This is a genomic window from Pseudomonas trivialis (assembly GCF_036864995.1).
GTDB classification, from domain to species: Bacteria; Pseudomonadota; Gammaproteobacteria; order Pseudomonadales; family Pseudomonadaceae; genus Aquipseudomonas; species Aquipseudomonas trivialis.
On record NZ_CP142151.1, the window covers coordinates 2,406,069 to 2,463,739 of the forward strand.

The 57,671-nt window shown below is 62.4% G+C and carries 44 protein-coding genes and 1 pseudogene (2 of these 45 cut by a window edge); 24 read left to right on the forward strand and 21 right to left on the reverse strand.

Annotated features, from left to right (window positions below; all coding sequences use genetic code 11):
- The 10 genes from xylB to VRB54_RS10675 all read right to left on the reverse strand — a co-directional run.
- Nucleotides 1-540, reverse strand: partial view of a xylulokinase gene (xylB, locus tag VRB54_RS10630; RefSeq protein WP_338480766.1) — the start only. 942 nt of this gene lie to the left of the window's left edge; the window shows 540 of its 1,482 coding nt (coding positions 1-540); it begins with the start codon at nt 538-540; the stop codon falls past the left edge of the window.
- Between the two features lie 137 nt (nt 541-677).
- The gene (locus VRB54_RS10635; protein WP_338480768.1) at nt 678-2,159 is read right to left on the reverse strand and encodes a mannitol dehydrogenase family protein; all 1,482 of its coding nucleotides are present in this window, start codon (nt 2,157-2,159) and stop codon (nt 678-680) included.
- Between the two features lie 18 nt (nt 2,160-2,177).
- The gene (locus VRB54_RS10640) at nt 2,178-3,281 is read right to left on the reverse strand and encodes a sn-glycerol-3-phosphate ABC transporter ATP-binding protein UgpC (protein WP_338480769.1); all 1,104 of its coding nucleotides are present in this window, start codon (nt 3,279-3,281) and stop codon (nt 2,178-2,180) included.
- Nucleotides 3,282-3,305: 24 nt separating this feature from the next.
- Nucleotides 3,306-4,136, reverse strand: coding sequence for a carbohydrate ABC transporter permease (locus tag VRB54_RS10645; protein ID WP_003233033.1), 831 nt, complete (start codon nt 4,134-4,136; stop codon nt 3,306-3,308).
- 10 nt (nt 4,137-4,146) lie between these two features.
- Nucleotides 4,147-5,037: a carbohydrate ABC transporter permease gene (locus VRB54_RS10650; protein ID WP_057009372.1), complete on the reverse strand. Its 891-nt coding sequence runs from the start codon at nt 5,035-5,037 to the stop codon at nt 4,147-4,149.
- A 152-nt stretch (nt 5,038-5,189) separates the two neighbouring features.
- Nucleotides 5,190-6,473 carry an ABC transporter substrate-binding protein gene (locus tag VRB54_RS10655; RefSeq protein WP_422396100.1) on the reverse strand — a complete coding sequence of 428 codons (1,284 nt, stop codon included), beginning with the start codon at nt 6,471-6,473 and terminating at the stop codon, nt 5,190-5,192.
- A gap of 285 nt (nt 6,474-6,758) precedes the next feature.
- Nucleotides 6,759-10,175, reverse strand: a complete 3,417-nt coding sequence (locus tag VRB54_RS10660; RefSeq protein ID WP_338480771.1) for a hypothetical protein — start codon at nt 10,173-10,175, stop codon at nt 6,759-6,761.
- Nucleotides 10,112-12,523, reverse strand: a complete 2,412-nt coding sequence (locus tag VRB54_RS10665) for a hypothetical protein (protein ID WP_338480772.1) — start codon at nt 12,521-12,523, stop codon at nt 10,112-10,114. Before VRB54_RS10665 ends, VRB54_RS10660 begins: the two co-directional genes overlap by 64 nt.
- Before the next feature lie 358 nt (nt 12,524-12,881).
- Nucleotides 12,882-13,787 carry an AraC family transcriptional regulator gene (locus tag VRB54_RS10670; protein WP_338480773.1) on the reverse strand — a complete coding sequence of 302 codons (906 nt, stop codon included), beginning with the start codon at nt 13,785-13,787 and terminating at the stop codon, nt 12,882-12,884.
- A 71-nt stretch (nt 13,788-13,858) separates the two neighbouring features.
- Nucleotides 13,859-15,148: a glycosyltransferase gene (locus VRB54_RS10675; protein WP_338481088.1), complete on the reverse strand. Its 1,290-nt coding sequence runs from the start codon at nt 15,146-15,148 to the stop codon at nt 13,859-13,861.
- A gap of 158 nt (nt 15,149-15,306) precedes the next feature.
- Between VRB54_RS10675 and tpx the strand changes: the two genes are divergently transcribed.
- From tpx to VRB54_RS10715, 8 genes are all read left to right on the forward strand, one after another.
- A complete protein-coding gene (gene tpx / locus VRB54_RS10680; RefSeq protein ID WP_338480774.1) occupies nt 15,307-15,807 on the forward strand; it encodes a thiol peroxidase in 501 nt (166 codons plus the stop codon).
- Nucleotides 15,808-16,039: 232 nt separating this feature from the next.
- On the forward strand, nt 16,040-17,338 hold the full coding sequence (locus VRB54_RS10685; RefSeq protein ID WP_338480776.1) for an MdtA/MuxA family multidrug efflux RND transporter periplasmic adaptor subunit: 1,299 nt from the start codon (nt 16,040-16,042) through the stop codon (nt 17,336-17,338).
- A complete protein-coding gene (locus VRB54_RS10690; protein ID WP_231423828.1) occupies nt 17,335-20,436 on the forward strand; it encodes an MdtB/MuxB family multidrug efflux RND transporter permease subunit in 3,102 nt (1,033 codons plus the stop codon). The genes VRB54_RS10685 and VRB54_RS10690 overlap by 4 nt, the downstream gene beginning before the upstream one ends.
- Nucleotides 20,433-23,540, forward strand: coding sequence for an efflux RND transporter permease subunit (locus VRB54_RS10695; protein WP_338480778.1), 3,108 nt, complete (start codon nt 20,433-20,435; stop codon nt 23,538-23,540). The genes VRB54_RS10690 and VRB54_RS10695 overlap by 4 nt, the downstream gene beginning before the upstream one ends.
- Nucleotides 23,537-25,084 (forward strand): efflux transporter outer membrane subunit, encoded by a 1,548-nt coding sequence (locus tag VRB54_RS10700; protein WP_338480779.1) that lies wholly within the window; start codon nt 23,537-23,539, stop codon nt 25,082-25,084. Before VRB54_RS10695 ends, VRB54_RS10700 begins: the two co-directional genes overlap by 4 nt.
- 746 nt (nt 25,085-25,830) lie before the next feature.
- Nucleotides 25,831-26,247 (forward strand): nuclear transport factor 2 family protein, encoded by a 417-nt coding sequence (locus VRB54_RS10705; protein WP_209981500.1) that lies wholly within the window; start codon nt 25,831-25,833, stop codon nt 26,245-26,247.
- Nucleotides 26,244-27,656 (forward strand): FAD/NAD(P)-binding protein, encoded by a 1,413-nt coding sequence (locus tag VRB54_RS10710; protein ID WP_338480780.1) that lies wholly within the window; start codon nt 26,244-26,246, stop codon nt 27,654-27,656. The genes VRB54_RS10705 and VRB54_RS10710 overlap by 4 nt, the downstream gene beginning before the upstream one ends.
- Nucleotides 27,657-27,708: 52 nt before the next feature.
- The gene (locus tag VRB54_RS10715; RefSeq protein ID WP_338480781.1) at nt 27,709-28,368 is read left to right on the forward strand and encodes a glutathione S-transferase family protein; all 660 of its coding nucleotides are present in this window, start codon (nt 27,709-27,711) and stop codon (nt 28,366-28,368) included.
- A gap of 3 nt (nt 28,369-28,371) precedes the next feature.
- On the opposite strand, the gene VRB54_RS10720 is transcribed toward VRB54_RS10715, so the two are convergent.
- Nucleotides 28,372-29,100 carry a helix-turn-helix transcriptional regulator gene (locus VRB54_RS10720; protein WP_338480782.1) on the reverse strand — a complete coding sequence of 243 codons (729 nt, stop codon included), beginning with the start codon at nt 29,098-29,100 and terminating at the stop codon, nt 28,372-28,374.
- A gap of 142 nt (nt 29,101-29,242) precedes the next feature.
- On the opposite strand from VRB54_RS10720, the gene VRB54_RS10725 reads away from it, so the two are divergent.
- The 6 genes from VRB54_RS10725 (at nt 29,243) to VRB54_RS10750 (ending at nt 36,268) form a co-directional block, all read left to right on the forward strand.
- A complete protein-coding gene (locus tag VRB54_RS10725; RefSeq protein WP_338480783.1) occupies nt 29,243-30,616 on the forward strand; it encodes an MFS transporter in 1,374 nt (457 codons plus the stop codon).
- Between the two features lie 112 nt (nt 30,617-30,728).
- On the forward strand, nt 30,729-32,069 hold the full coding sequence (locus VRB54_RS10730) for a lysine N(6)-hydroxylase/L-ornithine N(5)-oxygenase family protein (protein WP_338480784.1): 1,341 nt from the start codon (nt 30,729-30,731) through the stop codon (nt 32,067-32,069).
- Nucleotides 32,070-32,085: 16 nt separating this feature from the next.
- Nucleotides 32,086-32,439 (forward strand): cupin domain-containing protein, encoded by a 354-nt coding sequence (locus tag VRB54_RS10735; RefSeq protein WP_338480785.1) that lies wholly within the window; start codon nt 32,086-32,088, stop codon nt 32,437-32,439.
- Entirely contained in the window at nt 32,436-33,539 is a 1,104-nt protein-coding gene (locus VRB54_RS10740; RefSeq protein WP_338480786.1) for an FAD-dependent oxidoreductase, read from the forward strand. Before VRB54_RS10735 ends, VRB54_RS10740 begins: the two co-directional genes overlap by 4 nt.
- 4 nt (nt 33,540-33,543) lie before the next feature.
- Nucleotides 33,544-35,163: a methionine--tRNA ligase gene (locus VRB54_RS10745; protein WP_338480787.1), complete on the forward strand. Its 1,620-nt coding sequence runs from the start codon at nt 33,544-33,546 to the stop codon at nt 35,161-35,163.
- Entirely contained in the window at nt 35,156-36,268 is a 1,113-nt protein-coding gene (locus tag VRB54_RS10750) for an FAD-binding oxidoreductase (RefSeq protein ID WP_338480788.1), read from the forward strand. Before VRB54_RS10745 ends, VRB54_RS10750 begins: the two co-directional genes overlap by 8 nt.
- 15 nt (nt 36,269-36,283) lie before the next feature.
- Here the strand turns inward: VRB54_RS10750 and VRB54_RS10755 are convergent, their stop codons facing one another.
- From VRB54_RS10755 to VRB54_RS10770, 4 genes are read right to left on the reverse strand one after another with little or no spacing between them, the layout of a single operon-like run.
- On the reverse strand, nt 36,284-36,730 hold the full coding sequence (locus VRB54_RS10755; RefSeq protein ID WP_057008861.1) for a response regulator: 447 nt from the start codon (nt 36,728-36,730) through the stop codon (nt 36,284-36,286).
- Entirely contained in the window at nt 36,727-39,054 is a 2,328-nt protein-coding gene (locus tag VRB54_RS10760; RefSeq protein ID WP_338480789.1) for an ATP-binding protein, read from the reverse strand. The genes VRB54_RS10755 and VRB54_RS10760 overlap by 4 nt, the downstream gene beginning before the upstream one ends.
- A complete protein-coding gene (locus VRB54_RS10765; RefSeq protein ID WP_338480790.1) occupies nt 39,051-39,704 on the reverse strand; it encodes a response regulator transcription factor in 654 nt (217 codons plus the stop codon). Before VRB54_RS10765 ends, VRB54_RS10760 begins: the two co-directional genes overlap by 4 nt.
- Nucleotides 39,701-40,879, reverse strand: coding sequence for a sensor histidine kinase (locus VRB54_RS10770; RefSeq protein ID WP_338480791.1), 1,179 nt, complete (start codon nt 40,877-40,879; stop codon nt 39,701-39,703). Before VRB54_RS10770 ends, VRB54_RS10765 begins: the two co-directional genes overlap by 4 nt.
- 155 nt (nt 40,880-41,034) lie before the next feature.
- Between VRB54_RS10770 and VRB54_RS10775 the strand changes: the two genes are divergently transcribed.
- A complete protein-coding gene (locus VRB54_RS10775; protein ID WP_338480792.1) occupies nt 41,035-41,553 on the forward strand; it encodes an SgcJ/EcaC family oxidoreductase in 519 nt (172 codons plus the stop codon).
- Between the two features lie 695 nt (nt 41,554-42,248).
- Here VRB54_RS10775 and VRB54_RS10780 read toward each other — a convergent pair.
- The 3 genes from VRB54_RS10780 to pvdM are packed head-to-tail and all read right to left on the reverse strand — an operon-like array spanning nt 42,249 to nt 45,789.
- Nucleotides 42,249-43,121: a formylglycine-generating enzyme family protein gene (locus VRB54_RS10780; RefSeq protein ID WP_338480793.1), complete on the reverse strand. Its 873-nt coding sequence runs from the start codon at nt 43,119-43,121 to the stop codon at nt 42,249-42,251.
- 30 nt (nt 43,122-43,151) lie between these two features.
- On the reverse strand, nt 43,152-44,420 hold the full coding sequence (locus tag VRB54_RS10785; protein WP_338480794.1) for an aminotransferase class V-fold PLP-dependent enzyme: 1,269 nt from the start codon (nt 44,418-44,420) through the stop codon (nt 43,152-43,154).
- A gap of 19 nt (nt 44,421-44,439) precedes the next feature.
- The gene (pvdM, locus tag VRB54_RS10790) at nt 44,440-45,789 is read right to left on the reverse strand and encodes a pyoverdine-tailoring dipeptidase-like protein PvdM (protein ID WP_338480795.1); all 1,350 of its coding nucleotides are present in this window, start codon (nt 45,787-45,789) and stop codon (nt 44,440-44,442) included.
- 142 nt (nt 45,790-45,931) lie between these two features.
- Here pvdM and VRB54_RS10795 point away from each other — a divergent pair, with 142 nt between their 5' ends.
- Nucleotides 45,932-47,560, forward strand: coding sequence for a PvdJ/PvdD/PvdP-like protein (locus VRB54_RS10795; protein WP_338480796.1), 1,629 nt, complete (start codon nt 45,932-45,934; stop codon nt 47,558-47,560).
- A gap of 3 nt (nt 47,561-47,563) precedes the next feature.
- On the opposite strand, the gene VRB54_RS10800 is transcribed toward VRB54_RS10795, so the two are convergent.
- Nucleotides 47,564-48,664, reverse strand: coding sequence for a DUF1853 family protein (locus VRB54_RS10800; RefSeq protein WP_422396084.1), 1,101 nt, complete (start codon nt 48,662-48,664; stop codon nt 47,564-47,566).
- Here VRB54_RS10800 and VRB54_RS10805 point away from each other — a divergent pair.
- The 8 genes and pseudogenes from VRB54_RS10805 to VRB54_RS10840 all read left to right on the forward strand — a co-directional run bounded on the left by VRB54_RS10805 (nt 48,656) and on the right by VRB54_RS10840 (nt 57,038).
- Complete coding sequence (locus VRB54_RS10805; RefSeq protein WP_016972754.1) at nt 48,656-49,564, forward strand: NAD(+) kinase; 909 nt, start codon at nt 48,656-48,658, stop codon at nt 49,562-49,564. The two genes, VRB54_RS10800 and VRB54_RS10805, sit on opposite strands and share 9 nt — an antisense overlap.
- Nucleotides 49,545-50,515: pseudogene (locus VRB54_RS10810) on the forward strand (metallophosphoesterase). Before VRB54_RS10805 ends, VRB54_RS10810 begins: the two are co-directional and overlap by 20 nt.
- Nucleotides 50,512-51,381, forward strand: coding sequence for a rhomboid family intramembrane serine protease (locus tag VRB54_RS10815; protein WP_338480799.1), 870 nt, complete (start codon nt 50,512-50,514; stop codon nt 51,379-51,381). Before VRB54_RS10810 ends, VRB54_RS10815 begins: the two are co-directional and overlap by 4 nt.
- Nucleotides 51,382-51,395: 14 nt before the next feature.
- Nucleotides 51,396-51,656, forward strand: coding sequence for a YeaC family protein (locus VRB54_RS10820; RefSeq protein ID WP_057009342.1), 261 nt, complete (start codon nt 51,396-51,398; stop codon nt 51,654-51,656).
- Nucleotides 51,653-52,483, forward strand: coding sequence for a DUF2797 domain-containing protein (locus VRB54_RS10825; protein ID WP_338480801.1), 831 nt, complete (start codon nt 51,653-51,655; stop codon nt 52,481-52,483). The genes VRB54_RS10820 and VRB54_RS10825 overlap by 4 nt, the downstream gene beginning before the upstream one ends.
- A 13-nt stretch (nt 52,484-52,496) precedes the next feature.
- The gene (gene pepN / locus VRB54_RS10830) at nt 52,497-55,154 is read left to right on the forward strand and encodes an aminopeptidase N (RefSeq protein WP_338480802.1); all 2,658 of its coding nucleotides are present in this window, start codon (nt 52,497-52,499) and stop codon (nt 55,152-55,154) included.
- Between the two features lie 147 nt (nt 55,155-55,301).
- Nucleotides 55,302-56,408 (forward strand): cell division protein ZapE, encoded by a 1,107-nt coding sequence (zapE, locus tag VRB54_RS10835; RefSeq protein WP_338480803.1) that lies wholly within the window; start codon nt 55,302-55,304, stop codon nt 56,406-56,408.
- Between the two features lie 138 nt (nt 56,409-56,546).
- Complete coding sequence (locus VRB54_RS10840) at nt 56,547-57,038, forward strand: GNAT family N-acetyltransferase (RefSeq protein ID WP_338480804.1); 492 nt, start codon at nt 56,547-56,549, stop codon at nt 57,036-57,038.
- A gap of 102 nt (nt 57,039-57,140) precedes the next feature.
- Here VRB54_RS10840 and VRB54_RS10845 read toward each other — a convergent pair whose 3' ends face one another.
- A complete protein-coding gene (locus VRB54_RS10845; RefSeq protein WP_338480806.1) occupies nt 57,141-57,350 on the reverse strand; it encodes a hypothetical protein in 210 nt (69 codons plus the stop codon).
- 144 nt (nt 57,351-57,494) lie between these two features.
- Nucleotides 57,495-57,671, reverse strand: partial view of a TonB-dependent siderophore receptor gene (locus VRB54_RS10850; protein ID WP_338480807.1) — the 3' portion only. The gene runs 2,061 nt beyond the window's last position; 177 of the gene's 2,238 nt are visible here — the last part of the coding sequence; the start codon falls outside the window, past its right edge — the gene reads right to left on this strand; the stop codon is at nt 57,495-57,497.

The following is a 57,671-nucleotide window of genomic DNA, read 5'->3' on the forward strand; positions in this document are numbered from 1 at the left end:
GCCGTATTCCGCCACGGCACGCCCGGTCAGCCAATGGTTCAGGTAGTCGTGGGGCAGCAGGATATGGGCGATGCGGCTGAACACATCCGGGTGCTGTTCGCGGGTCCACAGCAGTTTGGACAGGGTGTAACCGGGCGCAATCGCCACCCCCAGGCGCTCCAGCGAACCGCGTTCGCCGCCCAGGTGTTGCAGCAACCGGTCATTTTCAGGCGCGGTTTCGGTGTCGCACCACAGCTTGGCCGGACGCAGTACCTGGCCCTCGTCGTCGAGCAGCACCAGGCCGTGTTGCTGGCCGGAAACGCCGATGCCAAGGATGTCGCGGCCGTCCACACCGGCCTGTTGCAGGGCGCGGTGGGTGGCTTCGGTGAACGCATCCAGCCATTCCTGAGTGTGCTGTTCGCGGCGGCCATTGGCGCCGCTGATCAGGGTATGTGCGGCGGCGCCCAGACCCAGCACCTTGCCGGTGGACGCGTCAAGGACAATGGCCTTGGTGCCCTGGGTGCCGCAGTCGATGCCGAGGAACAGGTTTTGCTGGGTCATGAGGGAGTGCTCAGCAGTTTTATTATTGGATTGAAATGCGGTCAATGTGGGAGGGGGCTTGCTCCCGATGGCGGTGGGTCAGTAAAGCATGTGTTGACTGATATACCGCCATCGGGAGCAAGCCCCCTCCCACAGTTTTAAGCCGGTTTCTTCAGGAGGTTTTGCAGGGTTTCAGTGACGCCATGATCGCGCAAATTTGCATAACACCGCTCGAACGCTGCCACAAACTCGGGCGAGTTGGGAATAGCCTTGCCGAAAATCTCTTCCACCCCCAGCAGTCGCTGGCTGATCAGCGCGTCATCCTTCACCAGATCCTGGCAAAACGCTCCACGCGGGTCGGGAATCCTGTAGCTCACGCCATTCTCGTCAACGCCTTTCAAATACAGCGCCCAGGCGGCAACCACCAACGCGGCGCGTTCTGTTTCACGGCCATCGGCAATCAAACGGTTGATGGTCGGCACGGTGAACTTGGGAAACTTCGACGAGCCATCCGAACACACACGCTCCAGTTGATCGGCAATCGCCTGGTTGGAAAAACGGTCCACCAGCGTCTGTTTGTACGCAGTCAGGTCGATGCCCGGCACTGGCGCCAGGTTTGGCGTGACGTCCAGGTCCATGTAGGCGCGCATGTATGCCACAAACACCGGGTCATTCATGGTCTCGTGCACAAACCGGTAACCCTTGAGAAAGCCCAGGTAGGTCAGCGCCAGGTGGCTGCCGTTGAGCAGGCCGATCTTCATTTCTTCATAGGGCGTGACGTCATCGGTGAACTGCACCCCGACTTTTTCCCAGGCCGGGCGGCCGTTGACGAAGTTGTCTTCCAGCACCCACTGCACAAAGGGCTCGCACACCACCGGCCAGGCATCGTCGATGCCGTGCTCGTCGTGCAGTTGCAGGCGGTGCGCGCTGCTGGTCATGGGCGTGATGCGGTCGACCATGGCGTTGGGGAAACTCACGTTGGCCTTGATCCAGTCGTGCAGGTCGGCATTGTGCAGGGCGGCAAACGCCAGCAGCGCCTTGCGCGTGACGGCGCCGTTGTGCGGTAGGTTATCGCAGGACATCACGGTAAATGCCGGGGTGCCGGCGGCGCGGCGTTGGGTCAGCGCCGCGCAGATAAAACCGAACACGGTGGTCGGCGCCGCAGGGTGGGCCAAGTCATGCTGGATCTGCGGCAGGTGCGCCATGAACTCGCCGGTGCTGTCGTCGATGCAGTAGCCGCCTTCGGTGATGGTCAGCGAGACGATGCGAATGGCGGGGTCGGCCAGTTTGTCGATCAGCGCCTGGGCGCCGTCTTCGGCCAGCAGCATGTCGCTGATCGAGCCGATCACGCGCACTTCGGTGTCGTCGGTGTCGCCCAGCTCATAGAGGGTGAACAGGTAATCCTGGCCGGCCAGGTCGTCGCGGGCCTTGCGGTCCTCGGCCCGCAGGCCGACGCCGCAGATGCTCCAGTCCAGGCCCTCGCCTGAATTCATCAAGGCATCGGTGTAATACGCCTGATGCGCGCGATGGAAGCCGCCAACGCCGATATGGGCGATGCCCTGGCGCGTGTCGGCGATGGCGTAGCCCGGCAACTTCACTTCGGGCGCCAACAGGGTGAGGTTCTGTTTATTCAGTTTCATCAGAAAATACTCGCGAAATCAGGCGGCAGCGCGCAGTGGGCGGGCCACGGCCACACCGTCGGTGTCGAACAGGTGGCAATGCGCCGGGTCCAGGTGCAGGTGCAGGGTTTCGCCGTACTGGCTGGCCATGTCGCCGCGGATACGCAGGGTCAGCGGCTCGCCATTGGCGGTGATGACGTGGCAGAACGTGTCGCTGCCCAGGCGCTCTCCGACGTCGGCGGTGACGGTCAGGGTGGTCTGGCCCGGTGCGGCGATTTCCAGGTGTTCCGGGCGAATGCCCAGGGTCACCGCGCTGCCGACGCTCAGGGTCGGGCCGCTGAGCGGCAGGTTGATCAAGGTGCCGGCGTCCAGTTGCACTTCACAGCTCTGGGATTCGACCCGCGTGACCTTGCCCTTGAGAAAGCCCATTTTTGGCGTGCCGAGAAAGCCCGCCACAAACAGATTGGCCGGCTGGTGGTAGAGGTCCAGCGGCGAGCCGACCTGCTCGATGCGCCCGCTGTTCAACACCACCACTTTGTCGGCCAGGGTCATCGCTTCGACCTGGTCGTGGGTCACGTAGATCATGGTCGCCTGCAGCTCCTTGTGCAGGCGCGCCAGTTCCAGGCGCATTTGCACGCGCAGCGCGGCGTCGAGGTTGGACAGCGGTTCGTCGAACAGGAAGATCTTCGGGTTGCGCACAATCGCCCGGCCAATCGCCACGCGCTGACGCTGGCCGCCGGACAGTTGCTTGGGCTTGCGCTCAAGCAGAGGCCCCAGCTCGAGGATGCGCGCCGCCTCGCTGACCTTGCTGTCCACCAGCTTCTTGTCGACACCGGCCAGGTCCAGGGCAAACGACATGTTCTTGCGCACGCTCATGTGCGGGTACAAAGCGTAGGTCTGGAACACCATCGCCAGATCGCGCTTGGCCGGGGTCACTTCGGTGATGTCGCGCCCGTCCAGTTCGATGGTGCCTTCGCTCACTTCTTCAAGCCCTGCGATCAAGCGCAGCAGGGTGGACTTGCCGCAGCCCGATGGGCCGACGAACACCACGAATTCCTTGTCGTTCACTTCCAGGTCGATGCCCTTGATGATCGAGAAACCTTCGAAGCCTTTTTGCAGATTCTTGATTTTCAGGTTGGCCATGAGATGGGCCTCCGCTTGCAATTATTATTTGACGGCGCCGAAGGACAAGCCACGCACCAGTTGCTTCTGGCTGATCCAGCCGAAGATCAGGATGGGCGCACAGGCGAGGGTCGAGACGGCGGACAATTTGGCCCAGAACAAACCTTCGGGGCTGGAGTAGGAGGCGATCAACGCGGTCAGCGGCGCGGCGCTGGACGAGGTCAGGTTCAACGACCAGAACGCCTCGTTCCAGCACAGGATCAGCGACAGCAGCACCGTGGAGGCCAGGCCGCCCTTGGCGATCGGCAGCAGCACGCGGACCATTTCCTGCCACAGGGTGGCGCCGTCCAGACGCGCGGCTTCGAGGATATCCTTGGGAATGTCCTTGAAGTAGGTGTACACCATCCACACCACGATCGGCAGGTTGATCAGGGTGTAGATGATGATCAGCGCGATGCGCGTATCCAGCAGGCCAAAGCTCTTGGCCAGCAGGTAGATCGGCATCAGCACGCCCACCGGCGGCAGCATCTTGGTGGACAGCATCCACAGCAGCGTGCCCTTGGTGCGTTTGGTTTCATAGAACGCCATGGAGTAGGCGGCCGGTACCGAGATCAGCAGGCACAGGGCGGTGGCGCTGAACGAAATCAGCACCGAGTTCCACGCATAGGCGAAGTAGTTGCTGCGTTCGTTGATGTGCAGGTAGTTCTCCAGCGTAGGCGTGAAGATAAACTGCGGCGGGGTGGCGAACGCGTCGATTTCGGTCTTGAAGCTGGTCAGCACCATCCAGAAGATCGGGAAGAAAATCAGGATCGCGATGGCCCAGGCCAGGGTGCCGAGCAACAGGCTCTGCAGGCGGCGGGATTGTTGAAGCGTCATGGCGCGGCCCTCAAGGCTTGTCAGTCAGGTTTTTGCCGATCATCCGCACCAGGATGATCGCCGCGATATTGGCGATGACCACCGCAATCAAGCCGCCGGCCGAGGCCATGCCCACGTCGAACTGCACCAGCGCCTGGTTGTAGATCAGGTAGGCGAGGTTGGTCGAGGCGTAGCCGGGGCCGCCGTTGGTGGTGGTGAAGATTTCGGCGAACACCGAGAGCAAAAAGATCGTTTCGATCATCACCACCACCGCAATCGGGCGGGCCAGGTGCGGCAGGGTCAGGTGCCAGAAGATCGCGATGGCGCCGGCACCGTCCAGGCGCGCGGCTTCCTTTTGCTCCTGGTCCAGGGACTGCATGGCGGTCATCAGTAGCAGGATCGCGAAGGGCAGCCATTGCCACGATACAATGATGATGATCGACAGCAGCGGGTAGTGCGCCAGCCAGTCCACGGGTTCGGCGCCGAAGAACTTCCACACGGCGGCGAGAATCCCCGACACAGGGTGGAAAATCAGGTTTTTCCAGATCAGCGCACCGACGGTGGGCATGATGAAAAACGGCGAAATCAGCATCACCCGCACCAGGCCACGGCCGAGGAACTCACTGGCCTCGAGCAGGGCACTGATCAAAACGCCAAACACCACGCTGATCAACAGCACGCTGCCCACCAGCAACAGGGTATTGGTGGCGCCGGGCAGGAAGCCCGAGTCGGTGACGAAATAGGTGAAGTTCTCCAGCCCCACGAACTGGTTTTCACCGGGGTAGAGCAGGTTGTAGCGGATCAGTGAAAAGTACAGGGTCATGCCCAGCGGCACGATCATCCACAACAGCAGCAAGGCCACCGAAGGGCTGACGAGAAACCAGCCGGGGTTGGCCAGACGGTTTTTGGGTGTTGTATTCATGGCAATCAAGACCAGTGCGGAGCATGAATCGGAGTGCGGTCTGTGTGGGAGGGGGCTTGCTCCCGATAGCGGTGTGTCAGTTGATGAATCAGTTGGCTGATCCACTGCTATCGGGAGCAAGCCCCCCCCACATTTACTGTGGTATTCCCACTTTATTTGGGATAACCCGCCCGCTTCATTTCACGCTCGGTGGTGGTCTGCGCGGCAGCCAGTGCCTGGTCGACCGTCTGCTGACCGGTCAAGGCACCGGAGAAGAACTTGCCCACTTGCGTACCAATCGCCTGGAACTCGGGAATGGTGACCAGCTGAATCCCGATATACGGCACCGGCTTGAGGGTCGGCTTGGTCGGGTCAGCGACTTTCAGCGATTCCAGGGTCACTTTGGCGAACGGTGCGGCCTTCATGTACTCATCGCTGTACGTCGAGGCGCGCGTGCCTGGCGGTACGTTGGCGATGCCGTCCGTCTTGGCGACCAATGCGCCATATTCCTTGGAGGTCGCCCAACTGGTGAACACCTTGGCGGCGTCCTTGGCCTTGGAGCTGGTCGGAATCGCCAGGCTCCAGGAGTACAGCCACGAGGTGCCCTTGTCGGTTTTTTCGTGAGGGGCGAAGGTGAAGCCGACATGGTCAGCCACTTTACTTTGAGTTTTATCGGTGACGAACGAGCCGGCCACGCTGGCATCGACCCAGATCGCGCACTTGCCGCTGTTGAACAGCGCCAGGTTTTCGTTGAAACCGTTGCTCGAAGCACCCGGCGGGCCGGATTTCTTCATATTGTCAACGTAGAAGTTCAGTGCGTCTTTCCATTCGGGCCCGTTGAATTCCGGTTGCCATTTCTCGTCGAACCAGCGCGCCCCGTAGCCGTTGGCCAGGGTGGTGATCAGCGCCATGTTCTCGCCCCAGCCCGCCTTGCCGCGCAAGCACAGGCCGTACTGCTCCTTGGACTTGTCGGTGAGTTTGGCCGCGTATTCACCGATCTGGCTCCAGGTCGGGTGCTCGGGCATGGTCAGCCCGGCGTCCTTGAACAGGTCGGTGCGGTAATAGGTGATCGAGCTTTCGGCGTAGAACGGCAGGGCGTACAGCGAGCCCTTGACCGACAAACCGTCACGCACCGAAGGGAATACATCATCGAGGTCGTAGGAAGCCGGCAGGTCCTTCATGGGTTCCAGCCAGCCCTTGGCGCCCCACAGTGCAGCTTCGTACATGCCGATGGTCAGCACGTCGAACTGCCCGCCCTGGGTGGCGATATCAGTGGTGAGGCGTTGGCGCAGTACGTTTTCTTCGAGCACCACCCAGTTCAGCTTGATCTCAGGGTGCTCGGCCTCGAAGGTTTTCGAGAGCTTTTGCATGCGGATCATGTCGCTGTTATTGACGGTGGCAATGGTCAGGGTCTGTGCGCCGAGGCTGACGGCGCTGAGGGTCATGCACGCTGTCATGCAGGAACAGACAAGCAGGGTTTTAGCTGTGAACTTCATCGCGCACTCCATTTCCGCGCCCAGGGGGGCTACAGAAGGACAGTTATTGTTGTTGTGTCTTCCTACAGGGAGTCAGGAAGAGTGTGCGTTGATTACAGCCCTGAAATGCGGTTGTGACAAATCCTTGGGTGCACGTTCGCTGATACTTTTTTGCACTGGTTCGCAATTGATCCGGGTGTGCCAGGCAAGACCTGGCAAAGCGCGCCGACCACCCGGCGATGGCGCGCTGGCTCCATTATCTGATGTTCAGGAACGGTTATACCCGTGAGGGAAGGGGGTTTTCGGTTTTTTTACAAGATCATTCATCCAGTTGTCGTCCAACGGGCTGATTGATTTTTCTCCCTCCAGTATCTTTATACTTTTGCGTTCCCACTGGGTCATGACCTCCTTGATCTTCTGCGTGTATTCGCGAGCAGGGCAGGCAATATCGGTCCATGGATCCACGATCCAGGCGTCTTTCCAGGCAGGCTCGGAAAAGTTGACGGTCCCCGCCGGTAACGTCGGGGGTCCACCGACCACCGTGAACGCGTGAGCATCCGAGGCATGCCATTCATAGGCACGACCGCCGCTTTTATCGATGATGTCCCTGGAAACCATCGCCATTTCTCCACAGTTGCCTGCGCCGGTTTTCAGCACCAGGTTGGCGCGGTTCGGCGCATGATTCGCCGTGGTACGACGTATCCAGCCGATGGTCTGTGTTGCTGCTTCCGCGCGCGCCTTGTCCGCCCTGGAGCGCACTTGGTTGCCGGGTCCCAACCCTGTGGCTTTCATTCCACGATTTACATTGGATTTGGCTTGTTGTGCATAGAATTTGTTCTGTTGTTCTGCCGGCCATGTTGCGAAGTCAGCAGGTTTATCCAGTGCGGCCACTTGTATCGGCCTTAGTGCGACATCGGCTTTACTGATCCTGTCGTGCCGTTGCAGTTGATAGACGACCTCACGCTGCTGTTCCGGTGCCATATCTTTACAATATGCTTTTAGCTCATCGACCTCTTGTTTTGTGTAGGCAGAACGCTCCAGCTCTTGAAACGCCATATCGAGTTTCGGCAAGGCAATAAAATCGTTATCGATGGGTACTTTGGAGACGCCTTGGCGAATATTGAGCTTGGCCTTATAGCTCTTTACTAGCGAGAGTTCTTTGGGCGTGCATTTTGTGAAGGTCAGTTCGGCGCCGGGGGCATTGTTCAATGTCGCAAAGTAAAACTCGCCGATATCCGCTTCGATCACCAGATACTGCCGGGTGCTGCCGGCGATTGAGTCTTTAACCACGATACCTCGAAGCTCGCGCTTGTCATCGCAGCCCGCGCTGATACTGTTGAGCTTGACCACCCGGCTTTCGCGCGCCAATTCGTCATTGGTTTGCGTACTGTGAAAGCCGAACTGCGGATCCTGTTTGAGCGTGCCGGTGACAGTGTCCTTGTAGGTAATGCGTTTGTTATCAAGTACCGGATTGAGTTGTGGCCCCATTTCACCTTCAACCATCTTGAAACGGCGCCTTTCAAAAATGACGAATTGATCCTTCCTGAGCAGTTTGGGGGGCGAAGGAAACAGCCGTACGTGCTCAAGTGCCTGAAGCTCCTGGGTCAACTCACTGGATATATTGCGGATGACCTTTGAAAAACAGGTGTCATTGGCCCCGCGCCGGACTCTGCCAGCGAGCCCCGTGGGTGCGTGGCAGATTGCCTCGAAATCTTCGAGCGGCTTGAAGTGATCAGCCGATTCCAGGTCAGTCAATATTCCAGGGTTACGGCTGTCGTAACGGTATACCTTGCCCTCGCTGACCAGATCGAACCCATTGACGCGGGGAAGGGTATAAGCGTCGGCGGCCAATGCTTTTTGCGTTACCAGCGCTGAGGTGCCGTCTGCAAAGATTTCTTTCTGAACGGGTGAACTGGCGTCTGACACAAACCCTTTCAGCGCCGGCCCATAGGCGTGTGCTGTTTTGCTGTCGTAGGCGTACCAGTTACCTTCTCGGAAGATCGCCGTCACTTTGCTGTGTTCGGGTGTTCCGGCGCGCATGACGACACCGTCTTCCATGTTGGATGGTTTCACAAATTTCCCGTCGGCCAGTTCTGCCAGATGGCTTTGCTGCAGTCGATTGGTTGAATGGAAAGTCTGCGCAGCACCGTTGGCCGTAAGGTCCCTGATTACAATACTTTCACCTTCTTTGGCGCCGAACTTCTCAATGAATTTGGCAGACGCCCTGGCCGCCGTCCAGGCTGAACCCGATTTGATCAATTTCCAGACTTCGCCTGCACCCTCCGTGGCTGCATACAGGATGATGTCGACGCCGAGGTCGTATACCGCTTTCTTGTATTCGCCGTTGTAAAGGTCCAGAACACTTGAGCCGCCGGGTACTACTTTCATGAGGCCCAGGAAGAAATCGCTGGGCTCAACGGCATTGTCCACGGGGTTGGGCCCACGTTGTTTGTTGATGAAACTGGCCTTGTGCAGGTAGGCCGAGTCAACCAGCACCTCGGCCAAGTGCTGGAACCTGATACTTTCGTAGTTGGCAGGACTAGTGCCTGCCTGCTCGGCAGACAAAAATCGCCTGCCCCCTTTCCAGACATCGGGGTCGACAAGGTGAATGGGCGTCAAGACGACATTGGGTGTGATTTCAGGCTCCGGCTCTGCGCCAGTTTGGAAGGCCTTCAAGTCAATCGTTAAATTGCCGGCTTGTCCGTGAAGCACCGAATGGTCGATAGGTGGAATGAGTACTACTTTTCCAGCGCCCGGATAGAAGGCGAGTGCGTACCTCTCCCCATAGTGGTCGAGGTCCAGCACGATACCGCCGGTATTTCCCACGGCGTACAGGCTCATACCACCATTGTGCAAGGCAACGCGAACCTTTGGGGGTAACTTGCTGAGCATATCCTTGAGTTGCGAAATATTGTGGGTCCTGCGCTGCGCATAGTCCTGTTCGATAGCGTTATTGAACGTGTCGTTTATGACAGGTAATTCGGAGGCGTGCCTGCGCAGGTTTTCGAAATCCAGTGTTGGCGTTTCCGGGGTCCACTCTTCGCCCAGGCGGCCGGATTCATATACCGCAGCAATGCTTGCTCTAATGCCGGAAAAGATCTTGGCGACCTTTTCCCATACATACGTGTTTTCGAAGTCGATAGTGGAGCCAAATTTTGCACGCAACGCTTCAAGGGTCATCGCCCGCCTGCTGGGCGCTTTGACGGTACTTAGAAACTTGCTGGCAGCAAAAACTTCAGCGTTCTGTTTATTCAGGGCCTTTTGCGCTGTTGCCATCTGTTCCAGGGTGTATTCATCCTTGTCGCTCCTCATCACATGGCCGTTGCAGATTGCCCAATCCATCACCGGATTCATCCCGGCCATGGCCCTTTGTTGGGTTTCATCAGCTGAAATGGGGTCGATTCCGATAAACCGGGTGATTTGTTCATCGCTCATGCCGGTGGCAGCACCGGGGGCGATCTGTTCGACCAGATTCACTCCCATCGTATAGATCGCAAATTCGGGGGAGCCCAGTGTCGCTGCTGACGGCAGGTCTTTGCGTACAAATTGTGGCGCCATACCTGACTTCAGCAAATGCGAGGCAACCGGGGCAAGTGCTGCGGGTACCCTCCTGGTGTCAATCAAGTGTTGATCGAAGCGCTGGCTGATTTCGTTGGGGTGAAGTCCCCAGTTATCAGAGTGCATGAAGTCGAAGTCAGCAACCTTGTTGCGCGCAGCGCCCCCTTCGGATCAAGCTCCAGTACCAGGGCTGACAACAGCCACTGCTTCAGGCTGGTCGTGGTCGTGAGCCCTTCCATGTCGATTTCGAGCTTCGCGGCAAATTCGACGGCTTTATCACTGGAGAGCAGCTGTTCCAGTGCGTTGTCAGGTTGCGCGTTGAGGCCAGTGATGCCGGCGTTTAAATAGCTCCAAAGGCTGTCGTGCTGGCCGATATTGTCTTTCACAAACTCCGCCACCTTGCTGCGCTGCTCAACGCTGAGGGGGAGGTCGGTGGAGAGAAATCCCCAGAGGTTGCCCAAGGGCGGTGATTGAGGGACAGGCGTTTGCAACGCCCTTAACAGGTTCTCGGTCTGCCGGGGCGACGTGACGTCGTTCCAGCCGTTGTCCCGAATAAACTGCTGGACAGTCCTGGCCCCCTTGGGACGATGGGACGAATCAGCGTCAATGTTGATCCGCATGGAGTGGTTGATGTTTTGATCGACGCGTTTAAGTTGATCAATGAGCGCATATCGGTCGTTGCTGTCGGCCAACGCTGTTTTTTGCTGGATCAAACCGTTCACGATTCGATCCGGGTCTTCAACGGGTGTCGGGAACCGTTGTGTTCGGCCCATCAGCTCTGTTTGTTGCGCGAAGGCAGGGCTGGTGTAGTTGCGGCTGATGCCATGAAAATCAGCAACCGATTCAAACGGCGCATTGGCGGTTACGGCTCGAGGCAGCGTAATGGGCTTTCCAGCGGCTGCAAAGGGGGCTGCGGCGTCCAGCACCGGCGTAAGCACGTCGAAATGCCCGGGGTATTTGTGTGCGAAGTCTTTGGCGGTATAACGCTGCTCAACGCCATCGACCTTGCCGATCAGCGCCTGGTCTGAAGGATCGTAACTCAGGGACGTCAAGTCCACTTTTTGTTCGCGGGCCCACTCAGTGAATCCGCGCCCGTTCAGAGCCTTGCCAAGGTAATCCCACCATTGCCCGAACAGACTGTCGGACGGTATCGAATTGATGGTTTTTCTCGAGGCTTGGGTCGGATCAGCTTTCACCTCAAGCATCGCACGGTGCATGGCGATGGCCAGTGCGCTTTCGGCGCTTTCGATGCCGTCCGAAAGGGGGGGCTCAGGCATCAGCTGTTGTATCAGGGCGCGTTGTTTTTCCTGGATACGCAAAGCCGCAGGATCTGTGGGCGGACTGTCGTTGTTCAAGGCCCGGAAGCCCGTGCGAGTGAGCCTTGACGCTTGTTCGAGAACATCTTCCAGCGTGTCGCCCTTTTTCGGCTCACCGTAAAAAACATTTACTACAGCCAGGTTGATTGGCTTGCCCTGCGCAAGCCATACATCAACGTTTGCGCCGGACGCGAGGTTTTTGGCGTGGGGCAGTATGGAAGGGGCAATGGCCGCCCATTCCGAGTCGTTGGCTATTTTGAAAGTCTTCTCAACGACTTGATCATCGCTACCTCTTACAGAACAGAGCAGGTCACCGGTAAACGTGTTTATCTTCGCGGTGTCAGGTTCGATGCGCCGTGCGGCGGTGATACGCATAAAGGCGTCACTGGAAATTGACTTCATCAACGCCCGCAGGGTTTGCCCGAACGTTGAGTATTCGGGAATCTGCGATGCCGCAAAATGGTTGCGCGGACCTGTACCGTAGCCAGCCATCTCAGGCCTGAGGCTTAACAAGGCACTGGCACACATCCTCGCCATTTCCCTGTCAGCGGCTTCGACCGTCTCCTTGGGATTGCGCTGCGCGACAGGCTTGAGTTCGGGGTTTAGCGATATTTCTGCAGACAGTTCTTCGATGGCGTTTGTCTGTTGCTCGCGAATGGGGGCGTATGCAGGGCTGTTGAACTGCGCAGCCTTGGAACCAGGCTCACGCAACGCGTCGAAGGACTGATATTGCTGCTGTAAGGCGATCAATTTGAGCCGACCATCGTCTGTGCCGTCGGTACGTGCGGCGTAGAAGTCGCTGACTACTTCACAGGGCGCGCTGTGCGCGTTCGTATAGCTGATCTGCTTGAGCGTCGGGGCGAGTGCCTTGGCTGCTTCGGTTAATGCTGCGGTCGCGTCCAGGAAGCTCTTGTCGTATTTCGAGAAAGACACGGTTTTACCGTCCGCAACGCACGTGAGGATCCACCCTGATTGCGTGTTTAGTTGCAGCGTTGACGTGTCAACTTTGTGTGTGCGGGCGAAGCTTGCAAATGGCTCGCTGTGAATGGCATTGGTCAGTTGAGCCCAGGCTCTGCCGAACGTCGAGACAGCGGGTATATCAAGGTTAACGGCGGACCGCCCGTCCGGCGCTACATGGCCGGCAAGGATCTGATCCATTAACGCAGCGCTGTGCCTGGATGCGAGGGCGTTGTCACCTGACCTTATCAAATCGGTTGCAAGCCTTTGGGTTTCCAGCGAAACCGCCGCGTGACTGGCGCGTGCTTGCGGACTTGAGAGGCGTTGAGATCCAGGTATGACGGCGTTTGATTCGTTCTGAGCGAGCAGTGCAGGGTAGGAGAATGTGCTTCGGGCGGATGTCACGGAGCTCATCGTTGATTTCTCTTGGCTATAAAAGTCCTCGTTGTGTCGCGTTGTGTTCTACAAGCGTTCCACAGGATTTATTGCGGGAAATATGCGAAGAGGATAGAGGTCGACTTTTGCAAGCGGCGTCAGATCTTTGCAGATCCGCTCTCGCTCAAGCCAGGTTTTGCTCGGTCAACCGCTGCATCGCCAGGCGCCGGTAGTGCGAAGGCGTCATGCCCTTTAGCTGTTGAAAACGCCGATTGAAGTTGGAAATATTGTTGAACCCCGACTCAAAACAGACATCCGTTACCGCCTTGTCGCCGTCAGCCAGCAACTCGCATGACTTGCTGATACGCAAACGGTTGACGAACTCGACAAAGGTACGACCGGTGGCTTGTTTGAACACCCGCGAAAAATACGTGGGCTTCATCCCCAGGTAGTCCGCCACTTCCTCCAGCGGCAATTCCCGTGCGTAGTGGGCAAAGATGTAATCCACCGCGCGGTTGGTGCGATCAATGCTGTGTTCGTCGGCCAATTGCGGTGTGGTGACGCCCGAGAGCAATTGATAATTCTCACAGGTACTCAGCACTTCCATCAGGATGAAGAAGTGCCCAAGACGCGCCATGCCCTGGGCCTCCTCGATGCGCTGCATCAGGCCCATGGCCAGTGCGATGGTTTTTTTGCAGCGAAATTCGATGCCGTACTGTGCACGCTCCAGCAACGGTTCCAGGCGTTTGAGTTCAGCGAAGATATGGCTGCCGTGTTCGAACAATTCATCGGTGAAGTTCACCAGCATGTCGCGCTTGGGTACCACTTCGTCTTCCTCCACCTGACTGATCCAGTTGTGGGGCAGGTTGGGGCCGGTGAGGAACAGGCTTTCAGGGTAGAAGTTGCCGATGTAGTCGCCGATAAACACTTTGCCCGAGCTGGCAACGATCAAGTGCAGCTCGTATTCCTTGTGGAAATGCCAGCGCACCAGCGGGCAGGGGAAGCCGTGCTGGCGATAGATGATGGACAGACCGTTGTGATCGTCCATCAGCTCGTAGGAAGGATCGGTGACTCGCGTTGCTCGGGTCATGGTGCCGTCGCTTTATTGTGGTGGCTGCACAGGATAATGCCTCCTCACGCGCGCCCTCGCCAGCGCCTACCTTATACGTTGCGGTTTTTCGCCTCTATCCACTGGGACATGTACTGCGTGCTCTTGTGGGCATGGTGACGCAACATGCTGCCGGTGAAATTGTCGCGGCGGTGGCTGGCGAGGTGGCTGCGACAGCTTTCCAGGCATTGCACCAGGGCCAGGCCGTGGATGCGCTGGTCATAGCGGCGGGCGAGCAGTTGGCGACCCTGTTCCTGGGCCTGGGTCCAGCGCTCACGGTCCTGGTAAAGGGCGACGGCGGCGGCGGCGAGAGCTTGCGCGCTGTGTTCGATCACGCCGGGCCAGGCGTGTTCATCGCCCATGGCTTCGGCGCCGATGGGCGTGGTGACGCTGGGCGTGCCACACAACATGGCGTCGGCCAGTTTGCCCTTGATGCCCGCGCCGAAGCGCAACGGCGCCAGACAGATGCGCGCGGCGCTCATCACCCGCAGCGCATCTTCGGCCCAGTTCATCACATGAAAACCCTGCGCCGGGTTGTGCAGGGCGGTAGCCTTGGGCGGGGTGTAGGCGCCGTAGATATGCAATTGGGCGCCCGGCAGTTGCTGGCGGATCAGCGGCCAGATGCTGTTCTTCATCCACAGCACCGCATCCCAGTTGGGGGCGTGGCGGAAGTTGCCGATGCTGAGGAAATGCGCACGGTCTTCAAAGGGCGTAAACGCCGCGGTGGGCGGCTGCATCATCAGCGGGCACCCGTGCAGCAGGGCGGCGGGTACGTTGAAGTGCTCGGTGAGCAGGCGGATTTCCAGGTCGGAAATCATCAGGCTGATATCGCAGCGGTAAATGGCGGCGATTTCGCGTTTGGCAAGGTCCGTATCGGCCATCCGTTGAAACTCGTCTTCCAAGACGGGGGTGAACAGGGCGGTGAAATCGTCGCTGTCAGGATGGACTTTTACATGCTCCTTGAAACGCTGGTGACGTGCGTCGCGCAGGCTTTGCAGGTCCGAGGTTTCCAACACGCGCAGGGCGCCGGGGCAGCACTTTTCCACGCGCCAGCCGAACTGCTCTTCCATCATGAAACGGTCGAACAGCACGATATCCGGAGCCAGTTCACGGATAAAGTCATCGAAACTGCTGTTATTGAGTTCGATGGCGCATTCGGCGATGCCCAGCGTCGACAAGTCGGCCTTATGCTCGCCAAGTGCGGCCGGGCTGCTAAAGGTAATGTCCCAACCTTGGGTGAGAAACGTCTCAAGAATCTGCATCATATGCCCGCCCGCTGCCGAGGAACGCGGCTCCGGCCAGACGTAACCAATGACCAGGACTTTGGTGGAGGGCTGATTTATCAAGGGCGGGTTCCTGAAAAGGGGCGGGCAAAAAGCGCGCAATTAAACCACAACCCGGCGTGATGACAATTTGTCTGCGGGGTAGGTAGCGGCGGTACTTTGTGGTTAACTTCGGCCTCTCGAATTCGTTTCATCAAACCAGCATAAGGATTTCGTTCATGGCTCAAGTCACTCTCAAAGGTAACCCGGTCCAGGTTGAAGGCGAACTGCCACAAGCCGGTTCCCAGGCTCCCGACTTTACCCTGACCGCCGGCGACCTGTCGGATGCCACCCTGGCTTCCTTCGCCGGCAAGCGCAAAGTGTTGAATATCTTCCCAAGCGTCGATACCCCGACCTGCGCCACCTCGGTGCGCAAGTTCAATGCACAGGCCAACGAGCTGAACAACACTGTGGTGCTGTGCATTTCCTCCGACCTGCCGTTCGCCCAGGCGCGCTTCTGCGGTTCCGAAGGCCTGGAAAACGTGAAAAGCCTGTCGGATTTCCGCAGCGCTGCCTTCTCCCAGGACTATGGTGTTGATATCACCGACGGCCCACTGCGCAGCCTGACCGCCCGCGCCGTGGTAGTGCTGGACGAAAACGACACAGTGCTGCACAGCGAGCTGGTTGCAGAAATTGGCCAGGAGCCTAACTACGAAGCCGCTCTGGCTGTTTTGAAGTAACTGTTTCGGTACATTACTGCGATCTTGCAGTAATACGCCTGCTACATGCTTGCGGCCTGGCCTCGTCCAGGCCGTTTTTATTTGAGCTTCAGCAGCTTAGAGAAATAGCATTTGAACTAAGCTGCAACGGTTAAAACCTGTAAGCCCAAGGTAAATAGCCGGTAAAGGCGCTTTTCTTAAACTGCTCCAGTGCTTATCTTTCAGCCTCCCAAAGAAGAAGCTCTCGCGCCCAATGGTTGATCACTCCATGCAATCCTCCCCCCGCAACTCCCGCCGCTGGCTGTTCGGCCTGCTTGTGCTGCTGGTTATCGCCGGCCTGTGCTGGAAATTCTGGCCCGGCAGTAGCGCCCACAAGGACGCAGCGGCGGGGCACACCAGCAAAACCGGCATGGCCCGCCCGGGCTTCGGCGGGTCCACCGGCCCGGTGCCGGTGCGTGTGGCGCCGGCGGTGCTGGGGGAGTTCCCGGTGTACTACAAGGCGCTGGGCACGGTCACCGCGCTCAACACCATCAATGTGCGCAGCCGGGTCGGTGGGGAGCTGGTCAAGATCGCCTTTGAAGAGGGGCAGATGGTCAAGGCCGGCGACCTGCTGGCGGAAATCGATCCGCGCAGCTACCAGAACGCCTTGCTCCAGGCCCAGGGCACGCTGCTGCAGAACCAGGCGCAGTTGAAAAACGCCCAGGTTGACGTGCAGCGTTATCGCGACTTGTACAAGCAGGACAGCATCGCCAAGCAGACGCTGGACACCGCCGAAGCGCTGGTCCTGCAATACCAGGGCACGGTCAAGACCAACCAGGGCGCGGTGGATGACGCGAAGCTCAACCTCGAATTCACCAAAATCCGCGCGCCGATTGCCGGCCGCGTCGGCCTGCGTCAGCTCGACGTCGGCAACCTCGTCGCGGCCAACGACACTACCGCCCTGGCCGTGATCACGCAGACCCAGCCGATCAGCGTGGCCTTCACCCTGCCGGAAAACACCCTGGACACCGTGCTCGCCCGATACCACGCCGGCAACAAACTGCCGGTTGAGGCCTGGGACCGTGGCGACTTGAAAAAGCAGGCCGTCGGCGTACTGCAAAGCCTGGACAACCAGATCGACGTCACCACCGGCACCCTGAAATTCAAGGCACGCTTCGATAACAAGGATCAGGCACTGTTCCCCAACCAGTTCGTCAATGTGCACCTGCTGGCCGACACCCTGCGTGACGTGGTGCTGGCACCGTCCGCCGCGATCCAGTTCGGCAACAACGGCACCTTCGTCTACGTGCTCGATGGTGACAGGAAGGTCAAGGTTCAGCCGCTGGTGGTCGGCGATACCGACGGCGACAACACAGTGATCAAAGAGGGCCTGAAGGCTGGCGACCGCGTGGTCATGGAAGGCACCGACCGGCTCAAGGACGGCAGCGAAATCGAAGTGGTCAACGACAGCGCCGAAGTACCGACCACCCCGACCGAACACCTGCAAAGCAAACCTGCGGCCAAAACCGAGAGCGGCGTTAACGCCGGCAAGGCGCAAAAGGTCGGTTCATGAACCTGTCGCGGCTGTTTATCCTTCGCCCGGTCGCCACCACGCTGAGCATGCTGGCCATCGTCCTGGCCGGCATCATCGCGTACCGGCTGCTACCGGTATCGGCCTTGCCTCAGGTGGATTACCCGACGATCCGCGTGATGACCCTGTACCCCGGCGCCAGCCCCGACGTAATGACCAGCGCGGTCACCGCGCCGCTTGAGCGCCAGTTCGGGCAAATGCCCGGCCTAACGCAGATGGCGTCCACCAGCTCCGGCGGCGCCTCGGTGCTGACCCTGCGCTTCAACCTCGACATCAACATGGATGTCGCCGAACAACAGGTGCAGGCTGCAATCAACGCCGCCACCAACCTGTTGCCCAAGGACCTGCCGGCGCCGCCGGTGTACAACAAGGTCAACCCGGCGGACACCCCGGTGCTGACCCTGGCGATCACCTCCAAAACCATGCTGCTGCCCAAGCTCAATGACCTGGTCGACACCCGCATGGCGCAAAAGATTGCGCAGATCAGTGGCGTGGGCATGGTCAGCATCGCCGGCGGCCAGCGCCAGGCCGTGCGCATCAAGGTCAACCCCGAGGCGCTGGCCGCCAACGGCCTGAACCTGTCGGACGTGCGCACCCTGATCGCCGCGTCCAACGTCAACCAGCCCAAGGGCAACTTCGACGGCCCCACGCGGGTGTCGATGCTCGACGCCAACGATCAACTGGTCTCGCCCCAGCAATACGCCGAACTGATCCTCGCCTACAACAATGGCGCGCCGTTGCGTCTCAAGGATGTGGCACAGATCGTCGACGGCGCCGAAAACGAACGCCTTGCCGCCTGGGCCAATGAAAACCAGGCCGTGCTGCTCAATATCCAGCGCCAACCGGGCGCCAACGTGATCGAGGTGGTCGACCGCATCAAGGCGCTGCTACCGAGCATCACGGACAACCTGCCGGCCGGCCTTGATGTGGCCGTGCTCACCGACCGTACCCAGACCATTCGCGCGTCGGTCACCGATGTGCAGCACGAATTGCTGATCGCCATTGCCCTGGTGGTGATGGTCACATTCCTGTTCCTGCGCCGGGTCAGTGCGACCATTATTCCGTCGATTGCCGTGCCACTTTCACTGGTGGGCACCTTTGGCGTGATGTACCTGGCCGGGTTCTCCATCAACAACCTGACGCTGATGGCCCTGACCATCGCCACCGGTTTCGTGGTGGACGATGCCATCGTGATGCTGGAAAACATCGCGCGTTATATCGAGGAAGGGGAGACGCCCATGGCGGCCGCGCTCAAGGGCGCGCGGCAGATCGGCTTCACCCTGATTTCCCTGACGCTGTCGCTGATCGCCGTGTTGATTCCGCTGCTGTTCATGGCTGACGTGGTGGGGCGGCTGTTTCGCGAGTTCGCCATCACCCTGGCGGTGGCAATCCTGATTTCCCTGGTGGTGTCCCTGACACTCACGCCGATGATGTGCGCGCGCTTGCTCAAGCGCGAGCCCGAGGAAGCGGAGCAAAGCCGCTTCTACAAGGCCAGCGGCGCCTGGATCGATTGGCTGATCAACGGCTACGCGCGCATGCTGCAATGGGTACTCAGGCACCAGCCGCTGACCCTGCTGGTGGCCATCGCGACCCTGGGCCTCACCGTGGTGCTGTATCTGGTGGTGCCCAAGGGCTTTTTCCCGGTGCAGGACACCGGGGTGATCCAGGGTGTTTCCGAGGCGCCGCAGTCGATTTCGTTTGCGGCCATGAGCCAGCGCCAACAGGAACTGGCCAAAATCATCCTGGCTGACCCCTCCGTAGAAAGCCTGTCGTCCTATATCGGGGTGGACGGTGACAACGCCACGCTCAACAGTGGCCGTTTGCTGATCAACCTCAAGCCCCACGCCGCACGTGATTTGAGCGCCACCGAGGTGATCGCACGCCTGCAGCCGCAGATCGACAAGCTGGTGGGCATTCGCCTTTTCATGCAACCGGTGCAGGACCTGACCATCGAAGACCGCGTCAGTCGCACCCAATACCAGTTCAGCATGTCGTCACCGGACGCCGAGCTGCTCGCGCTGTGGAGCGGCAAGCTGGTGCAGGCCCTCAGCCAGTTGCCGGAGCTGACCGACGTTGCCAGCGACCTGCAGGACAAGGGCCTGCAGGTGTATCTGGTGATCGACCGCGATGCGGCCTCGCGCCTGGGCGTCAGCGTGTCGACCATTACCGATGCGCTGTACGACGCCTTCGGCCAGCGGCAGATCTCGACCATCTACACCCAGGCCAGCCAGTACCGTGTGGTATTGCAGGCCCAGTCGGGCGAAACCCTCGGCCCGGAGGCGCTGAACCAGATCCACGTGAAAACCACTGATGGCGGCCAGGTGCGGCTGTCGAGCCTGGCCCGGGTGGAACAGCGCCAGGCGCAGTTGGCGATTGCGCACATTGGCCAGTTTCCGGCGGTGATGATGTCGTTCAACCTGGCCCCGGGCGTCGCGCTGGGCAAAGGGGTAGAGCTGATCAACCAGACGCAGAAGGACATCGGCATGCCGGTGGGCGTGCAGACCCAGTTCCAGGGCGCGGCCCAGGCGTTCGAGGCATCGCTGTCGAGCACCCTGCTGCTGATCCTGGCAGCGGTGGTCACCATGTACATCGTGCTTGGCGTGTTGTACGAGAGCTATATCCACCCGATCACCATTCTGTCGACCCTGCCCTCGGCAGCGGTGGGCGCGTTGCTCGCCTTGCTGCTCAGCGGCAATGACCTGGGGATGATCGCGATCATCGGCATCATTTTGCTGATCGGCATCGTGAAGAAGAACGCGATCATGATGATCGACTTCGCCCTCGACGCCGAACGCAACCAGGGCCTTGACCCGCAGACGGCGATCTATCAGGCGGCGCTGTTGCGTTTCCGGCCGATCCTGATGACCACCCTGGCCGCGCTGTTCGGTGCGGTTCCGCTGATGCTCGCCAGCGGTTCCGGCGCCGAGTTGCGCCAGCCCCTGGGCCTGGTGATGGTCGGCGGCCTGCTGGTGAGCCAGGTATTGACGCTGTTCACCACACCGGTGATCTACCTGTATTTCGATCGTCTGGGTCGGCGTTGGCGCAAAGAGCCGCAACGCCTGGAGCCGGTTGAGCCATGAACCTGTCCGGACCTTTCATTCGCCGGCCGGTCGCCACGCTGCTGCTGAGCCTGGCGATCATGTTGTTGGGCGGTGTCAGCTTCAACCTGCTGCCGGTGTCGCCCTTGCCGCAGATCGACTTCCCGGTGATCGTGGTGTCGGCCAGCCTGCCCGGGGCCAGCCCCGAAGTGATGGCGTCCACCGTGGCCACGCCGCTGGAGCGCTCCTTCGGCTCGATTGCCGGCATCACCACCATGAGCAGTTCGTCCAGCCAGGGCTCCACCCGGGTGATTCTGGCGTTCGACTCCGACCGCGATATCAACGGCGCGGCAAGGGAAGTGCAGGCCGCCATCAACGCGTCGCGCAACCTGTTGCCCAGCGGCATGCGCAGCATGCCCACCTACAAGAAGATCAACCCGTCCCAGGCGCCGGTCATGGTGCTGTCGCTGACCTCGGACGTGTTGCAGAAGGGGCAGCTCTACGACCTGGCCTCGACCATTCTTTCGCAAAGCCTATCCCAGGTGCCCGGCGTGGGCGAAGTGCAGATCGGCGGCAGTTCTCTGCCGGCGGTGCGCATCGAACTGCAACCCAAGGCCCTCGACCAGTACGGCGTGGCCCTGGACGATGTGCGCAACACCATCGCCAATGCCAACCAGCGCCGGCCCAAGGGCTCGCTGGAAGACAGCCAGCGCAACTGGCAGATCCAGGCCAACGACCAACTGGAAAAAGCCAAAGACTACGAGCCGCTGCTGATTCGCTACCAGAATGGCGCGGCCCTGCGCCTGTCGGACGTGGCGACGATCACCGATGGCGTTGAAGATCGCTACAACAGCGGCTTCTTCAATAACGATTCGGCGGTGCTGCTGGTGATCAACCGCCAGTCCGGCGCCAACATCATCGAGACGGTCAGGCAGATCAAGGCGCAGTTGCCGGCGCTGCAGGCGGTGTTGCCGTCCAGCGTCAAGCTCAGCCTGGCCATGGACCGCTCACCGGTGATCACCGCCACCCTGCATGAAGCCGAGATGACCCTGCTGGTCGCGGTAGGCCTGGTGATTCTGGTGGTGTACCTGTTTCTCGGCAATTTCCGCGCGTCGCTGATCCCGACCCTGGCGGTGCCGGTGTCGCTGGTGGGCACCTTCGCGGTGATGTATCTCTATGGGTTCTCGCTGAACAATTTTTCGCTGATGGCGCTGATTCTCGCCACCGGCCTGGTGGTGGACGATGCCATCGTGGTGCTGGAGAACATCTCACGGCATATCGACGAAGGTGTGCCGCCGATGAAGGCAGCGTACCTGGGCGCTCAGGAAGTGGGCTTTACCTTGCTGTCGATGAACGTGTCGCTGGTGGCGGTGTTCCTTTCCATCCTGTTTATGGGCGGCATCGTCACCAGCCTGTTTCGTGAGTTCTCGATCACCCTGTCGGCGGCGATCATTGTGTCGCTGATTGTCTCGCTGACCCTGACCCCGATGCTCTGCGCTCGCTGGCTCAAGCCCCAGGTCAAGGGCCGCATGACCGGGCTGCAGCGCTGGAGCCAGAAGGTCAACGACCGCATGGTAGCCGGCTATGCCACCAGCCTGGACTGGGTGCTGCGCCATCGGCGCCTGACATTGATCAGCCTGCTGCTGACCATCGGCGTGAACGTCGCGCTGTATGTGGTAGTGCCCAAGACCTTCATGCCCCAGCAGGACACCGGCCAGTTGATCGGCTTCGTGCGCGGTGACGACGGCCTGTCGTTCAGCGTGATGCAGCCAAAGATGGAGACCTTCCGCAAGGCGGTGCTCAAGGACCCGGCGGTGCTCAGCGTGGCCGGCTTTATCGGCGGCAACAACGGCACCAACAACGCGGTGATGCTGGTACGCCTCAAGCCGATTGCCGAGCGCAAGGTGTCCGCCCAGGCGGTGATCGAGCGCCTGCGCAAGGACGTGCCGCTGGTGCCGGGCGGGCGCCTGTTTCTGATGGCCGACCAGGATCTGCAATTTGGCGGCGGTCGCGACCAGACCAGCGCGCAATACTCCTACATCCTGCAAAGTGGCGATCTTGCCGCGCTGCGGCTGTGGTACCCGAAAGTGGTCGCCGCCTTTCGTACGTTACCGGAGCTGACCGCCATCGATGCCCGGGAGGGCCGGGGGGCGGCGCAGGTCACGCTGATTGTCGACCGCGACCAGGCCAAACGGCTGGGCATCGACATGGACATGGTCACGGCGGTGCTCAACAACGCCTACAGCCAGCGGCAGATTTCCACCATCTATGACAGCCTCAACCAGTACCAGGTGGTAATGGAGGTCAACCCCAAATATGCCCAGGACCCCATCACCCTCAACCAGATGCAGGTGATCACCGCCGATGGCGCACGGGTGCCGTTGTCGACCATTGCCCATTACGAAAACAGCCTGGCCAATGACCGGGTCAGCCACGAGGGCCAGTTCGCTTCGGAAAACATCGCCTTCGACATGGCCCCCGGAGTCACGGTGGAGCAGGGCACGGCCGCGATCGAACGGGCGATTGCCAAGGTCGGCTTGCCCGAAGATGTGATCGCCAAGATGGCCGGCACCGCCGACGCTTTCGCCGCCACGCAGAAAGGCCAGCCGTTCATGATCCTCGGTGCGCTGGTGGCGGTGTACCTGGTGCTGGGCATTCTGTACGAGAGCTACATTCACCCGCTGACGATTCTTTCGACGCTGCCGTCGGCCGGGGTCGGCGCCATGCTTGCCATCTACCTGACTGGAGGCGAGTTCAGCCTGATCTCCCTGCTCGGGCTGTTCCTGCTGATCGGCGTGGTGAAGAAAAACGCGATTTTGATGATCGACCTGGCGTTGCAACTGGAGCGCAACGACGGCCTGGGCCCGCTGGAGTCGATTCGCAGCGCCTGCCTGCTGCGTCTGCGGCCGATTCTGATGACCACCCTGGCGGCCATCCTCGGCGCCTTGCCCTTGTTGCTGGGCAGCGGCGACGGTGCGGAAATGCGCCATCCGCTGGGCTTGACCATCATCGGCGGCCTGGTGTTCAGCCAGGTCCTGACCCTTTACACCACCCCGGTGGTCTACCTCTATCTCGACCGCGCGCGCCACCGTTTCAACGCCTGGCGTGGCGTGCGTACCGATGCTGCCCTGGACTCTGCGCTATGACCGATTCAACGTTTGCTCAATGCGCCATGTTCCGTGGGTCCCGCGTGGCGAGCCTTTTGCTGTGCGGCCTGTTGCTCAGCGCGTGTGCCATTGGCCCCGATTACAAACGCCCGGAGGTGATCGAGCCGGCCCAGTTCAAGGAAGCCCAGGGCTGGCGCCAGGCCACGCCGAGCGATTCCCTGGCCCGTGGCGCCTGGTGGGAGCTGTACGGCGACCGCCAGTTGAATGACCTGGTGACGCGTCTGAACACCTCCAACCAGACCGTGGCCCAGGCCGAAGCACGTTTCCGTCAGGCCCAGTCGCTGGTGCGCAGCGCCCGTGGCGCGTTTTACCCCAGTGTCGACCTGAGCGTCGGCAAGACCCGCGCAAGCCAGGGCACCGGCAGCAGCAACGCGAGCCTGAGCAGTTCCAGCAGCGGTATCCGCGACACCCTTAACGCGCAGTTGGGCGTGAGCTGGGAGGCGGACGTGTGGGGCAAGTTGCGCCGAGGCCTGGAGGCCAACGAGGCCAGCGCCGAAGCCAGCGCTGCGGATCTCGCCGCAATGCGCCTGAGCCAGCAGTCGGAGCTGGTGCAGAGCTACCTGCAATTGCGCGTGATGGATGAACAGACGCGCCTGTTGCAAGCCACACTGGACACCTATCAGCGCTCGTTGCAGATGACCGAAAACCAATACCGCGCCGGCATTTCCGGCAAGGACGCGGTCGCCCAGGCACAAACCCAGCTCAAGACCACCCAGGCCAGCCTGATCGACCTGATCTGGCAACGCGCGCAACTGGAAAACGCTATCGCCGTGCTGGTCGGCGAGGCGCCGGCCAACTTCAACCTGGCGGTGAGCAAGGACATTCCCGCGTTGCCGCAAATCCCGGTAAGCCTGCCTTCGCAACTGCTGGAACGCCGCCCGGACATCGCATCGGCCGAACGCTCGGTGATCGCCGCCAACGCCAATATCGGCGTGGCCAAGGCCGCCTACTACCCGGACTTGAGCCTGAGCCTGGCGGGCGGGTATACCAGCAGTACCTATGCCGACTGGATCAGCCTGCCGAACCGCTTCTGGTCGGTGGGGCCCAAGCTTGCGATGACCCTGTTCGACGGCGGCCAGCGCTCGGCCGAGGTCGACCGCACCGTGGCCTCCTACGACGAGACCGTGACCAAGTACCGCCAGACGGTGCTGGATGGGTTCCGCGAAGTGGAAAACTACATGGTGCAGCTCAAGGTGCTGGAAGACGAGGCCGTGGTCAGCAACGAAGCGCTGGACGCCGCGCGTGAGTCGTTGCGGTTGACGCAGAACCAGTACAAGGCAGGGTTGATTGCGTATCTGGATGTGGTGACGGTGCAGGCGACCGCGTTGAGTAATGAGCGGACGGTGTTGACGTTGCTGCAGACGCGGTTGGTGGCGAGTGTGCAGTTGATTGCGGCGCTGGGTGGGGGGTGGGATGGGGTTACTGCATCTGGGGGGAGTGATTGGGTGTATAGCCGTTATTGGGGGATGGCTACTGGCGGTTCCGCCCTTACGGCGGGTCACTTTGGAAAAGCCCCAAAGTAACCAAAGGGCTCTTGCCCCAACACTTGGTGCCTCGCCTAGGCTCGGCATGCCCTCACTCCGGCTTTGGAGCGTGGGTAACCCGGCGTCCTGCCGGGTTACCCACGCTCCAAAGCCTGCGTTCGGCCAGCATGTTTGACGGGGCGCCTCAGATCAAAAGCAAAAGCGCGGCGGCCTTAGAGCCGACCGGGGTTTTTCTACCTGGCGCTGTTCAAAATGTGGGAGGGGGCTTGCTCCCGATGGCTGAGTGTCAGTCAGCTTATGGGTAGCTGACCCACTGCTATCGGGAGCAAGCCCCCTCCCACAGTTGATCTCCATTTGTCTGTTGGATATCACACTGCTTTTGCTTTGCTTTGGCTTTTGATCTTGATCTCAAGCGCCCCGTCAACCACCCTGGCCGCACGCAGGCTTGAATCCGTGGGTAACCCGGCAGGACGCCGGGTTAGCCGCACTGGGCCATGGATGGCCCATTGCGGCGGCCCACGGATTCAAGCCTGCGTGCGGGCACACCGAGCCCTAGCGAGGTGCCGAGTGGTTGTGCAAGAACCCTTTGGTTACTTTGGGGCTTTTCCAAAGTGACCCGCCGTAAGGGCGGAACCGCCAGCAGCCATAACCGCAGCAACGGATATGTAACCTACCAGCCGGCCAGCCACCCACCACACTTCGACCCAGCCCGAAGCATCCCCCCTCACCAATTCCCTATAGTCACAGGCTCTCTCAGCCCAGCGCTGCCACCCAAGGAAACCGCCATGACTTCGTCCATCGACCCTGGCCTGCTGGATATCTACGAATCCTGGCACTCCACCGTCTGTGCCGGCGACCTGGCCGCCACCGCCGCGCTCTATGCCGAAAACGCAGTGTTCGAAACGCCGCTGGTGCTGGCCATCTACCCCGATCACGGCAGCGGCGTGCTGGAAGGACGCGCCACCATCCAGCGCTTCATGGAAGACAGCAAACGCAAGTTCCCCAGCGACCTCGCCGAGTGGTATCGCAGCGACAAGGCCTTCATCAACGGGCGCAACCTGACCTGGGAATACCCGCGCAAGACGCCCAAGGGCGAGCAGGTCGATTTGATGGAAATGATGGAAATCGAAAACGGTCTGATCACCTACCACCGTGTGTACTGGGGCTGGTACGGCGTGCGTTTGCTGGCGCGGGCGTTGTGAGCTTCAGTCGTTCGGTGGCCATCATCGGTGGCTCGGTCACCGGCGTTGCGGCCTTCATTGCGCTGGTGCGCACAGGGAAAGTCCGGCGTATCGACCTGATCGATCCCCAGGGGCTCGCCGATTCGATCGCCTTTACCGCCGCCGAGCAGGGGCTGTTGTGCAACACCTCGGTGCAGACGATGTCGGTGCTCGACGATGACCCGCAGGACTTCCAGCGTTACCTGCACGGCCAGGGCATTGCCGCCAGTGAGGACGGTTTTGTGCCCAGGGCCTGGGTGTCGGGCTACCTCAAGCAGCGCTACGCGGAGTATCGCGACCTCGCCGAGGCGCAGGGCATCGAGCATCGGGTCGTGCGCGCGACGGTGCGGCGTATCGAGCCGGTTGCTCCCGGTCGCTATCAATTGCAACTGAACGATGGCGCCGACATCAGCGCCTCGGCGGTGCTGGTGTGCACCGGCAGTGCGGCTCCCTGCGTGCCGCCGCAGGTGGCGGCGCATGTGGGCGCGCCGGGTATTTTCACCTCGCCTTATCCCACCGGCGCCTGGTTGCAGCACTTGCATGCGCCGTCACGGGTGCTGGTGCTCGGCAGCCGCCTGTCCGCTGTCGACAGCGCACTGCTGCTTTGCGGTGCGGGGCATCGCGTATTGATGGCGTCACCCTCCGGGCGCTTGCCCAGCGTGCGCACGGCCACGCCACGGCGCAGCGCGGTTGCGCTGGATGAGGCGCGATTTGCCCGGCTCGACCTGGAAAACCCCAAGCTGTACTGGCATCTGCTGCGCCTGCTCGTAAAGGCGGCCAAGGCCATCAACGGGCGTTCGCTGCGCGAGCAGATAGATCGCAGCCGCGATCCGGCTCAACGTCTTCGCGGTGAAATCGCCCTGGCCAGCCGTGGCGCGACAGACTGGCAAAACCTGCTGGTGCACTGCATGGACCTGGCGGACCTGAAACTGCGCGCTGCACCCGCGACGGTACGCATGGCCGCACTGCAAAACTGCTGGGAAGCGGTGGGGCGCTATCTGTTCGCGGTGCCCCTGCAAACCGCCGTCACCCTGTCGCAGTGGATCGACGAAGGCCGCCTGCAACTGGCCGCACATGTGCCCACCCGGCTTGAGTGGCAGGGCCAGTGGATAGCCCATGACGACCATGGCAACAGCCACGCGGTCGACGCCGTGGTGTGTGCCAGCGGTTTTCACAAACAACCGTTTCACGCCACGCCCGAGGCCCTTGAATTACAGGCACCGGCCGGTCCCCCTGCATCCCTCCGGTGGTCTCTGCTCAATTGCAGGTCAGCCTGCCGGGTGCTGACCGGCCGGACAACATCTGGCTGCTGGGCGTGGCGTCCTACCTGGCGGCGCCGATGGTCAATTCGGTGTACCAGTCGGTGCGCCAGGCAGCCGAGGTGGCATTGATGCTCAGCGAACACCCGGCCTTCAGCGACGAACAGGCAAGCGAGGCAGTGGCATGAAAGTGTATGGCGACCGAGGCTCAAGCAACACCCGGCGGGTGCTGACCACCGCCGCTTATCTGGGGCTGGACGTTGAATTCGTCTTCCTCGACCTGTTCAGCGGCCAGAACCGTACGCCGGAGTACCTGGCCCTTAACCCCAACGGCACCATTCCGACCTTCGTTGACGGCGATGTGGTGCTGTTCGAGGCCTCGGCCATCATGATCTATCTGGCCGAGCGGGCCGGTTCTGCACTGCTGCCCGAGGGCAAGGCGAAGTATGAAACCCTCAAGTGGATGTTCTGGGCCGCCGAGCATTTTCGTCGCGGGCCCACGGTGCTGATCGAGCAGCGCTTTATGGAACGCCTCAAGGGCCATGCCGAAAACCCTACGCTGGTGGCCGAGGCGCTGCACGCGATCCATCGCTACACGGCGGTGCTGGACGAGCATCTGCGCACCCGTACATTCATGGTCGGCGACGCCCTGACCCTGGCCGATATCGACCTGGCGGCGCCGCTGAGCCATATCCCGCGCACCCAGGCGCCGTTCCTCGAGTATCCCCATGTGGCGGCCTGGTACGCGCGCATCAACGCGATACCGGCCTGGCAGCAGAGCGGGGCGGCGCAGGAGCGGCGTATCGTGGACATCGAGGGGCTGTTCAGCGCGCAACCCGCTTGAGGATCACGCCGTGGTCAGGACGCGCAGCGGCGCTTCGAGATGGCGCAGGTGCTCAATCCCCAGGTGGGTCTTGAACGCACGCCAGCCGGCCACGGTGACAAACACGGCACGGGTGCCCGCCTGCCGACGCAGCCAGCCCAGTTGGGTAAAGGTATCCAGCAGATGGCTGCCGAGCGGGCCGGCGATATGGTGCTCGCGTTCGGTCCAGTCCAGGCAGCGCCGGGCCTGCACATGGTCCTGAAAGCACGGTTCGCCGCTTTCCGGGTTCAGCGATTGCAGCCATTCGATGCCGCGCAGGCTCAGCACGTATTCGCGCTCGTTGCGCTCCAGGATATAGCCGCGCTCCAGCATGCCCTGAGTCACGGCCACGCCGACCTGACCGGCCAAATGGTCATAACAGCAACGTGCGAAGCGCAGGTCATGGGCCGTGCGATTGGGCAGGCTGCGCCACGAACTGGTTTGCGGGGACACCGCAGCCAGGCTTTCCAAGACATGGGAAACGTCGGGCCCAGCCAACTGATAGAAGCGATTGCGGCCCTTGGTTTCAACGGTAAGCAGGCCGCCGTCGAGCAATTTCGCCAGGTGCGAGCTGGCAGTCTGCGGCGTCACGCCGGCCGCATCGGCCAGGGCGCTGGCCGACAGCGCACTGCCGTCGGCGAGGGTGATCAGGATCACCGCGCGCACCGGTTCGGCGATCAGGTAGGCGATGGATGAAATTTTAGGTTGGGTCATTCCCTTGAACTCCGCGCTGTGCCGTGTGATATCAGGGCCGAGGATGACACAAACACCAACACTTCGACACGCCTCGAAGCGTTTATCGGGAAAAGCTGCTTATAGTCACGCCGCAATTATGTCGCCAGGGACACACGCAGCCATGGAACTCAGCACGCGCTATCAACGACAGGTACTGATCGCCACCAGCCTCAGCTACGTGGTCGTCATCCTCGATACCTCAATCGTCAACGTGGCGCTGGAATCCATCTCCACCACCTTCGGTTCGGACATCACCGGGCTGCAATGGGTGATCAACGCCTATACCCTCACATTTGCCAGTCTGCTGCTCACCGGCGGCCTGCTCGGCGACCGCTTCGGCGCGAAAAAAATCTACGCCCTGGGCCTTGGCCTGTTTGCCCTGGCGTCTGCGCTGTGTGGCCTGGCCACAGACCTCCCAGAACTGGTTGGCGCCCGCGTGCTGCAGGGGCTGGGCGCGGCGTTGCTGGTGCCGTGCTCGTTGATGCTGATCAACAGCGCCTATCCGCAGTCCCATCAGCGCGCCAGCGCCATCGGTGTGTGGGCCGGCTGCGGCGGCATCGCCATGGCCGCCGGGCCTTTGGTGGGCGGGGTGCTGATCGAACTGTTCGGCTGGCGCAGCATCTTCCTGATCAACGTGCCGATTGCCTTGATCGGCGTATGGCTCACCTCACGCATCCCGCACGCTGCGCCACTGGCGCCCAACCGGCACCTGGACTTCACCGGGCAAATCGCGGCGATTATCGCGCTGGGCTCCTCGGTGGCCGTGTTGATCGAAGGTGCCAGGCTGGGCTGGAGTTCCGAATGGGTCTATGCGGGCGTGTTCGTCGCGTGCATCGCCTGGTGTGTGTTCCTGGTCACCGAAAGCCGCCACAAGGACCCGATGCTGCCGCTGCAGTACTTCCGTAATTCGACTTTCTCCGGCGCGACCTTTCTATCGATGGCCTCGGCCCTGGTGTTCTACGGGCTGTTCTTCCTGCTCAGCCTTTACTTCCAGACCCATCGCGGCTGGTCACCTTTGGAAACCGGGCTGGCCTTTTTACCCCTGACCGCCATGGTCACCCTCGGCAGTTTCACCTGCGGTCGCCTGACCCGTGCCTACGGCCCACGCGCCGTGCTGGTGGCAGGTTTCGGCTTGTACACCCTGGGCTTTATCGGCCTGTTCGCCCTGGCCGGTGACGCGCCGTACTGGCGTATCGCGCTGTGCTATCCGGCAGTCGGTTTCGGCGCGGGGATCATCACCCCGGCCGCCACCTCCGTACTGATGAGCGTGGTCGACCGCGCCAAGGCCGGCGTCGCCGCCGGCACCCTGAATGCCAGCCGGCAAAGTGGCTCGGCGTTTGGCGTGGCGATCTTCGGCGCCTTGCTCACCTCGGTTCAGCCGCTGGACGACGCCATCGAGGTCGCGGTCGGCGTCGCGATCGGCCTGTCGCTGCTGGCCATGTTGCTGTGTGTCCTGATGCTCAAGGCTCCGCTTGTGCAGACCGTGGAAAGTTGATGCACCACCATCCGTAACGGCATCACCCGTAACAGCCAACGCTCGGCACGCCTTCGTGATCATCGCGAGGCGTTGCTGCATCTGAAAACATCATCAATTAGGGATAGTGATCATGAGTGTTCTCTCTGCAGCTGCAGTGGTAGACATGGCGGGAATCGGCATCGGTCCGGCCAACCTGAGCCTGGCGGCACTGGCCCGGCCCCATGCGGGCATCAGCTCGGCCTTCTTCGAGCGCAGCAGCGAGTTCCAGTGGCATGCGGGCATGATGGTGCCCGAGGCCAGGTTGCAGGTGCATTACCTCAAGGACCTGGTCAGCCTGGTCGACCCCTCCAACCCGCTGTCCTTCCTGGCCTACCTGTCGAAGAAAAAGCAGCTGCTGAGCTTCATCAACGCCAATTTCGATCAAGTGCTGCGCCGCGAATTCAACCAGTACTACCGCTGGGCGTGCAGCCAGTTGCCCAACCTGCAGTTCAACCGCGACGTGCGTTCGGTGACCTTCGAAAACGGCCTGTTCATGCTCAAGGGCGATACCTGGATGCAGCCGGCGCGCAACCTGGTGCTGGGCACCGGGCAACAACCGTCGGTGCCGGCGTTTGCGCAGGCGCACCTGGGCGACACGCTGTTTCATGCCTCGCAGTACATGACCCGCAAGCGTTCGCTCAAGGACAAACGCGTGGTGGTGATCGGCGGCGGCCAGACCGGTGCCGAGATCATCCAGCATCTGCTGTCCGACACCAGCGCACTGCCGGCCAGCGTGACTTGGGTGTCGCGGCGCTGGAATTTCGCGCCGCTGGACGAGTCACCGTTTACCAACGAGCTGTACACCCCGCAGTACAGCGACCATTTCTTCGCGCAGCCCGAGGCCGTGCGCCAACCGCTGCTGGCCGAGCAAAAGCTGGCCAGCGACGGCATCTCGCAATCGCTGTTGCAGTCGATCTATCGGCGCCTGTACGAACTCAAGCATGTGCTGCATCACCCTTGTCAGGTCCGCCTGCTGCCAGGTCGCGAGCTGACCGCCGTGCAGCCCCGCGCGCAGCACTGGAACCTGGCGCTGCTGCACGGGCACAGCCAGGCCCGTGAGGAACTGAACGCCGACGTCGCTGTGCTGTGCACCGGCTACGCCTACCAGATGCCGGCGTGCCTGGAAGCGCTCGAACCGCGCATCGCCCGGCGCAATGGCGAGTACGTGTTCAACCCGGACTACTCGGTGCAATGGGACGGCCCGCAGGGTTCGGCGCTTTATGTGCAAAACGCCGCGCGCAGCCAGAAAGGCATCGCCGACCCCAACCTGGGCCTGATCCCCTGGCGTTGCGCGCACATCATCAACAGCGTCAGTGGCCAGCCCCTCTACGACCTGGACGAGCCCGAAGCGTGCGTTCAGTGGGGCGCCAGCGCTGCCTTCGACGACGTCAGCGATGGGCGGTTCGATCGCCTCGCCGCCGTCGCCAACTAGACCCAGGAGTCCCGCCATGGAACCCATCACACTTCCCCCCAACGGCAACGCCCCGGTGATTCGCGAAACCGAGGAACCTGTGCCGCTGCAAGGCGTGCACCTGTACCTGCACCACTTTTCCGGCCGGCTGACCAACGCGCCGATCCAGTCCTCGCGCTTCACCATCGAGCCCGGCTGCGGTACTGAAGAAGACAAACACGCGGTGAACGAAATCTGGTTTATCAGCGGTGCCGATCTGGAGGTGTATTACGACGGCACCTGGCACGCGGTAAAAAATGGCGGCAGCGTGTATTTCGAGCCGTGGCGCCCGCATTTTGTGCGCAATAACAGCACCACCCAGGCCCAGGTGTTTTCGGTGTGGTGGGCATGAGTCGGCAGGTTGATTTTGACCTGGTGATTGTCGGCGGCGGCATTATCGGCGCCTGGGCCTTGCACCACGCCGTGCAGCGTTACCCGCACTGGCGGATCCTGCTGATCGACCGCTACCGCATCGGCGACGGCGCCACCGCGCATTCGGCGGGCGTGCTGCTGGCCACCGGCAAGTCCGAGCGCGAGCGGCGCCTGGCCGGGGAGAGCGCCGGGCTGTATCGCGCGTTGCGTGACCGGCTGGGCCTTCGCACCACCCAGGCGCCGGTGTACTGGCTGGCCCATCACGGGTTCACTGCCGATATCCAGCGCGCCGTGGTCGAGGCGCCCGTGCTGCCGGCCGATGTGTCGGTGCAGGCCCTCGGCGAACGCCTGGGCGCATCGCTGCACATCGGCGCCGACGAATGCCTGTCCAGCGGCGGTACGGCAGAAAGTTACGAGCCGCCGCTGGTGGCGCGGCTGCTGATCAGCCACAGCCTGGCCAGTGCGAATGTGCATTGCCTCGAAGGGGTCGGCGTAGAGGCCATCACCCGCACCAGCATCCGCCTCAGCGACGGCTCCCGCGTGCAGGCGCAGCGCACCCTCATGGCCACCGGTCCGTGGGTCAGCGAGTCGCCCTTTGCCGAGATTGCAGCCGAACACGGCCTGCGCGTGAAGAAGGTGGTGGCCCTGCATATCGACGGCCGGCCACCGGCGGATGCTGCCGCGCTGTTCCTGCCACAATCGGATGCCTACCTGATGCCGTTGCCGGCGCGTAACCAGTGGCTGTTCAGCTTTCGTTGCGACGAATGGGACGTGGCGCCGCGCAAACACGCGCTGGAAATCAACGCCCACGACGTGCAGGTCGCCACCCGCACCCTGGCGCATTACCTGCCCGACCTGGTGGCGCGTTGCCGCGGTGGCCGGGTGTTCTGCGACAGCTACAGCCCCAGCGGCGAGTCGCGGGTCAGCTACCACCCCGAGCAACACCTGGTATTTGCCGGTGCCGGCAGCGGTGCGGGATTTCGCTTGGCCCCCGGCATTGCCCGCGAAGCCCTCGACCTGCTCGTGGCGCACTGGCCCGACACAGCCGCCGCCACTCCTTCCGCTGCCTTGATGGACTGAACCGATGACCGCCACTCCTGCGCAAACCTTCTTCCTGATGCCGATTCCGCCAACGCCCAACGGCCGCCTGCACCTGGGCCACATCGCCGGTCCCTACCTGCGCATGGACATGCTCGCGCGCTACCTGCGCAGCCAGGGTCACCATGTCGACGTGGTGTCGGCAGTGGACGGCTTTGACTCCTACGTGTTGTGGAAGGGCCTGCAGGAGCAACGCGCGCCCGAAGCCGTGGTGCGCGACTACCACGCCCGGATCGCCAATGACCTGCGCGCCCTCGATGTGCAAGTTGATGACTTCCTCGATCTGGTGCAGGGCCCGTATGCCCGCCAGCATGCCGCCAATGCCCAGCGCACGGTGGAGCGGCTGGTGGCGCTGGGCGTCACCGAAAACGTGACCGAGCGCGTGCTGTATTGCCCTGGCACCCGGCGCTATATGGCCGGCGCCTGGCTAGTGGGTCAGTGCCCGTATTGCCAAGCCGGTGCCGGCGGCTACTTTTGTGAAGCCTGCGGCGCGCTGTTCCGCCCGGAAAGCATGCTCAACCCGCAGCCGCGCATGGGCGACAGCCCGCTGCAATGGGTCGAGGTCGAGAGCCTGTTCCTCAAGGTGGCCGACCCCGAGCAGTTGCTGCAACGCATGAGTGCCAGCGGCGCGCCCGCGTCGATCATCGAGGTGATTGCGCGCTTTTTGCAACGTGAAAACGGCCGCGTGCGACTCACCGCGCCCGGTGACTGGGGCGTGGCCTGGAGCGCGGACCGCTTCGGCAACCCACGGGTGCTTTTCGAGTCCGGCTGGGAATACGCGCTGACCTGCGCCGACCGCGCGCTGGAGCAAACCCCTGAGCACGGCCACGCGATGCTGCGCAGCAGTGCTGTGACCACGCTGGTCAGCTTCGGTATCGATAACGCGGTGTTGCTGTTGGCCGGCAGTGCGGCGGTGATGGATGCGTTGCAGGATCACCGGTCGTTCGACTACGTGCTCACCAACTACTTCTACAACCTGCAGGGCGCGAAATTCTCCACCAGCCGCCTGCACGTGGTGTGGGCGGCCGATATCGTCGACCACACCCCGGCCAGCAGCGATGGCGTGCGTTACTTCCTCAGCCGCGAAAGCCCGGAAAACGGCGAAACCAACTTCGCCATCGAAGCATTCATCGAAGTGGTCAACGTGGAACTCGCGGGCGCACTCGACAGCCGTATCGACCTGGCGCTGGCCCACCTCGATCAGCAGCGGCAAGCTATCGAGCCCGAGCTGCGTCCGAGCCTGGACGCGGCCGTCGAACGCCTGGCCCTTGCGTTCCGCCTGGACGCGGTCTCGGTGCGTGACGCCTGGGACGTATTGCACCAGTGGATGCAGTGCCCTGAACTCGACGTGACCGACAGCGCCCACGCCTACCTGTGGCTCAAGGGCCTGGCCTACCTGGCGGCACCGACCATGCCGCGTGTGGCCGCCTACCTGTGGCAGCGGCTGGGCCATGAAGGGCTGCCGAGCCTGCAGGGGTTGTACAGCGCCTCGACGCCCCGCGTGCAGAGTGCGTCGCGCCCGCGTTTCAAGGTGTTGTCGCCCGCCAGCCTCGCACCATGCCTACCCGCCAGCGTGGTGCTCGATGGTGCTCCCGCCCATGCATGAGTCCGCCGACGTCATCGTGATCGGCGGCGGCACCACCGGCACCAGCGCGGCCTGGCACCTGGCGCGGGCCGGTGTGTCGGTGCGGCTGCTCGACAAAGGCGCTATCGCCAGCGGCGCGTCCGGCGCGTCGCCGGGGATCGTGCGTGAGTATTACGCCGACCCCGCCCTGAGCCGGTTGGCGGCGCGCGGGGTGCAGGCGTATCGCGATTGGGCGCAACGCTATCCGGGCGCTTGCGGCTATCGGCGCACCGGTTTTCTTACCGGCATTGCGCCGCGCGAGCAGACCGCGACCCAGGCCAACGTGGCGCGCCTGCACGGCCTGGCATGGCTTTCACCGGCGGCCACACGTGACCTGATCGCCGACCTGCACAGCGATGCGCTGGCCGGTGCGGTGTACGAGCCCGACGCCGGCTATTGCGACCCGCGACAGACCGCGCAGAGCTTTGCTGCGGGTGCGCGCGACCTCGGTGCGGTCATCGAAGAGGGGCGGGCCGTGCAGCGCATCGTTTGCGATGGCGGGCGGGTGATTGGCGTGCACACCGATCGCGGTTTTATCGCCAGCGCCCGCGTGGTCAACGCCGCCGGGCCCTGGGCTGCGCGGCTGGCCGCCGACTGCCAGGCGCCGCTGCCGATCCATGCCACCCGGCAAACCGTCGGTATCGTTCAGACGCCCGGCGCACATCCGCCCATGCCTGGCTACTGCGACCGCGACGCCGGGTTCTACCTGCGCCCCGACACGCCGGGCCGCTACTTCATCGGCTCATTGATCGCCAGTGAAAGCCAACCCATCGACCCGGACGCATTCGAGTGCAGCCTGAGCGATGCGAGTGTGCTGGCCCACCGCGACCGCGCCGCGCAACACCTGACCCGTCTGCTGGATGCGCAACCTGTCGGGCACCGCGTGTCATTCTTCGACAGCACGCCGGATGGCAACCCTATCGTCGGCGCCGACCCGCGCATTGACGGTCTGCTGATTGCCGCAGGGCTGTGCGGGCATGGCTTCAAGTTCGCGCCGCTGTTTGGCGAGGCGATTGCGCAGTGGCTGGTGGAGGGCACGCTGCCTGCCGCGCTGGCACCGTTCGCGCTGGAGCGCTTTATCGGGTGACCCGGCCACCCGGCGTCAGGAACGTTGCAACAACGCAATCTGCTCGGCCGGCACCAGGGTGCGCAGGGTCTTGTAGAGCGCGCGGGTTTCCAGCAGATTCCACACCCGCAGCATGGTTTCCAGCGCGTCCAGCGGTTTGCTGATGAAATCCCGTGCGCCGAGGGCCAGGGCGCGCAGGCGCGTGTCGCGGGTGGCGTCGGCGGTGAGCACCAGTATCGGCAGGTATTCGCCGTGGGGGATGCGCCGGTTGAGCTGTTCGAGCACCGCAAAGCCGTCGAACTGCGGCATATGCAGGTCGAGAATCACCAGGTCCGGCTCGAAGCTGTTGAACAGCTCCAGGGTGCGCAGCGGCTCGGTGCTGCTCAGCACATTGGTCAAGCCTTCACGCGCCAGCAGTTGCTCCACCAGGTCGAGGTTGGGGCGTTGGTCGTCGATAATCAGAATGCGCAGGTCGAGGTTCACGCGGGCTCCGGAAAATACTGGTCGAGGTGGGCGAGAAACGCAGGCACGTTGATCGGCTTGTTCAGCACGGCGGTCGCGCCGGCGTGCTGCAAGGCCGTGCGGGTGAGGTCGCTGGCATCGGCGGTGAGCATCAGCACTGGCGTGTCGCGGGTCAGCAGCGCGCGGCGCAGGCGTTGCAGCACCTGCAGGCCGTCGATGTCGGGCAGCGATACGTCCAGCAGAATCAGTTGGGGCGCATGCTGCGCGGCCAGGTCCAGCCCGAGCTGGCCCTGCATGCTCGACAGCAGCTTGATGCCCGGCCTGCGCTGCAACAGGGTTTCGATCAGCGCCAGGCTCGCAAGGTTGTCTTCGATACACAGCACCTTACCGTGAATCGCCTGCGTGCCGGGGGCAGGGCGGGCCAACGGGGCATCGCTGACGGCGGCGCCGGGACGTTGTGCTTCCTGCACCCGTACCAGCGGCAGCTCCAGGGTAAAACGCGAGCCGATGCCGGGCTGGCTGTGCACCTGCAGCGTGCCGCCCATCTTTTCCAGCAGGCTCTTGCTCAGCGCCAGGCCCAGCCCGCTGCCTTCGACGGTTGGGTCGGCGCCCAGGCGCTCGAACGGCTTGAACAGTTGCCCAAGGTGCTCGGCCGCAATGCCCTTGCCGGTGTCGCACACCGACACGCCGATGCGTTGGCCGTGCAGGTTCACCTCGATGCTCACCTGGCCGGGGCGCAGGTTGTACTTGATCGCATTGGACAGCAGGTTGAGCAGCACCTGGGTGAGGCGTTGGCGGTCGGCGACGATGCCCAGGTCCGGGGCGAGCGCGGGCAGTGGCTGCAACTGGATGCCTGCGTCCGCCGCCATCGGCGACACCAGTGTCAGGCACTCCTGCAGCACCCCGGCCAACGGCAAAGGCTCGATGTTCAGCGGCAGGCGCCCGGCTTCGATCTTGGCGATGTCCAGCACTTCATTGATCAGCGTCAGCAGGTGTTGCCCGGCGCGCAGGATGTGGCCGACGTTGGCTGTGTGCGCGGCCGGCGCGTCCATCTCCAACAGTTGCGCAAAGCCCAGGATCGAGTTGAGCGGGGTGCGCAGTTCGTGGCTCATGCGCGATAGAAACTCGCTCTTGGCGCGACTGGCGCGCTCGGCCTCTTCGCGGGCGGTGCGCAGGGCGATTTCCGCCGCGCGGCGGTCAGTGATGTCGCGGGTGATCTTCGAGAAGCCGCGCAGGGCGCCGGTGCCGTCGTACTGCGCGGTGATCACCACGCTGGCCCAGAAGTGCGTGCCGTCCTGGCGGCAGCGCCAGCCTTCTTCGGTGTAGTCGCCGTTGCGCGTGGCTTCGCGCAACGCCATGGCCGGGTGCTGCGGGCATTCCTTGGGCAGGTAGAACACCGAGAAATGCTGGCCGATGATTTCCTGCTCGGTATAGCCCTTGATGCGCTCGGCGCCGTTGTTCCAACTGGTGACGTGGCCCGCCGTGTCGAGGGCGAAGATCCCGTAGTCCTTGACCCCGTCGATGATCAGCCGCAAGCGCTCTTCGTTGTCGCGCAGCGCGCGCTCGCGCTCGGACAACAGCAGGCCGGCTTCCACCAGGCGGGTGCCCAACTGGCCGATTTCGTCGTGTTCCGGCGGTTGCGGCAGCAGCGGGTGACCCAGCGCCAGGCGCTGCGCGTTGCGTTGTACGTTCTGCACCCGGGCGACAATGCCCTTGGACAGAAACAGCACCGCGACGATGGCGCCGAACAAGCCGCAGACCGCTGCCAGCCAGGTGGACAGCAGCAGGCGCTCGCGGGTTTCGGCCGCGGCCTTGCTGCGCTCGGCCAGCAACGAGTCCTCCAGCTTGAGCATGGTGCTGATGCGTTGGCGCAGCGCATCGAGAATGTGCTTGTTGCTGATCAAAATGGCGCTGATCGATTCCGCTGTGGCTTCGCGGTCGTTGAGCATGGCTTCCAGGCCGTCGACCTTGTGCGAGATCAGCGGCTTGATCGCGTTGAGCTCTTCGCGCACCCGTGGGTCGCGCACGTTGTTGTCGAGCCTGCGCAACGCCGATTCGATCTGCGGTCCGGCCGTGCGGTAGCTGGGCAGGAAGTCCTCGCGGCGGGTCAGCAGGTAACCGCGCACGCTGCCCGCCGCTTCGGCCAGCAGGGTGTGCACGGCCTGGATATCGCGCTGCACGCGCAGCACCCGACGCACGTCCTCTTCGGCGTGGGCCGTTTGGCGCTCGGTGATGTAGATCAGCACCAGCGACAGCAGCAGCACCACCAGTGGCAGCGAAATCACCAGCAGCGCCTTGCCGCGCAACGGCAGGTCGGCCCAGCGCTGCGCCTGCAAGCGCCTCATGCCTGGGTCACCAGGCCCAGGGCGATGCCGCGCACCGCCGCCTGGGTGCGGTCGGCGGCGCCCAGCTTGCCGATCACCCGCTCGACATGGGCCTTGGCGGTGCCGGTGGTAATGCCCAACTGCGCGCCGATTTCGCGGTTGCTCATGCCATTTGCGACCAGACCGAGCACTTGGCGCTCCCGTGGTGTGAGGTGTTCCGTGGGGGCTGCGCCGCCGGCGTTGCGCTCGGCCATGCGCCGCAGCAGGCGGGTGCTGACCAGGCTGTTGAGCGCTTCGCCGCCGGCGGCCACTTGCTGCAGGCCGGCGATTACCTCGTCACGGCTGGCGTCCTTGAGCAGGTAGCCGACGGCCCCGGCATTGATCGCCGCTTCGAGGTGGTCGGGGCTGTCGTCCATGGTGAACATCACCACTTTCAGTGCCGGCAGGCGCTGTTGCAGCAGGCGCGCCGCACCGAGGCCGTTGAGCAGCGGCATGCGGATATCGAGGATGACGATGTCCGGCAGCAGTTGCTCGCACAGTTCCACGGCCTGCTGGCCATCGCGCGCCTGCCCGACCACCTCGAACTGCGGGTGGCCGGCCAGCAGGGCGACAAAGCCGGTGCGGGTAACTTCATGGTCGTCCGCGAGGACCAGACGCAGTACATCGCTCATGGGCAGGTTCCATTGAAGTGGACAGGCACGCTGGCCTGCAATCGGGTTCCGCCGCCGACCGTACTGATGCAACTGAAGCGCCCGCCGAGCAGGCTGGCGCGCTCCTGCATGGTGGCAAGGCCCAGGTGCTGCGCGTCATCGCGTGGCTGCCCGGCGGCAAAGCCCCGGCCATTGTCGTCCACCCGCAGAGCGGCCTCACCGTCACGCAGTTCCAGGGCCAGTTGCACCTGGCTGGCCTGCGCATGCTTGAGCACATTGTTGATCGCCTCCTGGCCGATGCGGAACAGGGCGATCTCCACCTGACTGGGCAGGCGTGTGTCGCAGTGCGCCTGCCAGACCACGCGCACACCTGCATCGCGCAGGCGGTCAGCTTCCTTGTCGAGGGCCTTGAACAGGCCGAAGTCGTCGAGCACCACGGGGCGCAGGCCGGCGATCAGTTGCCGGCCCTCACCGACCGAATGCTGGGCCAGGGTCAGGATGGCCTGCAGGTCGGCGGCCAGGGCGTCGGGCAACAGCGGGCAGCGGCCGGCGAACCCCTGCAGGCGCTGATGCAGGCCGGCGAGGGTTTGCGCGAGGCCGTCGTGCAGGTCGTAGGCCACGCGTTTGCGTTCATCCTCCTGGGCGTGCAGCAGCCGGTTGACCAGCTCGGAGAGGTGTTTGTCACGGGCCTTGAGGGTGGTCAGCAGGCGGTCGTTTTCCAGGTGCGCGGCCAGCAGGGTGGCGAGCAATTGCAGGGATTCGGCGTCCTCGTGGTCCGGCGCGCGCAGGCTCACGCTGTTGCCCAGCACCAGCACGCCAAAGGTGCCGCCGTCGCTGCTGCGCAGCGGTACATGCAGCACGCTGGGCAGCGCCTCGCCCGGCAGTTCCTGCCAGTACGGCGTACGCCGGCTGCGGTCGGCGAGGGTCGCCAGACGGGCGAGGTGGGCCGGGTTGCCCTGGCGGGCAGTGGAGTGGGCAGCGCCCCGTGCGTCCCATTCCTGCAGCAGCCCGTGGTCCATCGCCAGAAACGCGCAGGCCCGTGCCAGCACGCGTTCGCGCATGGCGGCGGGGGCCAGTTGGGCCAGTTCCTGCCCGGTGTCGACCAGCAGGCGCAGGCGCGCGGTGCGGCTTTGCGACTGCCTGAAGTGCGCGCGCATGGCCAGCGCGCTGGCGGGGTCGTGAGGCGTGTTGTGCATGTTGAATGCTCAGGGGCGCGAGGCGGCTATTAGACCTTGTCGGGCACCCTCGGCGCTATCTGCCATATGGCATAGGCAAATGACCCCGGTTGGCCGATGGCGGGAGGAGGGCGGCTTGGCAAAGTGGGCTCAACGAACACAACCGGAGCATCGCAATGAAATCCAGAACCGCCGCCCTCGCCCTGCTGTTTGCCTTGAGCGCACCGTTTGCCCAGGCTGCCGTAACAGCCCCTTATGTGTACCTGGATGTTGCCCAGGCGCCTGTCAATGTGAAGGACCGTGAGATTGCCGGGTTGTTCGACCGCTGGAACAGTGCCTTGCAGACCGGCGATGCCAAATCGGTGGTCGAGTTGTACGCGCCGGATGCAGTGTTGCAGCCGACTGTGTCCAACCAGGTGCGTACCACGCCGGATCAGATCAGGGATTACTTCGATCACTTCCTGGCGCTCAAGCCGGTGGGGCAGATCAACTACCGCGAGATCCGCCAACTGGGCAGCAATGTGGCGATGGACAGTGGGGTTTATACCTTTACGTTGACTGAGGCCGGTGGGAGCAAGCGGCAGGTGCAGGCGCGGTATACCTTTGTTTATGAGCAGGTTGAGGGGGAGTGGAAGATTCTTAATCATCATTCTTCGGCGATGCCGGAGGTGCAGGTTCGGCATGCCAGGCAGTGAGGGTTGGGTTGGTTTTGTGTATATATCCGTTGGTGGGGTAACGGCTGATATGGGTTCCGCCCTTACGGCGGGTCACTTTTGGAAGGACCCAAAAGTAACCAAAAGGTCCTCGCCCCAACACTCGGTGCCTCGCCTAGGCTCGGCATGCCCTCACGCAGGCTTTGGAGCGTGTTTGACGGGGCGCCTCAGATCAAGATCAAGAGCGCGGCGGCCTTAGAGCCGACCGGGGTTTTTCTACCTGGTGCTGTTCAAAATGTGGGAGGGGGCTTGCTCCCGATGAGGGTGTGTCAGTCAGCTTATGTGTAGCTGACCCACTGCCATCGGGAGCAAGCCCCCTCCCACAGTTGATCTCCATTTGTCTGTTGGATATCACACTGCTTTTGATCTGCTTTGCTTTGGCTTTTGATCTTGATCTCAGGCGCCCCGTCAACCACGCTGGCCGCACGCAGGCTTGAATCCGTGGGTAACCCGGCAGGACGCCGGGTTAGCCGCACTGGGCCAGGGATGGCCCATTGCGGCGGCCCACGGATTCAAGCCTGTGTGCGGGCACACCGAGCCTAAGCGAGGTGCCGAGTGGTGGGGCAAGAGCCTTTTTGGTTACTTTTGGGGCTCTTTTCCAAAAGTGACCCGCCGTAAGGGCGGAACCCATATCAGCCGTTACCCAAACAACGGATATGCCCCCAACCAAACCCTGATCAAAGCTCCCGCACAACCCTGAACCCAACCCAATCCCCACGCGTCTGCGGGTAAATATTGTTCCGATTCCCCGACCGCGAAAACACTGGCGCCTCGCCCCAGTCATTACCCCGAATCTGATACCCCTCACAGTTCGGCTCCACCCACGCGCTGCCATCGGTGGGCGCGCCGATGTAGTTGGGATGTTCGCAATCGGCAACCCGCTCATACACATTGCCATGCATGTCATACATGCCAAACGCGTTCGGCGGGTAGCTGCCCACCGGCGACGAATAGCTGTAGCCATCCGCCGGGCCATAGGTGTTGGCATGCCTGGCGATGCTGTAGCCCTTGCCTTCGTCGAACGGGAAGGGGAACGGTCCGGTGGAGCCGGCGCGGGCGGCGTATTCGCGTTGCGACTCGCTGACCAGGTGGTAACGCTGGCCGGTTTTTTTCGACAGCCAGCTCACGTACTGCCTGATGTCGTCCATGTCCATGCACACCGCCGGCTGACGCGGGCCCTGGGGATAGCGCGGCTTGCTGGCGATGCATTCGCGGCCGGGGCGGGTGTCGCCGTCGGCGATCTTCACACTGCTCTGGCGCAGGTAGCTGTCCCATTCGCCGGCGGTCACCTGAAAGCGGCTCATGGCGAAAGGCTTGGCAAAGGTCACCTCATGCATCGGGCCCTCGTCGGGCTCGCGGCCGATTTCATCGTCCGGGGTGCCCATGGTGAAGGTGCCGGCCGGCAGCACCACCATTTCCGGGCAGTCCTTGCAGTCCTTGAACACTTTGCCCGGTTGCGGCGCATCGGCCCAGGCCAGGCTGGGCAACAGCGCGCCACACACGGCGGTCAACGCCAGTGCCGTCAGGGGTTTGAGTCGGGATGGAGTCATGTGGGCATCTCGTTCAAAGGGAAAAGGGCGTCACACCCGCTGGCTCAGCAGGCGCATGAAACGCTGGATTTCATCGGTGGAGTTGAGCAGACCGGGAGACGTGCGCACCACCGGGCCGGCATCACGCTCCACCGCATCGACCACCACGCGGTTTTTCATCAGGTAGGCCGCCACCGCGTCACTGTCCTGGCCCTTGACCCGGAAGAAGGTGAAACCGGCCGAAAGCGCCGGGCTGCGCGGCGTTACCAGCTCGATCTGCGGATGGGCGAGCAGGCGGGTTTTCAGCTCGGTGTTGAGTTCATGAATACGTGCCTGCACCTGCGCCTTGCCCAGTTGCAGGTGCAGTTTGAAGGCTTCATCCACCGCCCAGCGATGCTCGAAGGCGTGATAGCCGCCGGGAGTCATGCGGGTGGCGAAATTGGTGTCTTCGGAGAAGGTCGCCACCATGGGCGTGACGTATTTGTTCTCGCTGTCGCGCGCGCAGACCACGCCGGTGCCGCGCGGGCCGAACATCCACTTGTGGGTGCCGGCGATGAAAAAATCGCAGTGCATGTCAGGAAAATCGAGGTTTTCCACGCCGAAACCATGCACCCCGTCGACCACGTAAAGTATCCGGTCCTGGTCGTCGCGGTTGCGGTTGTGCTCGTTCACTAGCGTGCCGATTTCGCCGATGGGCAGCTTCACGCCGCTGCCGGACTGCACCCAGGTCATGCCCAGCACGCGCGTGTTGGGGCGGATGGCGCGCTGGATATTGCCAAGCACTTCATCCACCGACACCTGACTGGCGCGCTCGAACAGCTCGATGCGGCGCACCTGCGTGCCTTCCTTGAGCGTGCGGAAATCCAGCACGCTCTGGGTGGCGTAATGCTCATGGACCGTGGTGAGGATTTCCTGGTCCGGCCGCACCTTGATGCCGCCATAGATCATCGCCAGGCCTTCGGAGGTGCTGCCGGTGAGGGCGATCTGCGCCGGTGTGGCCTTCAGATAGCGGCCGGCCCATTCGCGTACCTGGCCTTCGCGCTTCCAGGTTTCCTGCAGCTCCCAGTCCATCGCCAGGCCAGGGTTGCGGTCGATCTGCAGGCGGTAGCGCTCGATGGCGTCGCGCACCGGCCTGGGGTGCGAGGTCACCAGAAAGTTGGAGAAATGCAGGTAACTCGGGTCCTGGTCGAACAACTGCTTCAATCCTGTCCAGGGATCGTTTGCCGTGGCGGCCAGCGCCGGCGGCATCAGCGAAGCGCCCAGGGGCAGGCTGGCAGCGAGCAGGCCAGCCTGCTTGAGAAAGGTGCGGCGGTCGGTCATGGGCTTGCTTCGTGGTTGATTAACGGTTGGCCAACGGCTTGGCGGCTTTTTGCACCTGGTCCCACACCCGCAGGAAGTTGCCTCCCCACAGCTTGGCGATATCGGCTTCGGAGTAGCCGCGCTGGATCAGCTCGGCGGTGACGTTGCGGACCTCGCCGACATTATTCCAACCCTCGATACCGCCGCCGTCGTTGAAGTCCGAAGCAATGCCCACGTGATCGATGCCGATCTTGCGCACGGTGTAGTCAACGGCATCGCCCCAGTCCTTGAGGCTGGCCTTGGGTTCTTCTTCGAGGATGCCGTACAGCCCCTGGGCGTACTGACCGAATTTCTGCTCGGGCCAGGCGGCGATGATGGCGTCGCCCGGCATCAGCGCCATGGCCAGGTTGGGCAGGGGCGGCAGGTCGAAGCGCGCGCGCAGGGTGTTGAGTTTGTCCTGGGTGGGCTGACTCAGCGGGCGCAGGTAGGCGGGGAAGCCCACCACCTGCACCACGCCGCCGCTTTGCTTGATCAGTTGCAGCTCTTTGTCGCTGAGGTTGCGCGGGATGTCCACCGAGGCGCGCGGCGCCGAGTGCGATGCCACCATCGGGGTGCGGCTCAATTGCGCGACCTGCTCCAGCGCCTGGGTCGACATCTGCGACACATCAATGATCACCCCCAGGTCGTTCAGGCGCTGCACCGCTTGCTGGCCGATCTGCGACAGTCCGCCCAGGGCATCAGTGGAGTCATTGAAGAACGGCAACGGGCGCGACGAGTCCGACCATGAATTGTTGCCGATGTAGCTGAAGCCGAACATGCGCATGCCGCGCGCGGCCCACAGGTCCAGTTGGTTCAGGTCATCTCCCAGCGGGTAGGCGTTGAGCATGCTGATGAAGATCGCGAATTTGCTTTCTCCGTGCAGGCGCCGAAAATCATCCGGGGTGTAGGCGATGCCGACCTGGTTGGGAAAGTCGCGCACCATGCCGGTGATGATCGTGTAGCGCACCTCCTGCTCGTGGCGGGCTTCTTCGACAAAACCGTCGGTGGGCCTGTGCGGTGCATTGTCGCCGTTCCAGATTTCCGGCCAGCCGAAAATCGTCAGCGCTGCGCCGGAGAGGCGTCCGCGTGCCGCCTTTGCCAGGTCGAACTGACTGCTGCCATCCTTGTCGGCCTCATTGCCGGCGGTGCCAAAATCCATGGGCACGGTGATGTGGCTGTCGAACGACAACAGGCGGTCCTGCATTTCATTGGCCTGCCTGATCACCTCCAGCGGGTAGCCGGCATTGCCCTTGAACCAGTGATCCCAGACCAGAAACCCGGCCCCGGCGCCAATGGCCAGGGCCAGCGGCAAGCCGAGATACAGCGCCTTTTTCGAACGTGGTTTTGTCATTGCCATCTCAGTCAGTTGAGGCCTTTGCTATCTGGGAAGGACGAGCCATGGCAGCGGAAATTTAGGCGGGCAGGGCGGGGCGGTAAATTTCGCCGGGCTGCAAACGTTCTAGCTCTGATTAAGCCGTTTCCTAAGGTAGACAATGACGATCTCTCGACGTGGGTTCATCGCAGGCCTGGCGCTGACCGGCGCGGCTGTGCCGGCGGCCTTTTATGCCCATCGCGAGCTGACGCGGGAAGAAGAATTTCCCATCACCCCCGGCGAAGCCACGGTGGCGTTGGCCGATACCGCCGGCCAGCACCTGGCCAATACCTTGCGCGGTGTGTGGAGCCTGCGCCTGACAGGCCATGACGCCGGGCTCAAGGGCCTGCCGCTGCACGGCCTCGAGCTGCTGCTGGATATCGCGCCGCGTGGCCGTGGCCTGCGCGGCTACCTGGACACCGCCGCCAACCTGCGCGCCGAGGGCGAACCGCGCTACCGCGTACTGGGCGACCTGACGGGCGAAGGCACGTTGCTCTACTGGCGGCTGATCGACCGTGACTCGGCCGATGGCGCGCCCGCCTATGAATTCAAAATGACCCTCGACGAGGTTTGGGCCGACTTTGCCAACGCCGGCAGCGGCACCCTCAGCGGGCAAATCTTCGACCTCGACCGCCCCCTGGCACTGACCGAACGCGACAACCGCTTCATCGCCCACAAGCAGCTGTTTCCCGAAGCCCGCCAGCGCATCGGCCTCAACCCGACCTTGCTGGCCTGGTTGATTGCGCCCGAACACCGCCTGTTTCACCAGCTCTGGCACGCCACGCGTGACCAGTGGCACAAGCTCTCCGAAGAAAAGCGCGACGCCCTGCGCGGTATCGGCTGGCAACCCGGCCCACGCGGGCAGGAGCGTGACGCCCGTGGCAAGCGCAAGGACCGCAACGGCTCGGGCATCGATTTCTTCTTCATGCACCGCCACATGCTCGGCACCGCGCGCTCGATGCAGGACCTGCCGTCATGGCCGCAATTTCCCACACCCCAGCCGGCGCTGGAGCGCGATCGCCTGGGCTTTGTGCGTTACTTCGACAACCACGATGGCTTCTCCCTGCCGCCCACCTGGTCGGCGCCGGACGACAGCGACTACACCCAGTGGGTCAGCGACATCAAGGCCGCCGAGACCTACCACAGCAACTTCCAGGTGTGGGAATCCCAATACCGCGACCCGCGCTATCTGGCGCGGTTGACCCTCGGCCAGTTGGGCTCGGAAATGGAACTGGGCCTGCACGACTGGCTGCACATGCGCTGGGCGTCGGTGCCGCGCGACCCCTCCAATGGCGCGCCGGTGCCGTTCGCCCGCGACCCCTCAGACTTCGCGGCGCGCTGGTATGTGGCGCAAAACGATTTTCTCGGCGATCCGTTTTCATCCCATGTGAACCCTGTGTTCTGGCATTTTCACGGCTGGATCGATGACCGCATCGAAGACTGGTTCCGCGCCCACGCGCGTTTCAATCCGGGTGAGGTCAGCCGCATGCAAGTCAATGGCGTGGCCTGGTTTGCTCCGGGCCGCTGGGTGGAAGTGGGCGATCCGTGGCTGGGGCCGGACACCCATGGCTGCAGCACCACGCCGGGGTTGCAAATGGGCAAGTCGATGGAAATGGACCCGGAGACCATGAAGCTGGCGCTGCGCATCACCTTCAGCGCTGAAGACGACGGGCTGCAGGGCTTGTTCAAGCGGGTGCCGAGGCGGCCCTGGTACGCCCGGCACCTGAAGGTCAAGCCGCAGCCGGTTTGATCCTCAGGGGTTGCCCGGCACATTCGGCCACAGGTCGGCGACCAGGAACAGGCGCTCGGCTTCCTCCCAGTCTTCGCCCTGCTGCACCAGCCGCACCAGCAGTTGCGCCGGCGCCATCGGGTCCAGCGCCGTCAGCCACGCGTGCATCCGGGCCTCGCTCCACACCTCATCAGCCGGGTAATGCGCCGGCGCCAGCCAGGCGTGGCGCGGCAGGGGTTGCCAGCGGCCCGGCGGGCGCGTGGCGACAAAGTCCTGCCAGTCACGCTGATGCAACCAACTGCCGCGTAAATGCTGCGGATGGGCGCCCAGCGGCGGTTCGGCCGGGCCCGGCCACGGATACAACAGGTAACCACCGAGCCACAGGTGCGCGTCGAACTGTTGAACATCCAGCGCGGCCAGCACCTCGCGGCTTTCCGGGCGGGCGGAGATCGGCAGTTGATGCTCGGCCAGGTGCGCCAGCTTGCGGTCGAGCCGGTCATGGCAGCCCGGGCCCAGCCATTGCTCGGTGGCATGGCCATTACCGGCTTGCGGCCCGAGGTACAGCTTGATCGCCAGTTCCAGGTGGTGCACGCCATCGCGGTCGCGCAGCAGCATGTCCAGCTCGCCCAGCGTATGCCCGGCCCGGCGGATCGGCAGGTTGGCGGCCAGCAATTGCACGCCGGGTGCGTGCTGCACGGCGAATTGCCAGAGGCGCTCGTAATACAGGCCCAGGCGCCGCGTGCGTGCCAGGCTGAGCCAGTGCTGCAGGGCGCTGCTGTCCTCGTCCAGCTGACGCAGCCAGTGTTCCAGCCGGCAGGGCGCCTGCACCCAGTCGCTGCCGGCCAGCGGGTGGCGTTGCGGCCATGGCGTCTGCGCCAGCATCGGCGGCGCCAGGATCACCCACGCGAGATCACGCACCTCGGGGTGACGCAATTGGCGGGGCAAGGTGTGCAGGTCGGGGAACACAGTCATGCTCCGAGCATAGCCTTTTAAGTGCGGCGCAGGTGCGTGAGAACCATTGTCATCAAGGCTTTGCGCTGACAAAGGGTTTTGCCTGACGCGGCCTTTCACCCATAATCGTGGTTTTTCGCCGCACCCGGAACCCGCAGGAGCCCCATGGAGCAATTTCGCAATATCGGCATTATCGGTCGCCTGGGCAGTACCCAGGTGCTGGACACCGTCCGCCGGCTGAAAAAATTCCTGCTCGAACGCCACCTGCACGTGATCCTCGAAGACACCATCGCCGAGATTCTCCCCGGCCACGGCCTGCAGACGTCCTCGCGCAAGATGCTCGGCGAAGTGTGTGACATGGTGATTGTGGTCGGCGGCGATGGCAGCCTGCTGGGCGCCGCACGCGCTCTGGCGCGGCATAACGTGCCAGTGCTGGGGATCAACCGCGGCAGCCTGGGGTTTCTGACCGATATCCGCCCCGATGAGCTGGAAGTCGAAGTGGCCAAGGTGCTTGACGGCCATTACCTGGTGGAAAACCGCTTCCTGCTGCAGGCCGAAGTACGCCGCCACGGCGAGGCCATCGGCCAGGGCGATGCGCTCAACGACGTGGTGCTGCACCCTGGTAAATCCACGCGGATGATCGAGTTCGAGCTGTATATCGACGGCCAGTTCGTGTGCAGCCAGAAGGCCGACGGCCTGATCGTCGCCACGCCGACCGGCTCCACCGCCTACGCGCTGTCGGCCGGTGGCCCGATCATGCATCCCAAGCTCGATGCCATTGTGATCGTGCCGATGTACCCCCATATGTTGTCCAGCCGGCCGATTGTGGTCGACGGCAACAGCGAGCTGAAAATCGTGGTGTCCAAAGACATGCAGATCTACCCGCAAGTCTCCTGCGACGGGCAGAACCATTTCACCTGTGCGCCCGGTGACACCATCACCGTGAGCAAGAAGGCGCAGAAGCTGCGCCTGATTCACCCGCTGGACCACAACTACTATGAAGTGTGCCGCACCAAGCTGGGCTGGGGCAGCCGCTTGGGGGTGGAGGCGACTGATGCTCGATCCCGCGCGTAGCTACGACCTGATTGGTGACGTGCACGGTTGCGCTCATACCCTTGAGCACTTGCTCGAACGCCTGGGTTACCACAAGCAGGGCGGCACCTGGCGCCATCCGTCGCGCATGGCAGTGTTCCTCGGCGATATCATCGACCGTGGCCCGCGCATTCGCGAGGCGCTGCATATCGTCCACGACATGGCGGTGGCCGGTCAGGCGCTGTGCATCATGGGCAACCATGAGTTCAACGCGCTGGGCTGGACCACACCGGCGCCGCCGGGCAGTGGCAAGCAGTTCGTGCGCGAGCACAACCCCCGGCATGCGCGGTTGATCCACGAAACCCTGACCCAGTTCGAGCAGCACCCGGGCGACTGGCAGGATTTCCTTGGCTGGTTCTACGACATGCCGCTGTTCGTCGACGCCGGGCGTTTTCGCGTGGTGCATGCGTGCTGGGACGAAAGTTTCATCCAGCCACTGCGCGCCCGATTCTCCGACGGCTGCATTGACCGGTCGTTTCTGCAGGCGGCCGCCGTGCCCGGCAGCTTTGCCTGCAACGCCTTCGACCGCCTGCTGCGCGGCACCGACATGCGCCTGCCGCACGGCCTCACGCTGACCGGCGGCGACGGCCTGACTCGCTCGTTCTTTCGCACCAAGTTCTGGGAGGACGACCCCAAGACCTACGGCGACGTAGTCTTCCAGCCCGACGCACTGCCCGAGCCGGTGGCGCGCACGCCGCTGTCCTCGACCGAAAAAATTCACTGCTGCGCTATGGCGTCGATGAACCCTTGCTGTTCGTCGGCCATTACTGGCGCAGCGGCAAACCGGCACCCATCCGCCCGAACCTGGCCTGCCTGGACTACAGCGCGGTGCTGTACGGCAAGCTGGTGGCGTACCGTCTGGACCAGGAAACCCGACTGGATCCGGCTAAATTCGTATGGGTTGATGTTGAGCGCCCCGAGGTTATTGAATGAGTACCGTGGCTGTATTGCGCTTGCCCCTGAGCGTTGACCTGGGCGGTTTCGTCAAGCTGCTGCAACGCATGCAAGTGCCTCATCACGTCAGTGAGGAGGCCGGCGAGCAGGTGTTGTGGGTGCCCGAGGGCATCAGCGATGACGTGCGCGTGCTGTATCAGCGTTTTCCAGCCGGCGACCCCGACCGGCAGCTGGATATTCCCGAGCAGGCGCCGGCTGCGCGCCCAGGCTTTGTGCAGCAAGTGCGCCACAGCCCGGTCACGGCGCTGGTGCTGCTGGCGAGTCTGATCGTGGGCGCGGTGACCCTGCTCGGTGAAAACCTGCAAGCCGTCGGTTGGCTGACCTTTCTGCCGTTTCGGGTAGTGGGCGAGTACATCCAGTTCACCCCGTTCGCCCAGATGCTGGCCGAGGGGCAGTGGTGGCGGCTGGTCACGCCGATGCTGATCCACTTCGGCATCCTGCACCTGGCCATGAACGGCATGTGGTATTGGGAGCTGGGGCGGCGCATCGAAGCACGCCAGGGCAGCATCAACCTGCTGGGCCTGACCCTGTTGTTCAGCCTGGTTTCCAACTATGCACAATACGCGTACGGCGGCCCCGGCCTGTTCGGTGGCTTGTCCGGCGTACTGTATGGCCTGCTTGGGCATTGCTGGATCTTTCAACTGCTCTCGCCCAACCCTGCGTATCGCTTGCCCCGTGGGGTGCTGGCGATGATGCTGATATGGCTGGTGCTGTGCCTGTCGGGGCTGGTCTCGATGATCGGTTTCGGCGAAATCGCCAACGCGGCCCATGTGGGCGGGCTGGTCATCGGTTGCCTGACCGGTTTGCTGGGCGGCCTCTATAACCGCCGCAAAGCATCTATTTGATAAGGAAGAGTCTTATGTCCTCTTTTGCTGAAATGATCGAAAACATCACCCCGGACATCTACGAGAGCCTCAAGCTCGCCGTGGAAATCGGCAAATGGTCCGATGGCCGCAAGCTCACCGCCGAGCAGCGCGAACTGTCGCTGCAGGCGATGATCGCCTGGGAGATCCAGAACCTGCCGGAAGACCAGCGCACCGGTTACATGGGCCCGCAGGAATGCGCGTCCAAGTCCGAGACGGTGCCCAATATTCTGTTCAAGTCGGATGCGATCCATTGATTGAAATTGGTCGCGGTGCAGTCAGCAAAATGTCGGCGCAACTCGGTGAGCCGACCGTTCAGTATGCGTTTCGCCTGGGCGATACCGAGGTGCCGGTCAACCCGTTGATCGGCACCCATATCCGCCTGGAGTTTCTCGGCGCCATCCATTGCAGCCACTGCGGGCGCAAGACCAAAACCAGCTTCAGCCAGGGCTATTGCTACCCGTGCATGACCAAACTGGCCCAATGTGACCTGTGCATCATGAGCCCGGAGCGCTGCCATTACGACGCAGGCACCTGCCGTGATCCAGTGTGGGGCGAAACCTTCTGCATGACCGACCATGTGGTGTACCTGGCCAATTCGTCGGGAATCAAGGTCGGCATCACCCGCGCGACCCAGTTGCCGACCCGCTGGCTTGACCAGGGGGCCAGCCAGGCGCTGCCGATCATGCGCGTGGCGACGCGCCAGCAGTCGGGTTTCGTCGAAGACCTGTTCCGCAGCCAGGTGGCCGACAAGACCAACTGGCGCGCCCTGCTCAAGGGTGATGCGCAAACCGTCGACCTCAAACAGGTGCGCGATGAGCTGTTCGCCAGCTGCGCCGAAGGTCTGGTGACGTTGCAGGAACGCTTTGGCCTGCAGGCCATCCAAACCATTGCCGACGTTGAGCCGATCACTATTCGTTACCCGGTCGAGCAGTACCCGACCAAGATCGTCAGCTTCAACCTGGACAAGCACCCGATTGCCGAAGGCACGCTGCTGGGGATCAAGGGCCAATACCTTATCTTCGATACCGGCGTTATCAATATTCGTAAATACACGGCCTACCAGCTCGCCGTGCATCAGTAGAAGGACTCCCAGCATGCGCACCGAACAACCGAAGATGATTTACCTGAAGGACTATCAGGCGCCGGACTACCTGATCGACGAGACGCACCTGACCTTCGAGTTGTTCGAGGACCACAGCCTGGTCCACGCACAGCTGGTGATGCGCCGCAACCCCGAGCGCGGAGCCGGCCTGCCGCCGCTGGTGCTGGACGGGCAACTGCTGGAACTGTTGAGCGTTAACCTGGCCGATCAGGAACTGACCGCCGCTGACTACCAGTTGACCGACAGCCACCTGACCGTGCAGCCAACGAGTGCGACCTTCACCCTCGACACTACGGTCAAGATCCACCCGGAAACCAACACCGCGCTGGAAGGCCTGTACAAGTCCGGCAGCATGTTCTGCACCCAGTGCGAGGCCGAAGGCTTTCGCAAGATCACCTATTACCTAGACCGCCCGGACGTGATGAGCACTTTCACCACCACGGTGATCGCCGAGCAACACCGTTACCCGGTGCTGCTGTCCAACGGCAACCCGATTGCCAGCGGTCCTGGCGAAGACGGCCGGCACTGGGCGACCTGGGAAGACCCGTTCAAGAAACCCGCCTACCTGTTCGCGCTGGTGGCCGGTGACCTGTGGTGCGTCGAAGACAGCTTCACCACCATGACCGCGCGCGAAGTGGCGCTACGCATCTACGTCGAGCCGGAAAATATCGACAAGTGCCAGCACGCCATGACCAGCCTGAAAAAATCCATGCGCTGGGACGAAGAAACCTACGGCCGCGAGTACGATCTCGACATCTTCATGATCGTTGCGGTCAACGATTTCAACATGGGTGCCATGGAGAACAAGGGCCTCAACATCTTCAACTCCAGCGCCGTGCTGGCTCGTGCCGAAACCGCCACCGACGCCGCGCACCAGCGCGTCGAGGCGATCGTCGCTCACGAATACTTCCACAACTGGTCGGGCAACCGCGTCACCTGCCGCGACTGGTTTCAGCTGTCGCTCAAGGAAGGCTTTACCGTGTTCCGTGATTCGGGCTTCTCCGCCGACATGAACTCGGCCACGGTCAAGCGCATCCAGGACGTGGCCTATCTGCGAACCCACCAGTTTGCCGAAGACGCCGGCCCCATGGCCCACGCGGTGCGCCCGGACAGCTTTATCGAGATCTCCAATTTCTACACCCTCACCGTGTACGAAAAGGGTTCGGAAGTGGTCGGCATGATCCACACCCTGCTCGGCGCCGACGGTTTCCGCAAAGGCAGCGACCTGTACTTTGAGCGCCACGATGGCCAGGCGGTGACCTGCGACGATTTCATCAAGGCGATGGAAGACGCCAACGGCGCCGACCTCAGCCAGTTCAAGCGCTGGTACAGCCAGGCCGGTACGCCCCGTCTGGCGGTGAGCGAAGCCTTTGATGCGGTGGCCAATACCTACAGCCTGACGTTCCGCCAGAGCTGCCCGGCAACGCCGGACAAGGTCGAAAAGCTGCCGTTCGTGATTCCGGTGGAGCTGGGCCTGCTGGACGGGAAGGGCGCAGGCATTCCATTGCGCCTGGCGGGCGAAGCAACGGCCGGTGCCACGTCGCGGGTGATTTCGGTGACCGAAGCCGAGCAGACCTTCACCTTTGTCGATATCGCTGAACAGCCGTTGCCTTCGCTGCTGCGTGGGTTCTCGGCGCCGGTGAAGCTGAGCTTCCCGTACAGCCGCGACCAACTGATGTTCCTCATGCAGCACGACAGTGACGGTTTCAACCGCTGGGATGCCGGCCAGCAGCTGTCGGTGCAGGTCTTGCAGGAACTGATCGGCCAGCACCAGGCCGGCCAGGCGTTGAAGCTGGACCAACGCCTGATCGACGCGCTGCGCTCGGTATTGAGTGATGAAAGCCTGGACCAGGCAATGGTCGCCGAAATGCTCTCGCTGCCCGGCGAAGCGTACCTGGCGGAAATCAGCGAAGTGGCCGATGTGGATGCGATCCACGCCGCCCGCGAGTTCGCGCGCAGGCAACTGGCGGATAACCTGTTCGAAGGCCTGTGGCTGCGTTATCAGGCCAATCGCGAGTTGTCCAAGCAGACCCCGTATGTTGCGGCGGCCGAGCACTTCGCCCGGCGCGCGCTGCAGAACATCGCGCTGTCGTACCTGATGCTCAGCGGCAAACCGCAAGTGCTGGCGGCCACCCTCGATCAGTTCGACACCAGCGACAACATGACCGAGCGCCTGACCGCGCTGGCGGTGCTGGTGAACTCGCCCTTCGAGGCAGAGAAGGCCCAGGCGTTGGCGGTGTTCGCCGAGAACTTCAAGGACAACCCGCTGGTCATGGACCAGTGGTTCAGCGTGCAGGCCGCCAGCACCTTGCCGGGCGGACTGACGCGGGTCAAGGCGCTGATGCAGCATCCGGCGTTCACCATCAAGAACCCGAACAAGGTACGCGCCTTGATCGGTGCGTTTGCCGGGCAGAACCTCGTCAACTTCCATGCCGCCGATGGTTCGGGCTACCGTTTCCTTGCGGACCTGGTGATCGAGCTGAACACGTTGAACCCGCAGATCGCCTCGCGCCAGCTGGCGCCGCTGACGCGCTGGCGCAAATATGATGCTGCGCGCCAGGCGCTGATGAAGGCCGAGCTGGAGCGCATTCGTGGTTGCGGTGAGCTGTCCAGCGATGTGTTTGAGGTGGTCAGCAAGAGCCTGGCGTAAATCGATATAGCGCAGGCGAACTCCGAGTGTGGGAGGGGGGTTGCTCCCGATAGCGGTGTATCAGTCAATTGATTTTTGGCTGATCCGGCGCCATAGGGAGCAAGCCCCCTCCCACAGTTGATTGTGGTGTGGTGAGGGCAGGTATCCATGACGTTCGACTCGCCCCTCGCGGCCTACCAGCACGCCATCGCCCAGCAGGGCTTCGTCCCCGACGAAGCCCAGCGCCGGGCGGTCGAGGCGCTGCACGCCTGCCATGAAGCCTTGCACCAGGGCCGCGCACCGATCACCGGCGTCTACCTCTGGGGGCCGGTGGGCCGTGGCAAGACCTGGCTGATGGACCAGTTTTACCAAAGCCTGCGGGTGCCGGCGCGGCGTCAACACTTCCATCACTTCATGGCCTGGGTGCATCAGCGCTCGTTCCAGCTCACCGGCATCCAGGATCCCTTGCAGGCGCTGGCCCGCGAGCTCAGCCAGGCTGTACGGGTGCTGTGCTTCGATGAGTTGTTCGTCAACGACATTGGCGATGCGATCATTCTCGGCCGTCTTTTCCAGGTGATGTTCGAGCACGGCGTGGTGGTGGTATGCACCTCCAATCAGCCACCCGACCAGTTGTATGCCGGTGGCTTCAACCGCGAGCGTTTCCTGCCGGGCATCGCGGCGATCCAGCAGCATATGCAGGTGGTGGCTGTAGACGGCGGCGAGGATCATCGTTTGCACCCAGGCGTGGATGTGCAGCGCTACTGGGTGAATCAGGCCGATGCCCTGGCGGCGGTGTTCGAGACATTGAATGACGGGTCAGCGCTCGGCGGCGGAGCGATCAGCGTAGGGCATCGTTCGATCATGACGGTGCAGGCCAGTGATACGGTGCTGTGGTGCCGCTATACCGACCTGTGCGAGCAACCCCTGGCGTCGATGGACTTCATGCTGTTATGCGATCGTTTCAACGCGATTCTGCTGGGTGAGGTGCCCAACCTCAGCGCACAACAGCGTCCGGGGCGCATTGCCCGAGGCACTGAAGACGCTGCCACGCGCGTGGTAGCGGGGGACCGCGAACTGCCGCAGTTGTCGGTGCACGATGATAGCGTGCGTCGCTTCATCGCGTTGGTGGATGAGTGCTATGACCGCAAGGTGCCGCTGTTCATAGAGGCCAGGGTGCCGCTGCAAAGCCTGTACACGGAGGGTTATCTGGCGTTCCCATTTCGACGGACCCTGAGCCGACTGCAGGAGATGCAATGGCAGCGTTTTGGTCTGTGACAGACTTTTCGCTGTGCAAGCTTCGCTTATTCGTACATGCCTTTGTAGTAAATCTCCTTCATCCGCTGCTGACTCCGCGCTTACAATCGATGCCCTCAAAGGGAGTTGATTCCCTTGCTGTCGTGATCGAGGAAGCTGATGGATACCCCTGACATCCTGGTGCTACAAGCCAGTTACACCAATCCGGTGCACGCCGAGGCGATTGCGCTGGTGCTCAACCATTACGCCGAACACCCCATGGGCGGGGGGCACAGCCTGCCCGCCGACCTTGTTCAGCAACTGCCGGCCGAACTGGCCAAGCGCCCTTACGCTTTCAGTGTGCTGGCGTTTGTGGGAGGCGAGCCTGCCGGTCTGGTCAATTGTTTTGAAGGGTTTTCCACCTTTGCCTGCCGCCCGCTGGTCAACGTCCACGATGTGGCGGTGATGGAGGCGTTTCGCGGCCTGGGGTTGAGCCAGAAGATGCTGCAAAAGGTCGAGGAAATCGCGCGCCAGCGCGGCTGTTGCAAGATTACTTTGGAAGTGCTGGAAGGCAATGAAGTGGCACAGTCGGCCTATCGAAAGTTTGGGTTCGATGATTCGGTGTTTGATCCGGCCAATGGCCGCATGCTGTTCTGGCATAAACCGCTTTAATAAGTAATCGGCAAAAAAAGGGCGCCATTAAATGGCGCCCAATAAACCGTTTACCAAAGGAGCACAATGATAACGGGTGGTGCAGATTAACGAAGCGTTAAATTAACTGTTTGGCTGCTGCTGTTCGTCGGTATCGGCCTTTAATGTCTTGCCTTCAGCGGAAGCGGTTTGTTCGTTAGTGCCGTGGGTCTTTTGTTGCATAAAGGTGAAGTCCTTGTAGAACTGCTTCGAACGCTCCGAGCCACCTTCTGCAAAGGCGGCGGCGGAAGCCAGGGTCATCAGGCTGGCAAGCATCAAGGTCGAGAGTTTCATGGCAGTATTCCCATTAAGAGTGATCGTTGTTCGTTCGCTCCCCGAGCGAACTCATGGGGCGATTGTGGGGCGATCCTATTAAGTGGAAATTAACGCAAGAAACATTCAGTGATAACAACTTTGTTAACGTTGCAGGCGCGGGCCTCAGAGTTTCCAGTCCATCGCCAGTGTAATCGAGCGTGGGTCGCCCCAGAAGACTCCGTTATAAAAGCCGACGCGCTCATAGTACTTTTTATCGAATAAATTATTGACGTTAAGCGACGCCGAAACATGTTCGTTGAACTGGTAGCGGGACATCAGGTTCACCAGCGAGTAAGCCTG

Coding starts and splice junctions, on each gene's coding strand:
- VRB54_RS10815 (WP_338480799.1), top strand. CDS start 50,512: ATGAGTACCGTGGCTGTATTGCGCTTGCCCCTGAGCGTTGACCTGGGC.
- VRB54_RS10695 (WP_338480778.1), top strand. CDS start 20,433: ATGAACCTGTCCGGACCTTTCATTCGCCGGCCGGTCGCCACGCTGCTG.
- VRB54_RS10715 (WP_338480781.1), top strand. CDS start 27,709: ATGAAAGTGTATGGCGACCGAGGCTCAAGCAACACCCGGCGGGTGCTG.
- VRB54_RS10720 (WP_338480782.1), bottom strand. CDS start 29,100: ATGACCCAACCTAAAATTTCATCCATCGCCTACCTGATCGCCGAACCG.
- VRB54_RS10640 (WP_338480769.1), bottom strand. CDS start 3,281: ATGGCCAACCTGAAAATCAAGAATCTGCAAAAAGGCTTCGAAGGTTTC.
- VRB54_RS10725 (WP_338480783.1), top strand. CDS start 29,243: ATGGAACTCAGCACGCGCTATCAACGACAGGTACTGATCGCCACCAGC.
- VRB54_RS10685 (WP_338480776.1), top strand. CDS start 16,040: ATGGTTGATCACTCCATGCAATCCTCCCCCCGCAACTCCCGCCGCTGG.
- tpx (WP_338480774.1), top strand. CDS start 15,307: ATGGCTCAAGTCACTCTCAAAGGTAACCCGGTCCAGGTTGAAGGCGAA.
- VRB54_RS10745 (WP_338480787.1), top strand. CDS start 33,544: ATGACCGCCACTCCTGCGCAAACCTTCTTCCTGATGCCGATTCCGCCA.
- VRB54_RS10750 (WP_338480788.1), top strand. CDS start 35,156: ATGCATGAGTCCGCCGACGTCATCGTGATCGGCGGCGGCACCACCGGC.
- VRB54_RS10780 (WP_338480793.1), bottom strand. CDS start 43,121: ATGACTCCATCCCGACTCAAACCCCTGACGGCACTGGCGTTGACCGCC.
- VRB54_RS10740 (WP_338480786.1), top strand. CDS start 32,436: ATGAGTCGGCAGGTTGATTTTGACCTGGTGATTGTCGGCGGCGGCATT.
- VRB54_RS10785 (WP_338480794.1), bottom strand. CDS start 44,420: ATGACCGACCGCCGCACCTTTCTCAAGCAGGCTGGCCTGCTCGCTGCC.
- VRB54_RS10635 (WP_338480768.1), bottom strand. CDS start 2,159: ATGAAACTGAATAAACAGAACCTCACCCTGTTGGCGCCCGAAGTGAAG.
- VRB54_RS10845 (WP_338480806.1), bottom strand. CDS start 57,350: ATGAAACTCTCGACCTTGATGCTTGCCAGCCTGATGACCCTGGCTTCC.
- VRB54_RS10820 (WP_057009342.1), top strand. CDS start 51,396: ATGTCCTCTTTTGCTGAAATGATCGAAAACATCACCCCGGACATCTAC.
- VRB54_RS10650 (WP_057009372.1), bottom strand. CDS start 5,037: ATGAATACAACACCCAAAAACCGTCTGGCCAACCCCGGCTGGTTTCTC.
- VRB54_RS10705 (WP_209981500.1), top strand. CDS start 25,831: ATGACTTCGTCCATCGACCCTGGCCTGCTGGATATCTACGAATCCTGG.
- VRB54_RS10765 (WP_338480790.1), bottom strand. CDS start 39,704: ATGAGCGATGTACTGCGTCTGGTCCTCGCGGACGACCATGAAGTTACC.
- VRB54_RS10655 (WP_422396100.1), bottom strand. CDS start 6,473: ATGACAGCGTGCATGACCCTCAGCGCCGTCAGCCTCGGCGCACAGACC.
- VRB54_RS10760 (WP_338480789.1), bottom strand. CDS start 39,054: ATGAGGCGCTTGCAGGCGCAGCGCTGGGCCGACCTGCCGTTGCGCGGC.
- VRB54_RS10795 (WP_338480796.1), top strand. CDS start 45,932: ATGACGATCTCTCGACGTGGGTTCATCGCAGGCCTGGCGCTGACCGGC.
- VRB54_RS10700 (WP_338480779.1), top strand. CDS start 23,537: ATGACCGATTCAACGTTTGCTCAATGCGCCATGTTCCGTGGGTCCCGC.
- VRB54_RS10670 (WP_338480773.1), bottom strand. CDS start 13,787: ATGACCCGAGCAACGCGAGTCACCGATCCTTCCTACGAGCTGATGGAC.
- VRB54_RS10770 (WP_338480791.1), bottom strand. CDS start 40,879: ATGCACAACACGCCTCACGACCCCGCCAGCGCGCTGGCCATGCGCGCG.
- VRB54_RS10660 (WP_338480771.1), bottom strand. CDS start 10,175: ATGCACTCTGATAACTGGGGACTTCACCCCAACGAAATCAGCCAGCGC.
- VRB54_RS10805 (WP_016972754.1), top strand. CDS start 48,656: ATGGAGCAATTTCGCAATATCGGCATTATCGGTCGCCTGGGCAGTACC.
- pepN (WP_338480802.1), top strand. CDS start 52,497: ATGCGCACCGAACAACCGAAGATGATTTACCTGAAGGACTATCAGGCG.
- VRB54_RS10735 (WP_338480785.1), top strand. CDS start 32,086: ATGGAACCCATCACACTTCCCCCCAACGGCAACGCCCCGGTGATTCGC.
- VRB54_RS10775 (WP_338480792.1), top strand. CDS start 41,035: ATGAAATCCAGAACCGCCGCCCTCGCCCTGCTGTTTGCCTTGAGCGCA.
- VRB54_RS10730 (WP_338480784.1), top strand. CDS start 30,729: ATGAGTGTTCTCTCTGCAGCTGCAGTGGTAGACATGGCGGGAATCGGC.
- pvdM (WP_338480795.1), bottom strand. CDS start 45,789: ATGACAAAACCACGTTCGAAAAAGGCGCTGTATCTCGGCTTGCCGCTG.
- VRB54_RS10645 (WP_003233033.1), bottom strand. CDS start 4,136: ATGACGCTTCAACAATCCCGCCGCCTGCAGAGCCTGTTGCTCGGCACC.
- zapE (WP_338480803.1), top strand. CDS start 55,302: ATGACGTTCGACTCGCCCCTCGCGGCCTACCAGCACGCCATCGCCCAG.
- VRB54_RS10665 (WP_338480772.1), bottom strand. CDS start 12,523: ATGGATCAGATCCTTGCCGGCCATGTAGCGCCGGACGGGCGGTCCGCC.
- VRB54_RS10690 (WP_231423828.1), top strand. CDS start 17,335: ATGAACCTGTCGCGGCTGTTTATCCTTCGCCCGGTCGCCACCACGCTG.
- VRB54_RS10840 (WP_338480804.1), top strand. CDS start 56,547: ATGGATACCCCTGACATCCTGGTGCTACAAGCCAGTTACACCAATCCG.